Origin of the sequence: Marininema mesophilum (assembly GCF_900106775.1) — a bacterium.
Taxonomy (GTDB): domain Bacteria; phylum Bacillota; class Bacilli; order Thermoactinomycetales; family DSM-45169; genus Marininema; species Marininema mesophilum.
In genome coordinates this window covers 57672-115342 of sequence record NZ_FNNQ01000002.1, presented here as the reverse complement: position 1 = coordinate 115342, position 57671 = coordinate 57672, and the positions used below count along the sequence as shown (strand labels likewise).

The 57671-nt window shown below is 46.7% G+C and carries 51 protein-coding genes, 2 pseudogenes and 2 other annotated features (2 of these 55 cut by a window edge); of the genes and pseudogenes, 9 read left to right on the top strand and 44 right to left on the bottom strand.

Annotated elements, in window-relative coordinates:
• Positions 1-1111, top strand: partial view of a NupC/NupG family nucleoside CNT transporter gene (locus BLV90_RS02630; protein WP_091736244.1) — the 3' portion only. It extends 110 nt beyond the left edge of the window; only the last 1111 of its 1221 coding nucleotides appear in the window; its start codon lies beyond the left edge, outside the window; the stop codon is at positions 1109-1111.
• Between the two features lie 53 nt (positions 1112-1164).
• Here BLV90_RS02630 and obgE read toward each other — a convergent pair whose 3' ends face one another.
• From obgE to BLV90_RS02600, 6 genes are all read right to left on the bottom strand, one after another.
• Positions 1165-2451, bottom strand: coding sequence for a GTPase ObgE (gene obgE / locus BLV90_RS02625; RefSeq protein WP_091735750.1), 1287 nt, complete (start codon positions 2449-2451; stop codon positions 1165-1167).
• 33 nt (positions 2452-2484) lie between these two features.
• The gene (locus BLV90_RS02620; protein ID WP_091735747.1) at positions 2485-3192 is read right to left on the bottom strand and encodes a Spo0B domain-containing protein; all 708 of its coding nucleotides are present in this window, start codon (positions 3190-3192) and stop codon (positions 2485-2487) included.
• Positions 3193-3310: 118 nt separating this feature from the next.
• Positions 3311-3607, bottom strand: coding sequence for a 50S ribosomal protein L27 (rpmA, locus tag BLV90_RS02615; RefSeq protein ID WP_091735744.1), 297 nt, complete (start codon positions 3605-3607; stop codon positions 3311-3313).
• A 14-nt stretch (positions 3608-3621) separates the two neighbouring features.
• Positions 3622-3963 (bottom strand): ribosomal-processing cysteine protease Prp, encoded by a 342-nt coding sequence (locus BLV90_RS02610; RefSeq protein ID WP_091736241.1) that lies wholly within the window; start codon positions 3961-3963, stop codon positions 3622-3624.
• Positions 3964-3973: 10 nt separating this feature from the next.
• Entirely contained in the window at positions 3974-4285 is a 312-nt protein-coding gene (gene rplU / locus BLV90_RS02605; RefSeq protein WP_091735742.1) for a 50S ribosomal protein L21, read from the bottom strand.
• A gap of 12 nt (positions 4286-4297) precedes the next feature.
• Positions 4298-4370: a sequence feature (ribosomal protein L21 leader region), on the bottom strand.
• A gap of 105 nt (positions 4371-4475) precedes the next feature.
• The gene (locus BLV90_RS02600; RefSeq protein WP_091735738.1) at positions 4476-6233 is read right to left on the bottom strand and encodes an ABC transporter substrate-binding protein; all 1758 of its coding nucleotides are present in this window, start codon (positions 6231-6233) and stop codon (positions 4476-4478) included.
• Positions 6234-6354: 121 nt separating this feature from the next.
• Between BLV90_RS02600 and BLV90_RS02595 the strand changes: the two genes are divergently transcribed.
• The gene (locus BLV90_RS02595) at positions 6355-7563 is read left to right on the top strand and encodes an MDR family MFS transporter (RefSeq protein ID WP_091735736.1); all 1209 of its coding nucleotides are present in this window, start codon (positions 6355-6357) and stop codon (positions 7561-7563) included.
• Positions 7564-7700: 137 nt separating this feature from the next.
• Here BLV90_RS02595 and BLV90_RS02590 read toward each other — a convergent pair whose 3' ends face one another.
• From BLV90_RS02590 to BLV90_RS02515, 15 genes are all read right to left on the bottom strand, one after another.
• On the bottom strand, positions 7701-8084 hold the full coding sequence (locus tag BLV90_RS02590; protein WP_091735731.1) for a hypothetical protein: 384 nt from the start codon (positions 8082-8084) through the stop codon (positions 7701-7703).
• Between the two features lie 41 nt (positions 8085-8125).
• Positions 8126-8977, bottom strand: coding sequence for a M50 family metallopeptidase (locus BLV90_RS02585; RefSeq protein ID WP_245726239.1), 852 nt, complete (start codon positions 8975-8977; stop codon positions 8126-8128).
• A gap of 1 nt (position 8978) precedes the next feature.
• Positions 8979-9758, bottom strand: a complete 780-nt coding sequence (locus BLV90_RS02580; RefSeq protein ID WP_091735725.1) for a M23 family metallopeptidase — start codon at positions 9756-9758, stop codon at positions 8979-8981.
• 139 nt (positions 9759-9897) lie between these two features.
• Positions 9898-10050, bottom strand: coding sequence for a DUF1540 domain-containing protein (locus BLV90_RS02575; RefSeq protein ID WP_091735721.1), 153 nt, complete (start codon positions 10048-10050; stop codon positions 9898-9900).
• A 383-nt stretch (positions 10051-10433) separates the two neighbouring features.
• A complete protein-coding gene (gene bla / locus BLV90_RS02565) occupies positions 10434-11336 on the bottom strand; it encodes a class A beta-lactamase (RefSeq protein WP_091735715.1) in 903 nt (300 codons plus the stop codon).
• 340 nt (positions 11337-11676) lie between these two features.
• Positions 11677-12474: a septum site-determining protein MinD gene (gene minD, locus BLV90_RS02560; protein ID WP_091735712.1), complete on the bottom strand. Its 798-nt coding sequence runs from the start codon at positions 12472-12474 to the stop codon at positions 11677-11679.
• Between the two features lie 35 nt (positions 12475-12509).
• Positions 12510-13187, bottom strand: a complete 678-nt coding sequence (locus BLV90_RS02555) for a septum site-determining protein MinC (protein ID WP_091735708.1) — start codon at positions 13185-13187, stop codon at positions 12510-12512.
• 125 nt (positions 13188-13312) lie between these two features.
• Positions 13313-13843 (bottom strand): rod shape-determining protein MreD, encoded by a 531-nt coding sequence (mreD, locus tag BLV90_RS02550; RefSeq protein WP_091735705.1) that lies wholly within the window; start codon positions 13841-13843, stop codon positions 13313-13315.
• A 3-nt stretch (positions 13844-13846) separates the two neighbouring features.
• Positions 13847-14743 carry a rod shape-determining protein MreC gene (gene mreC / locus BLV90_RS02545; protein WP_091735703.1) on the bottom strand — a complete coding sequence of 299 codons (897 nt, stop codon included), beginning with the start codon at positions 14741-14743 and terminating at the stop codon, positions 13847-13849.
• A gap of 16 nt (positions 14744-14759) precedes the next feature.
• Positions 14760-15869 (bottom strand): rod shape-determining protein, encoded by a 1110-nt coding sequence (locus tag BLV90_RS02540; RefSeq protein ID WP_091735699.1) that lies wholly within the window; start codon positions 15867-15869, stop codon positions 14760-14762.
• A 33-nt stretch (positions 15870-15902) separates the two neighbouring features.
• Positions 15903-16607 carry a RadC family protein gene (radC, locus tag BLV90_RS02535; RefSeq protein WP_245726224.1) on the bottom strand — a complete coding sequence of 235 codons (705 nt, stop codon included), beginning with the start codon at positions 16605-16607 and terminating at the stop codon, positions 15903-15905.
• Positions 16608-16672: 65 nt separating this feature from the next.
• Positions 16673-17284 carry a Maf family protein gene (locus BLV90_RS02530; RefSeq protein ID WP_425433850.1) on the bottom strand — a complete coding sequence of 204 codons (612 nt, stop codon included), beginning with the start codon at positions 17282-17284 and terminating at the stop codon, positions 16673-16675.
• Positions 17285-17485: 201 nt separating this feature from the next.
• On the bottom strand, positions 17486-18541 hold the full coding sequence (locus BLV90_RS02525) for a hypothetical protein (RefSeq protein ID WP_091735691.1): 1056 nt from the start codon (positions 18539-18541) through the stop codon (positions 17486-17488).
• Positions 18542-18635: 94 nt separating this feature from the next.
• Complete coding sequence (locus BLV90_RS02520) at positions 18636-19109, bottom strand: prepilin peptidase (RefSeq protein WP_177167861.1); 474 nt, start codon at positions 19107-19109, stop codon at positions 18636-18638.
• Between the two features lie 309 nt (positions 19110-19418).
• Entirely contained in the window at positions 19419-21311 is a 1893-nt protein-coding gene (locus tag BLV90_RS02515; protein WP_245726223.1) for a terpene cyclase/mutase family protein, read from the bottom strand.
• 145 nt (positions 21312-21456) lie between these two features.
• Between BLV90_RS02515 and BLV90_RS02510 the strand changes: the two genes are divergently transcribed.
• Positions 21457-22191: an ABC transporter ATP-binding protein gene (locus tag BLV90_RS02510; RefSeq protein ID WP_245726222.1), complete on the top strand. Its 735-nt coding sequence runs from the start codon at positions 21457-21459 to the stop codon at positions 22189-22191.
• Positions 22188-23390: an ABC transporter permease gene (locus BLV90_RS02505; RefSeq protein WP_091735684.1), complete on the top strand. Its 1203-nt coding sequence runs from the start codon at positions 22188-22190 to the stop codon at positions 23388-23390. The genes BLV90_RS02510 and BLV90_RS02505 overlap by 4 nt, the downstream gene beginning before the upstream one ends.
• 144 nt (positions 23391-23534) lie before the next feature.
• On the opposite strand, the gene BLV90_RS02500 is transcribed toward BLV90_RS02505, so the two are convergent.
• The 15 genes from BLV90_RS02500 to hemA all read right to left on the bottom strand — a co-directional run bounded on the left by BLV90_RS02500 (position 23535) and on the right by hemA (position 41840).
• Positions 23535-24179 carry an SCO family protein gene (locus tag BLV90_RS02500; RefSeq protein WP_091735680.1) on the bottom strand — a complete coding sequence of 215 codons (645 nt, stop codon included), beginning with the start codon at positions 24177-24179 and terminating at the stop codon, positions 23535-23537.
• A 144-nt stretch (positions 24180-24323) separates the two neighbouring features.
• The gene (locus BLV90_RS02495) at positions 24324-25142 is read right to left on the bottom strand and encodes a GNAT family N-acetyltransferase (protein WP_091735677.1); all 819 of its coding nucleotides are present in this window, start codon (positions 25140-25142) and stop codon (positions 24324-24326) included.
• 139 nt (positions 25143-25281) lie between these two features.
• The gene (gene murC / locus BLV90_RS02490; protein WP_091735674.1) at positions 25282-26676 is read right to left on the bottom strand and encodes a UDP-N-acetylmuramate--L-alanine ligase; all 1395 of its coding nucleotides are present in this window, start codon (positions 26674-26676) and stop codon (positions 25282-25284) included.
• 24 nt (positions 26677-26700) lie between these two features.
• The gene (locus BLV90_RS02485; protein ID WP_177167860.1) at positions 26701-28023 is read right to left on the bottom strand and encodes a bifunctional folylpolyglutamate synthase/dihydrofolate synthase; all 1323 of its coding nucleotides are present in this window, start codon (positions 28021-28023) and stop codon (positions 26701-26703) included.
• Between the two features lie 97 nt (positions 28024-28120).
• Positions 28121-30784, bottom strand: coding sequence for a valine--tRNA ligase (locus BLV90_RS02480; protein ID WP_091735668.1), 2664 nt, complete (start codon positions 30782-30784; stop codon positions 28121-28123).
• Between the two features lie 50 nt (positions 30785-30834).
• Positions 30835-31062 (bottom strand) — a binding site (T-box leader).
• A 155-nt stretch (positions 31063-31217) separates the two neighbouring features.
• Positions 31218-31373, bottom strand: coding sequence for a hypothetical protein (locus BLV90_RS16100; RefSeq protein ID WP_177167859.1), 156 nt, complete (start codon positions 31371-31373; stop codon positions 31218-31220).
• Between the two features lie 363 nt (positions 31374-31736).
• Positions 31737-32843, bottom strand: a complete 1107-nt coding sequence (locus BLV90_RS02475) for a phosphotransferase (protein WP_177167858.1) — start codon at positions 32841-32843, stop codon at positions 31737-31739.
• A 34-nt stretch (positions 32844-32877) separates the two neighbouring features.
• Positions 32878-34170 (bottom strand): LysM peptidoglycan-binding domain-containing protein, encoded by a 1293-nt coding sequence (locus tag BLV90_RS02470; RefSeq protein ID WP_177167857.1) that lies wholly within the window; start codon positions 34168-34170, stop codon positions 32878-32880.
• 298 nt (positions 34171-34468) lie between these two features.
• Positions 34469-35758, bottom strand: a complete 1290-nt coding sequence (hemL, locus tag BLV90_RS02465) for a glutamate-1-semialdehyde 2,1-aminomutase (RefSeq protein ID WP_091735659.1) — start codon at positions 35756-35758, stop codon at positions 34469-34471.
• 23 nt (positions 35759-35781) lie between these two features.
• The gene (locus BLV90_RS02460) at positions 35782-36114 is read right to left on the bottom strand and encodes a hypothetical protein (RefSeq protein WP_091735656.1); all 333 of its coding nucleotides are present in this window, start codon (positions 36112-36114) and stop codon (positions 35782-35784) included.
• A gap of 70 nt (positions 36115-36184) precedes the next feature.
• Positions 36185-37168 (bottom strand): porphobilinogen synthase, encoded by a 984-nt coding sequence (gene hemB / locus BLV90_RS02455; RefSeq protein ID WP_091735653.1) that lies wholly within the window; start codon positions 37166-37168, stop codon positions 36185-36187.
• 10 nt (positions 37169-37178) lie between these two features.
• Positions 37179-38612: a uroporphyrinogen-III synthase gene (locus BLV90_RS02450; protein ID WP_091735650.1), complete on the bottom strand. Its 1434-nt coding sequence runs from the start codon at positions 38610-38612 to the stop codon at positions 37179-37181.
• A complete protein-coding gene (gene hemC / locus BLV90_RS02445; RefSeq protein ID WP_091735647.1) occupies positions 38612-39541 on the bottom strand; it encodes a hydroxymethylbilane synthase in 930 nt (309 codons plus the stop codon). Before hemC ends, BLV90_RS02450 begins: the two co-directional genes overlap by 1 nt.
• Before the next feature lie 95 nt (positions 39542-39636).
• A complete protein-coding gene (locus tag BLV90_RS02440; RefSeq protein WP_091735642.1) occupies positions 39637-40455 on the bottom strand; it encodes a cytochrome C assembly family protein in 819 nt (272 codons plus the stop codon).
• 17 nt (positions 40456-40472) lie between these two features.
• The gene (hemA, locus tag BLV90_RS02435; RefSeq protein ID WP_091735639.1) at positions 40473-41840 is read right to left on the bottom strand and encodes a glutamyl-tRNA reductase; all 1368 of its coding nucleotides are present in this window, start codon (positions 41838-41840) and stop codon (positions 40473-40475) included.
• A gap of 256 nt (positions 41841-42096) precedes the next feature.
• On the opposite strand from hemA, the gene BLV90_RS02430 reads away from it, so the two are divergent.
• The 3 genes from BLV90_RS02430 to BLV90_RS02420 are packed head-to-tail and all read left to right on the top strand — an operon-like array spanning position 42097 to position 44739.
• The gene (locus tag BLV90_RS02430) at positions 42097-43110 is read left to right on the top strand and encodes an ABC transporter substrate-binding protein (RefSeq protein ID WP_091735636.1); all 1014 of its coding nucleotides are present in this window, start codon (positions 42097-42099) and stop codon (positions 43108-43110) included.
• Positions 43111-43135: 25 nt separating this feature from the next.
• Complete coding sequence (locus tag BLV90_RS02425) at positions 43136-43903, top strand: ABC transporter ATP-binding protein (RefSeq protein ID WP_091735633.1); 768 nt, start codon at positions 43136-43138, stop codon at positions 43901-43903.
• Positions 43900-44739: an ABC transporter permease gene (locus BLV90_RS02420; RefSeq protein WP_091735631.1), complete on the top strand. Its 840-nt coding sequence runs from the start codon at positions 43900-43902 to the stop codon at positions 44737-44739. Before BLV90_RS02425 ends, BLV90_RS02420 begins: the two co-directional genes overlap by 4 nt.
• Positions 44740-44787: 48 nt before the next feature.
• On the opposite strand, the gene cobA is transcribed toward BLV90_RS02420, so the two are convergent.
• The 7 genes and pseudogenes from cobA to BLV90_RS02385 form a co-directional block, all read right to left on the bottom strand.
• Entirely contained in the window at positions 44788-45573 is a 786-nt protein-coding gene (gene cobA, locus BLV90_RS02415; RefSeq protein WP_091735628.1) for a uroporphyrinogen-III C-methyltransferase, read from the bottom strand.
• Between the two features lie 11 nt (positions 45574-45584).
• Positions 45585-45914: a nitrite reductase small subunit NirD gene (gene nirD / locus BLV90_RS02410; protein ID WP_091735625.1), complete on the bottom strand. Its 330-nt coding sequence runs from the start codon at positions 45912-45914 to the stop codon at positions 45585-45587.
• A gap of 12 nt (positions 45915-45926) precedes the next feature.
• A pseudogene (gene nirB / locus BLV90_RS02405) lies at positions 45927-48366 on the bottom strand (nitrite reductase large subunit NirB).
• Positions 48367-48417: 51 nt separating this feature from the next.
• Positions 48418-50544: pseudogene (locus BLV90_RS02400) on the bottom strand (molybdopterin oxidoreductase family protein); the annotation flags it as partial.
• 12 nt (positions 50545-50556) lie between these two features.
• Positions 50557-51789, bottom strand: coding sequence for an MFS transporter (locus BLV90_RS02395; protein ID WP_245726221.1), 1233 nt, complete (start codon positions 51787-51789; stop codon positions 50557-50559).
• A gap of 603 nt (positions 51790-52392) precedes the next feature.
• Complete coding sequence (locus tag BLV90_RS02390; protein WP_091735619.1) at positions 52393-53046, bottom strand: response regulator; 654 nt, start codon at positions 53044-53046, stop codon at positions 52393-52395.
• Positions 53036-54877, bottom strand: a complete 1842-nt coding sequence (locus tag BLV90_RS02385; protein ID WP_091735615.1) for a GAF domain-containing sensor histidine kinase — start codon at positions 54875-54877, stop codon at positions 53036-53038. Before BLV90_RS02385 ends, BLV90_RS02390 begins: the two co-directional genes overlap by 11 nt.
• A 370-nt stretch (positions 54878-55247) precedes the next feature.
• On the opposite strand from BLV90_RS02385, the gene BLV90_RS02380 reads away from it, so the two are divergent.
• Entirely contained in the window at positions 55248-56180 is a 933-nt protein-coding gene (locus BLV90_RS02380; protein WP_091735612.1) for a DMT family transporter, read from the top strand.
• Positions 56165-56644 (top strand): hypothetical protein, encoded by a 480-nt coding sequence (locus BLV90_RS02375; RefSeq protein ID WP_091735609.1) that lies wholly within the window; start codon positions 56165-56167, stop codon positions 56642-56644. Before BLV90_RS02380 ends, BLV90_RS02375 begins: the two co-directional genes overlap by 16 nt.
• Positions 56645-56713: 69 nt before the next feature.
• Here the strand turns inward: BLV90_RS02375 and BLV90_RS02370 are convergent, their stop codons facing one another.
• Positions 56714-57671: the 3' portion of a D-alanine--D-alanine ligase gene (locus tag BLV90_RS02370; protein ID WP_091735606.1), read on the bottom strand. It continues 161 nt past the right edge of the window; 958 of the gene's 1119 nt are visible here — the last part of the coding sequence; its start codon lies beyond the right edge, outside the window — the gene reads right to left on this strand; it ends in the stop codon at positions 56714-56716.

Below are 57671 nucleotides of genomic sequence, written 5' to 3'. Positions count from 1 at the left end.
CATTCAATTTCTCTTCGCTTTTATGGTGCTTAAATGGTCTGCTGGACAAGCTGGACTCAAATGGTTTAGTGCTCGAGTAACGGACCTGATCAACTTTTCCAACGTTGGTATCAAGTTTTTATTTGGTGATTTAATCAGTGGGAAAGGAGCACCTATTTTTGCCTTACAAGTTCTCCCCGTGATCATCTTTCTCGGTGCTCTGATTGGGATTCTGTATCACTGGGGCATTATTCAATGGATTATTCGAATTCTTGGAGGAGCTATTGCCTACTTATTAGGAACCAGTCGGGTGGAATCCCTCTCCTCGGTTGCGACTGTCTTTCTCGGACAATCGGAAGCACCTCTTTTGATTCGACCCTTTATCCCAAAACTCACTTCTTCAGAGCTCTTTACCATTATGACCAATGGATTCGCCTCTGTTGCTGGTTCTACCCTTGTCAGCTATGCGCTTCTTGGTATTCCTCTTCCTTACCTTTTAACAGCCAGTATCATGGCGGCTCCCGCAGGCCTTGTCATCTCAAAATTGATGTTCCCTGAGACAAAGCGAACAGAGACAGCAGAAGAAATCACTATGGTCCATGATAAAGAGTCCGTCAATGTAATCGATGCCGCTACCAAAGGAGCCTTGGATGGGCTTCGCCTCGCGATCAATGTAGGAGCATTACTTCTTGCTTTCATCTCCCTGATCGCTATGTTAAATGGGCTCCTTGGCGTTATCGGATCGTGGTTCGGCTATCCCACAATCACCTTTCAAACACTCCTCGGTTATATCCTATCTCCGATTGCTTTTCTTATCGGCGTTCCCTGGTCAGAGGCTGTTACGGCAGGTGGATTTATCGGTCAAAAAGTCGTTGTCAACGAATTTGTCGCATACAGTTCCTTAGGTCCTGTCATCGATACCCTCTCACCTGTCACAGCTACAATCATCACCTTTGCCCTGTGCGGGTTTGCTAATTTCTCCTCGATTGCCATTCAAATCGGAACCATCGGCGGGTTAGCCCCTTCCCGTCGAAGTGATGTAGCCCGGCTCAGTTTAAAAGCCCTGCTCGCAGGTACCTTGGCCAACCTCCTTAACGCAACGATCGCTGGAATTTTGATACGGATGTTCTAACACAGCTCAAAAAAACGGCCTCGTACTGGATTCGCTCCAGTGGAGGCCGTTTTTTAATCACGGAATTCAAATTCCATCTCATCGATTCGCACTGTATCGCCATCCTTTGCCCCATGTGCACGCAGTCCATCATCTACACCCATCACCTTCAAAGTGTGTGCAAAACGGCGAATCGCTTCATCATATTGAAAGTTGGTCATTCGGATCAACTTCTCTACTCGGGGTCCTTCAACAACAAAGATTTCGTTATCTCGGCGAATGGTGAAAGCCTCCTCAGGCTCTTCTGCCTGATACACCTTCTGCTCTGACTCTTCGGATACAGGTTCCAGCACCTCATCCACTTTAGGTAAACTATCCAATTGATCTGCTACAGAGTAGAGGAGTTCCTCGATCCCCGAACGAGTCGCTGCGGATACAGGGAAGACAGGAACTCCTTCACCAACCGCCTCACGAAAAAGCTCCAGATTTTCTGTGGCTTCAGGTAAATCCATCTTATTGGCAGCCACAATTTGCGGACGATCCGCTAACCCCGCACGATAAAGGGCAAGCTCCTCATTAATCTGTACCCAATCTTGATAGGGGTCCCGTCCTTCAGACCCTGCCATATCGATCACATGGACCAACACTTTCGTTCTCTCCACATGGCGCAGGAACTGATGGCCAAGACCTACTCCTTCATGGGCTCCTTCAATCAATCCAGGAAGATCTGCCATCACAAAACTACGACCATCCGGGGTTCCCACCAGCCCCAAATTGGGAGCGATGGTAGTAAAATGATACGCACCAATCTTCGGCTTCGCTGCGGATACAACAGACAACATTGTTGACTTCCCTACACTCGGATAGCCGACGAGCCCCACATCTGCGAGGAGTTTCAGCTCCATCTCCACATAGCGTTCGACTCCGGGCTCTCCGTTTTCTGATATATAAGGTGCTGGGTTTTTCGGTGTAGAAAAGCGAATATTTCCTCGGCCACCACGCCCACCCTCGGCAATAACTGCCTCCTGACCATGTTGCGTCAAGTCGGCAATGATTTCACCTGTATCAGCATCCGTCACCACCGTACCAGGTGGGACACGAACGATCATAGGGGATGTCGATTTTCCATGTTGGCTCTTTGAACGACCATGCTCCCCTGCCTTTGCCTTAAAATGCTTCTGGTAGCGAAAATCCATCAAGGTACGTAGCCCTTCGTCAACGACAAAGACGACATCGGCTCCACGACCACCATCGCCCCCTGCGGGACCACCATTGGCCTCATACTTTTCTCTACGGAAGGCGACCATCCCGTTGCCACCATTGCCACCTTTTACGTAAATCTTGACCTTGTCAACAAACATCGTCTCTTCCCCCCTTTCAACTAGCTCTCGTTTCTAGGCTACAAAACGCATAATGAAGACGCCTTCCTCTGCTTGCTCAACCAGGGTTCCACCTTGTTTTCGTATAGTATCCCTCAACGTTGTCCACTCACTCGAAGCTACTTCCAATTCTGAAGGAAAATCCGGTTGTACAGTAATAATCCAAGTGGATTGTTCCTTTTCAACCCGTAGCCATACTTCTTCAGGCTCTAGCAATGTTTTCCCTTGCACATGAAGCCACTGAACAACCTGCTCTAATCCCTGATAAAGGGACTCTCCCCACTTTGGCTGGATCGTTTTTAGCTCCTCGCTTACTTCTACGATCCATCGCCATTCAGGAACCCGCTGATTCAATGTGGAGAGTGAAAGTGCTAAAGGCGGATAGCCTACTGTAGCCGCCTCCCTCTCTTGACGGGCAACATCGGTTAGCTCTCTGAGAAAAGGAAGGATCTTCTCCTGCCGCTTCATGCTCAGATAGCCCATTATCACCTGTACATGGTTTAACCAGTCATGACGGTAGCGACTTAACAAATGTAAGCTACCCTGGGCACTTTCAATTCTCTCTTTCTTCTGTGTCTGCCGAAGGCTATGTAAATAGAGAGTAAGCGTGATAACGCCTAGGGGTAATCCTAATTTCCATCCCCAGGGCTGTATCGCCATCACAAGGATGCCACACATGATCCAAACGATTCCACTATCCCAAGAAACTCCATTGGTTCCCATCTTCGACCGCTCCCATCCGGTTCAAACCTCCGCCTTCCTAATTGTAATGGAAACCCGTCCACGAAAAAACCCCGACCGTAAACGGCCAGGGTCGTAGTTGCCCCGATTGAGGATCAGCTTAAACCGCTTCCGTAGCGACTTTAGCATAAACGCTGACCCGCTTTTTATCGCGACCCATGCGCTCGAATTTTACAACGCCGTCCACTTTAGCGAAGAGAGTATCGTCGCCGCCGCGGCCTACATTGGTTCCTGGGTAGATTTTCGTACCCCGTTGACGAACCAAAATGCTACCAGCGCCTACTTCTTGGCCATCCCCACGCTTCACGCCGAGACGCTTCGAGATGCTGTCACGGCCGTTCTTTGTGGAGCCAACCCCTTTCTTCGAGGCGAAGAACTGCAGGTTCATTTTCAACATGGAGTCCACCTCCTTCAAAGAGTGTTTTCTGTAACTTTTACGAATGAACGATATTCATCAGCAATGGATTGGAGAGAAGTCGCCATCGCCTCCATCAAAAGGCGAACCCGTTCTTCCACATCGGGAGCTAATCCTTTAGGAAGCTGACACTCTAGGTGACCCCCTGATACTTCATCCGCATCCCCATGAATGCGGACACCAAGTAGCTTTTCCGTAGCATTTGCTAATCCGATAGCAACGCCAGAAACCGCCGCACAGACGATGTCCCGACCATATTCACCAAAATCAGCATGCCCATCCATCACTACTCGCTCCAACCGTCCCTGTGAATCACGGGTAATCGTCACTTGAATCATATCAACCAAATCAACCTTCGATTTTTTCGATGATGACCTTGGTGAAAGGCTGACGATGCCCTTGCTTCCGCTTGTAGTTCTTTTTTGGCTTATACTTAAACACTGTCACTTTTTTAGCTTTACCTTGTTTGTCCACTTTACCCGTCACTTTCGCGCCAGATACGAGTGGAGCACCCACGGTAGTGTTGTCCTCTTTACCGATGAGCAACACCTTGTCAAAGGTAACGGCTTCTCCTTCAGCGGCTGCTAGCTTTTCTACGTAGATAGCTTGGCCTTCTTCTACACGGTATTGCTTACCGCCGGTTTCGATCAATGCGTACATTCCGGGACCTCCTTCTGTGTGAAGACTCGCCGAAGTCGGGTGGACTTACCATGTCCTTATAACCCGATCCGTGCGGTACTGCCTGGCTCCCGGAGAGCAGGCTCAGATTACACAACCGAAATCTTACCACAGGAACTGGTAGATGTCAATGTAGAACAGGATTCAGGGCGGATTTGCCATGGAGTTTTTATCACATCCATAGATCACGGTAGTCGATCCATCCTTGTGCATTGATCGAACTTCCTTTCACATCCGCTGAAGAGAAGGTCCTTATATGATTCTGATACAAGCTAATATATGCCCGTTCTTCCCTTAGTTTTTGATCAATAGCGATTAATTGTTGTAGGCGTAGAGCATGATGTTCCTTTTGGCGAAGTTCTGTTACTCGATTCTGGATAAAACCTTTAAGCTCCTCAGATAAAAGATGCTTTAAAAAGCTATTTTCATTAAAAAATAGCTCCAACATGGAGACTTCCACCAAATCATCTATGGTCGTTTCATCGAGGATAATATCTGCAAATTGCATCGTTTCCACCTTTAACAACTCAGCAACGGATACCAGATGAAGCTCTATACGAATCCCCACCGAAGCGCACTGCTTCTGAATCCATACTGCATCTTCTTGATGGTCTCTATCATCAAAGGTGTATAGGTGAAGGGGGATTTTTTGCTCCGGAAGCTGCCGCAAGAGTTCTTCGATTCTTTCCTTACATTCCCTCTTCTTAACTAATTCTTTTTCATGATCAGCCAGGATGGACTCTGTCACTTTCCCTCGATCTCCGCCAAGTTCTTGGATCATTTTCTCTCGAACCAATAGTAGCTCGAGCACTTCTCGAAAGCGAGGATCTGACGGGTAACCTGGTTTGTTTAAATTACAAAGGAGCATCATTACGTTCGATGCCGTTTTTGCTTCAACCTTCCATTGTTGTAGATCCTCCTCCCTATATTTTTGCAAGTTTCCTACAGAGTGAATAGATATTTCAATACGATCAAGGATCGCCCGTTCACGAAAGTACACTTCAAATTTCTCCATCACAAGCATGGCATGATCATTGCGCAGAAGCTTAAAGGGCCCTGTTCCCATAGGGAAACGAAAAAAATCCCTTCCTATTTCTTCACAATAGTGAGCCGGTATGATCGAAAGATGCTCATTACTTAGTATCTGTAAAAATAGCGCATCCGCGTCCTTTAAGAGGATATCTACAGTGTAATCATCCGAAGCAGTCACTGAAGCCATATTCTCGGTCATCCAACAATATGAGCTCCGCTCTAACCTCTCTAATGAATAAACCACATCCTCCGCCACCAAGAAAGGACCATGATGAAACCTCACTCCTCGTCGCAGGTAAAATCGCCACGACCGTCCAGTCGAATCTCTTTCCCAATGATGGGATAAGTGAGGTTCAACATGATTCCGCTCTGGATGATAGATGAGCAATGGATCAAAAAGTTGTTTAATGATATGACATTCTGAACGAAGATACCCATACGCTGGGTCTAAATGAAGGAATGGTTTCTCATAGGAGAAGCGAAGAATGTTTTCCCCTTGTAGATGATTCGGTTCCCACTTAAGCATGCTCCATTGGCTATTTAACCACATCTCAAACCGTTCTCTTATGTATGGAAACGATTCACTGTAATTCGTAACCAGCGCAGTTGCCCCTTGAATATCCCACACTTGTACATACTCCTTGGCCACACTTAGGAGTAACTCATCAGGCTCTCGTAAAAAGATGATCTTGGATCGATTTCCCCGCCCACGACCAGGAATCCAAGTAATCCAGTGTAAGGAGCTTAGCTTATGAAGGATTAGCTGAGCATTTCTCTGTGTACAGCAAAGGGTTTCTGCAATCTCGTTAAGAGTAACTTCTCCCTTTTCCCCTATAACAGCGTGTCCTATAACATTGTACAAACGAAGATAGTGATCCACCTGGTGCAGATGACCCAATCAGAGACCCCCTCATAAAAGACGAAAATATTTTAATGAAAATCCTACTCTTTTTCTACAACAAACACCCACTTACAATCGATCTTATCGTTCCATTCATCATCTGAAAAGAGGGATCTCTGTGGTTAATAATCAATTCCTAGCTCTAGCTGGACGTTATCCCATCACCATCTGGGTACGTCTTTTGGGAGAACTTCTTACTTGTTTAACCAGCTCAATGATTGCTCCCTTTCTGGCTATCTATCTCAACGAAAAAATGGGAAATTCAGTACTTACTACGATGATAATCATTGGCTTACAGCCCCTAGCAGACATCATCTGTACCCTCCTTGGAGGAGGTTTAACGGATCGTTTCGGTAGGAAACCCATTATGGTCTTCTCTCTCACTTTCCAGCTGCTGGCGATGTTGGGCTATATAATAGCTACCGACGTCTGGGAGATCGCGATCATTACTATCCTCAATGGGGTAGGTCGCTCCTTCTATATTCCCGCAGCGAAGGCACAAATTGCAGACGCTATCGATAATGAGCATCGTGCTGAGGTTTTTGGCCTCTTTAGTACCATCTCATATATTGGCTCAGCAGTGGGGCCACTCTGCAGTTTCCTATTCATGAAAGATCTATCCCTCCTTTTCTTACTATCTGCTTGTAGTATTTTCATCTACCTCATCCTCTTTTGTTGGAAAGTGCATGAGAGTGCACCGCTGATAACTATCCGCCAAGAATCTAAGCTTACTCCCTTCTCAAAAGAGCCCAGTTCTCCCATGAGCTTTGAGCAATTAAAGATATTACTTACTTATATAATACTCTCTCTTCCTATCAGCTTCTTCTATGCCCAGACGGAGACAAATTTCCCGCTTTTCTTAAAGCAATCCTTTCAGGATTATCAAGCAATCCTCTCTTGGTTAGCCACTAGCCATGCTCTATTGGTTATTATCGCTCAACTTTGGTTAATAAAGAGAACCAACCAAAAACCCATGGGAAAGGTGATCCTACTTTCATATCTCCTATATACTGTTGTAGCTCTCATTTATGGATTTAGCGCCACCTTTGTCTCTCTTTTGTGTGCACAAGCTTTATTAGCAGTCGCAGAGTCTATAGGCATCGTACGTTTGCTTACCTTCGTCTCACTCTTGGCCCCACCTCATCTTAGAGGGCGGTACTTTGCTATCTACGGGATGCACTGGGATCTATCTCGTATGCTTGGCCCATTTCTGGGCGCTCTCCTCATTGGCGAAAGTCGTATGCTATTGTTCTTCGTTGCAGCTATCTTATTTATCATTGGTGGCTTGGGACAAATCCATTTTATGAAAAAAATCAATAGAAATTAGGAATTTCGAGGGTATACTAATACCTTATCAAGCATTTTTATGCGGGTAGAATGCCCTCACATTGCTGACCACACCGTGTTTACGCCAACATAATCGCCTAAAAAACCCCGGTGGGTCGGCCGATGAAAGAGGGTATACTACATGATCTGTACACCCATACCCCTTAACTTCTCCTCCCCTACCTTCGTCAGGATTAACTTCCTACTACTCCCCTCCCGCTTAAACCACCCCTCCTCTAAAAAGCATTCCAAAAGCCGATCGCCGATCTTCCCTGCTAAGTGTGGTTTTTTCTCGGACCCATCGAGGCAGAAGCGAAGGAGTGGCTTCTTTCCTTTTCCTAAATGTTCGATGTCGATGCCCATAGTGGATAAACCCTTCTTTCCTTCCTCTGTTAATCGGGCATTACCATCAACGCCTTGGGTAACCCACCTTAATTCGATCAAGCGTCGGCATAAGGCAACACCTACTTTTCCAGCCAGATGAAGATAACAACTCCGTGCGAAATGAAGCGAGCGAATCATTAAACAAACCTCCCTAGAATCAATGATCCAAGTTTTCATCCTCAAGCAATCAAATCAGCAATCACACCCTGTGTTCGCTTTTCCCCAAAATAAATCTGAAAGAGTGCCTCCTCTGGAACAGTTCGCCTTCGGCCGCTAGGTTCTTGCACCTCAAGCACATGATAGGCTTCTTTTCGAAACCTTTTTAACACCACTGAAAGAGGCTCCTCTGGCCGGACAGATAAACAAACGATGCGAGCTCCAGCATGTACCCTGTTCTCTCGGCGATGGATAAGAAACCTCATAAACTGAAAATCGCGGTGCTTTAGCGAAATCCCATTGGAATAGAGGAGAAAAACAGCAACGACGGCTAAATTAAGCTGAGGTTCTTGGTCCAACACACTAAAGAGCAGAAGGAGTATAGATCCACATATCCCTGCCCCGATACTTACTCGCACAGCCTGACGGTAGGGTAGGAGATAGCAGAGGATTGCTTGAAAAACACGTCCTCCATCTAAAGGATAGATCGGCAATAGATTAAAGCCCGCCAGAAATGCGTTTCCTTTGATAAAATAAGCGGTCCACTCTGCTGACCACCAGCCTAAGCTAAAAAATAAATAGCCAAATAGAATCATGATGACATTGTGAAAGGGGCCTGCTAATGCAACCACAATCTCTTCCCGTGCAGGTACCGTCCCCCATTCATCTGTATGGGCTACGCCACCAAAGGGCAATAATTCAATCGATTCAATCCGCCATCCAAAGGATGTGGCCGCTGTGACATGGCCTAATTCATGGATCAACACCAATACGAACAGGGTGATTACCTCCATAAACCGGCCGGTAACTACCGACAAGAGGATAACCACCCAAAATAGGCTATGAATTCGTAGTTTTGTACCATGGAGAACCATACTAATCAAAGGAGACCACTCCCGTCGGATCTACGAATGCCCCCTTTTCTTTCAGGGCGAAGAAAAGAAGAGAATCTCCACTTTTTTCTGTCGTTTCACCCAGGAGTTGACTTGGTTTTACCCAATCCTTTTTCTTGACACGTAATGTGTTCATGCCTCCATACCATGTCTCGCGACCATCTTTATGACGAATAATCACTGTCTTCCCTAAACCTTCTTCTGTATCCGCTTTAACAACCCACCCTTCAGCTACTGCTACCACAGGTGCTCCCTTGCCTGTCTGTACAAAAACTCCCCGATCTTTTTTTGAATAGGTTGTTACTTGCTTCCCTTTAACAGGAGCCACCCAGGATTTTTTCTTCTCCATAGAGGTATCCTTTTTATTTTTAAAGGCTGGCAAGATCGATGGGGATTCTCCAATCGTATTTTCATACCAACGTGCCACGCCTGCAAAATTATAATCCCTCTCCATGACCTCAGCGATCAAGGTCTGGGCAGCTTGCCCAGATGGTGCCTGTGATTGAAAAATTAAGTACGTCCCAGTAAACAAGATAAATGCGACGAAGGTCTGTAGGAGTAATCGTCCTTCCTTCTTTTTTTTCCCTTCACTTTTTGTCCATTGGGGCCGATTCCAAGGAAGATCCTCAGATTTTCCCGAGGCTTCTTTTTTCCATACGGGAATCCCTGGCTCCCGATAGGAAGAAGATTCCCCTCTACCCATGCGAATTGCACGCACCCGCTCTTCCCGTCTTTTTTGCACACCTTGGTTCCATTCCCTCATGACCCTCACCCCGCCTTGCCATGCGTTTGTACAAGTTTATGACTTGTCTTACCATGGTATGACTTGTCCTGGGAGCCATTGATCAAATCACCCGAGAAAATCCCCTACAATATGCAGAGGATTTTCCCAGGTTAGGAGGTTAGTGTTTTGATTCAAAGGTATCACAGTCAGTTTCTTCGGAGTCATGGGGCTTTTGGGTGTGACCCACAACCATAATTTGGGTAGCATCACAGTTGTTCCCCTCTGCCCAATACGTACAGGTATCTACTTCACATTGCACGCCTTTTGGCATAGATCATCCCTCCCTGTCTTCAGTATGGACAACTGAACAACCCGTTATAAAACCAAAATCAGGGAGGGAAAACGCTCGACCTCGGTCAGCCTCTGGTAATCAGAAGCGGTTGCCTCGCGGAATGCGGCGGCAGTTTCGAAATAGTGCCCACGAATTGCGTCAACTAATTTTTGCTGAAGATCCTTCGTCTCTTCCTGGGTCTGGGCATCAGATCTCACCGTTAACCAGTAGTCCACTCTGGGGTAGAAGTGAGCGAAGGCTGATTTCGCCGTCATTTTATAAATAACGGGGAATATACAAAAATCCGCTGATAAATAATTATCAGCGGAAAAAACGTCCAAATGTCAAAAAGTGAAGAGTGGCTTTATCTTACCACTAATATTCTAGCGGTACCTTTTAAGAGCATCGACTACTTTCTTTGTTGCTTGAGCGATAAGTTTGTCGTTATTCTCACTGCTCTTTATATCGCGACTTCTAGTAAGAATCGAAAGAACGATTGGATCTTTCTTCGGTGGCCATATGATCGCAATGTCGTTTCGTATCCCGTCTGCTCCTCCAGTTTTATCGGCGACTTCCCAATTATCCGGTACTCCTGCACGAATTAATGCATCTCCAGTAGTATTTCTTTTCATCCAATCGACTAGCATCCCCTGCTTCTTAGCTGGAAGTGCGTCTCCCAATGTGAAAGCCTGAAGGGTGGTAGCAAGTGCTCTCGGTGTACTCGTATCTCGAATTTCTCCCGGTTTAACATCGTTTAATTCGGGCTCATATCGTTTAGGGTTGGTAACTTTATCACCCATCTTTCGAAGTGACTTTTTAAACCCGCTAGGTCCCCCTAATTGCTTAAGTATAAGGTTATCTGCAGTATTGTCACTGTATCGAAGAGAAGCATCGCTAAGCTCTTTAAGGGTCATTCCTGTATCAACATGCTTCTCTGTGATTGGACTATTTGATACAAGGTCATCACGGGTGTAGGTAATTTTTTGATCTAGGTCTTTGATCGACTTTTGTTGTAATAGTGCCCCTACAGCTAAAGCTTTATGAGTGGATGCATATGCAAAACGCTCATCTGATCGATAGGTTACTGTTTGACCTGTGCCAGTGTCTAGTGCATAAATCCCCAATTTAGCATTAAACTTATCTTCAAGTTGATAAAAATCTTTTGTTATCGTGGTTTGTTGATTGTTGTGTTTAGGGGAAGCAAAAGTACTATCGTTTGAAAAACCCACAAAGGTTACACATGAAAGAACTAGTATAGTTGTGATTTTTTTGATTTTAGAAACCATTACATACCCTCTCTCTTAGGAAATATTTACTTTCACTCCCAATTATCAAAGATGACATTTATAAAACTAATATACTCAAAATGCGTTATCCTTTCCATGCTTCAAAATATGGAAAGTTACTAAAACAACTTCTCAAAATCCTAATCCCCGCTAATGACTTTGTCATGTTTAAAATAGTCAGTATTGTACCGCCGCTTTTAACTCTGGACTGAATGAAAGATATCCCACTACACTTCGAAAACCGATCGGTTGACGCCATCTAACTTGTTCCTTATAAGACAAGAACCTGCTTTCTCAATTGAGAAAACAGGTTCTACCCATATGCTTTTTCGTATGTTTCTCAAGAAAAGCCCAGCCATTTTTTCATACGAGATCGCCATTGCCGCTCTTTCTCGAGTACCAGCAAAGGGACGGTGTCTCCTTGAATACGCCGAGCGATATTTCGGTATGCTTTAGCAACTAAGTATCGATTATGTAAGACAATGGGTTCTCCTTGATTGCCCGCACGAATCACTTCTTCATCATCAGGGACAACCCCCAGCAAATCCACAGCGAGAACAGAGACAACCTCATCTACATCCATCATCCCACCCTCTTTTACCATTCGTGGGCGAAAACGATTGAGGAGCAACTTTGGGGGATTCCCTTGTTTTTCTTTTTCGAGCAAACCGATCACCCGATCTGCATCACGGATCGCCGCCGTCTCTGGCGTTGTCACTACAATGGATCGACTCGCACCTGCAATGGCATTTTTAAAACCCATTTCGATTCCTGCTGGGCAGTCGATAATGACATAATCATGCTCTTCCTTCAACTCAGCAACTAACCAGCGAAGTTGTTCTGAAGAGACCGAGGATTTATCCTTTGTTTGCGCTGCAGGCAGTAAATATAACTCGTCACAACGTTTATCTTTGATTAACGCCTGCTTCATTCTACATTTCTTTTCTACGACATCCACGATGTCAAATACGATGCGATTTTCCAAACCCATAAGCACATCCAGGTTGCGAAGGCCAATATCCATATCCACGAGGGCCACTTTCTTTCCCCCGAGAGCGAGGGCCGTACCGAGATTAGCAGTAGTGGTTGACTTGCCAACTCCACCTTTGCCAGATGTGATAACAATCGATTCACCCAACGCTTACTCCTCCCTCCCGGACAAGCCCGCAAGCGTTATTTGCGGAAACGATTCTCTTTCCATTCAATCTCTGGACGAATCCGGCTAAGATGGTGCATTTTATCAACAGCTATCTGCCCCCCAAGAAGATAGGCAAAGTTCATTCCTGATATTTCTGACTCATCCCACTGATCTGGAGGACGAGAGACGACATCAGAGATACGCAACTGAGTCGGTCTTAGTAGTGAAGCAGCAATAATTGCTCGTTCGTCCCCTTCACCACCCGCATGGGCAAGACCTCGAAGAGCACCTAAGACATAGATACTACCGGTACAACGAATGGTGCCCCCTGGGTTCAGATCACCCAATAGCAACAGATCTCCACGATGTTCCAACACTTGACCCGAACGTATAGTTCCCGCTAAAAGCTGAATCCCGTCTTCTTCATCTACCAAATATGACTTGCCATCCACCGCTTCGATGGAACGAATAATTAAATTCTTCCGAAGGGCGAAAAGAGCCCGCAACTCTTTTTCTTCTTCTCTCGTGATCTTGCGGTCCCCGATCTTGATGTATATATAGGTATCCGGTCCGTCAAAAAGCGTCGAGGCGTTCTCCAGTTTATATTGCAATTCACTCAAAAGTGTGGAAAATGGCCGCGATTCATCTAGAAAGAAATGAAGTCCATCTTTGGAACCCTTGATGGTCACGCCCGGCCTTAACACTTTACCCATGTGTAAGTCACCCGCCTCAGTGTTCTAATTTCGGCAAAAATCCCCGATTTCCTCCTCATATCCTAGGATGTAGGCAATGGACCATTCATTTACTGAACTCATCCATTCTTAATAAGGACGCTTATTTACCGTTTACCAAACAAACTACCAGAATGAGGAGAATATCGCCGGAATATCCACTGGATTCCATGATATATGGGAAACGCAATCAACGTATTAAATAAAATGGAGGGGATAATGCGGTAAATAAAAGCATCGTTTATACCCACTTGAGTGAGTTGGAAAAGTCGAACCCAACCATACACCATAGAAAGGTGAATAGCCTGTCCTATACCTGTTGTCAGCAAGGCCATGATGGGTCCAGACACAAATTGACGCGAAATTTGGCCTGCGATATAGCCAATACTCGCTGTCGAGAAAGCATAGATGCCCACTGCTCCACCATATGCCAAATCATAAAAAAGGCCGAAGAAAAAGCCATACAACAATCCAATCCTACGTCCTCGGTACAATGAGAGAATAATGATACCACTGACAACCAATTGTGGAATTAACACGACATCGCTTCCCCAATCTTGGGGCAAAAAGGGGGGAAGAATCGTCCCATCCAACAAAAAAAGAAAGGAGAGGAAACCGATGAGAATCCATGTTGACATCGCTTATTCCCCCTCGTTCTCTTCTTTTGAATCTACTTTCTGACGGTGGTCTTTTAACTGTAATTTTGTCGGATTTTTTACAACCATCACATAGTTGAGGTGTTCAATTCCAGCGGCGGGTTTTACATATGCCATCTGATCTACCCCAAATTCTCCAGAGGTCACCTTATCTACTGTTCCGATCAACAGATCCTCTGAATAAATATCAGACAATCCTGATGTTACCACCGTTTGCCCTTTCTTAAGCTTTGCTTTTGGAGATACTTTTTTTAGCAGTAAGCGTTTTTTATCAGGATCGTACCCTTCAATCAAACCAAAGGACTCCTCATTACCCGATTTCACATGAGCTGCGATCCCAGGACCACTTCCCGTATCGGTCAAGAGTTGTACATCTGCCATATGACCCGTGGCTACTTTCACCCGTCCAATCAGCCCCTCATGGGTGATGACTGGCATGTCCTTTGCTACACCATCCGTTGTGCCACGGTCGATCACAATGCGATCATTCCACCGATCCGGTGTTCTTGCTACCGCTTTTGCTGTAATCGTTTTGGCCCGAGTCCCATTTACATAATTCACTTGACCTTTTAGCTGTTCATTCTCCCGCTTTAATGTTGCCATCTTGGATTTTATTTGTAAGTAGCTATTGGCTTTCTTTTTTAATTGACGATTCTCATCGCTGAGCTCTCCGACTTTACCCCATTCAGAAAACCAATTGGTGATGGCATAGGTTGGCGCAGAAAAAAGACCATTAATCCAAGCAAATCCATTTTTCACCCCTGCCTCTGGCCACGTCAAGGAGTCGCGTTCACCACGGGTCATTCCTACTGTCACAATAAGAAGAATGACAGCAATCAACAAGACAAAGAGACGCCGATTGGCAAATAGACGAAAAAACATTCCTCACTCCCCCTCCTTACATCCGTCGACCAAAGCGATTGGAGGAAGAAATCCCTACACCAGAAGTGAATAAGTGAATATTTTCTAGAGATTGTCCAGTTCCAATAGCGACACAATCAAGAGCATTGTCTGCAATAATCACGGGCATATCTACCTCTTCTGAAAGGCGTTGATCCAGATGGCGCAATAAGGCACCACCGCCAGTGACAACAATCCCACGATCCATAATATCGGCGGCTAACTCAGGGGGCGTCTGTTCCAATGTTATTTTTACTGAATCGATGATCGATTGCACTGTATCATTCAGCGCTTCCGCAATCTCTCTCGCTGTGACTTGAATCGTTTTGGGTAGCCCAGAAATCAGATCACGTCCGCGAAGTTGACGAGTGATCTCCTCTTCATCATCCGACACCTTTGCCGAACCGATTTCTAACTTTAAGTTTTCAGCAGACCGCTCTCCGATCATGAGGTTGTACTGACGTTTAATATATTGAATAATTGCCTCATCCATCTCATCCCCTGCAATCCGTAAGGATTTGGCTGTTACAATACCACCCAGAGAGATGACAGCCACTTCTGTCGTCCCACCGCCAATATCGACCACCATGCTACCCATTGGTTCCCAGACTGGAAGTCCAGCACCAATAGCAGCTGCAAAGGGCTCTTCAATCGTATGTGCTTCTTTTGCTCCCGCCGCACGAGTAGCCTCCTCCACTGCTCGCTTTTCCACGGCTGTAACACCAGAAGGTACACATACCATCACGTTAGGGCGACGCGGAAAATAGACTCGTTGGGTTTGGGCTTTTTTAATAAAGTATTCCAACATCGTCGCTGTGGTATTGTAGTCGGCAATCACACCATCCTTCATAGGCCGGATCGCCACAATGTTGCCGGGTGTTCGGCCAATCATCCGTTTAGCCTCTTCTCCAACGGCTTTTATCTCCTGGGATCCTGTCTCCAGGGCAACCACAGATGGCTCCCGAACGACAATTCCTTGACCTTTTAAGTAAACTAATGTATTAGCGGTTCCTAGATCGATACCCATATCCCTAATAAATCCACCAAATTTTTGGAATATCGTTTCACTTTCCGCTTCTTTTCCTTTACTTCCAAACCAGAGTCGCATCTTCCGTCTCAGCCCTTCTGCATAAAAATATGGTTATAAGCGAGGGAAAAATCCCTTTTCTTTCAAGCTGACAAAGCATTGGTCACCAATGATAATATGGTCTAATAATTCAATACCGACGATGCGACCCACTTCATACAATCGTTCTGTAACAAGGATATCTTCCTTACTGGGTGTAGGATCCCCACTCGGGTGATTATGTAGACAAATAATGGCCGCACAACTACGTCGAATCGCTTCTCGGAAAACTTCCCGAGGGTGAACAACGGAGGAGTTCAGTGTACCTACAAATAGGCACTGCTTATCGATTACCCTATTTTTCGTATTGAGAAACAAACAGACAAAATGCTCTTGGGATAAACAACTCAATTCATCCATGACATAATCAGCCGCATCCTGGGGTGAGCAAACCCCCACTCGCTCTTCAGGAATAATCCGGAAAATTCGTCTTCCTAATTCAATCCCTGCGATAATTTGTAGGGCCTTTGCAACTCCTACACCATGAACCCTCACTAGATCCCTGTAATCAGCAGATGCTAACCCTCGTAAACCGCTACACTCGGCAAGAATACGCTGAGCAAGGGAAACCGCGGATTCAGCCTTTGTACCTGTTCGTAAAAGAATTGCTACTAATTCTGCATTGGACAACGAAGAAGCGCCGAGTTGGGTTAATCTCTCGCGTGGGCGTTCTTCCTTGGGTAGATCTCGAATCATCATCGGTTCATAAGTAAGTGCCATAACAACCTCCTGGTGATCCCGGCGTCATAAGGAGGTCTAGCTGTTGTTACATTGGATGTACCTTATTATTCGGGAAAAGGTAATGGATGCAACATCGGATAATCCATCGTCTGTAACATGTCATAGAGAAGTGGTAACGACATACCCACTACATTGGTATAACAACCATCAATCCAATCTACCCAGAGCGATCCAATTCCTTGAAGACCATATGCTCCAGCCTTGTCCATTGGTTCTCGTGTTGCGACATACCATTCAATCTCAGCGCGGTCTAGATCGCGCACCATTACTTCTGTCATACGATGGCGAACCAATCGCCGTCTTACTTTTCCGTCCTCGTCTACTTCCACCAAAGCGATTCCTGTATACACTTGGTGGACTTGGCCAGCAAGTCGCTCTAAAATTCGTATCGCATCAGCATCATCCACAGGTTTCCCCATGACTTCTCCGCCGAGAGCAACAACGGTATCCGATCCGATTACCAGGGCATTCCGTTTGGTATGAGCCACCGCTAGTGCTTTTTTGGCAGCAAGGATTTCTACCAGTTCGCCGGGAAAAGGCTGACCTGGAACATCTTCCGCCACTAAGCTAGGGTGAACAGAAAAGGGAATACCCAGCGACCGCAAGAGTTCACTCCGACGCGGGGACCCGGAAGCGAGTACTAGTTCCGGATGCAAGGGCCCCAACCTCCTTCATGATAAAGGCAACGTTTTATAAATAGTTATATTATGTTCGTTCAAAAAAATCCTACTTCATTAAATGAAGGGAAGAGAAAAAAACCCTATAAAGGATGCGATTCCCTATCCATCCAAGTGGCCATAACCCTCGATAGTTTCCAGTTTAGCAAAATCAAAACTCCGCCACAAGAACAATCCCTGTCAACTTAAAGCTTCTAAAAATTTCTCATAGGCTAGGACATAGCGAACAAGCCCTTCTTGTATTTGCCAATACATCGCTTTATTAGGCTGATCTGTCTGACAACTTTGTACGACGAGGTCCATCGCACGAACCATTTCACTCCACTCCGATTTTACTGACGAAGGCAACTCTGCTTCTACATCATCTCGCACTTTTGTAAATCGGGTATATGATGCATTTACCTTTATACGAGAATCTTTAAAATTTTTAAGATCCGTAGGTGAGGATACACCCTTTACCGTAGTAGCAACCATAGTAGAAAATATATGATTTCCTTCTTTTACAGCAAGGATAAGGACCTTGTTCCACTTTGTAGAGCTCTCCTTGGGGAGAGGGACTGATTGGCCAATCGTCGTATTCTTATAGGTAATCTGTCCACTCTTTTCCTTTAAACTAGCAAAAACTTTGTTAGCATTCTCCTTGTCCTGTGCTACTGCTTGATAAATGCGATAAGGAGCTTTATCCGTCATCACGGCTGCCCGACCTTGTGTACGCTGACTCATCACGGTTTTGCTCGCTCCCGATTTTTTTTGAAAGATCCCTCGTTGAATAAGCACTGCCTTCAATTGTGGAAGGGATATCTTCGCCTCAGTTTTTTTGATCGGTACTTTAGACGGTTTAAGCTTAGAGGTAGTAGCCCCTTCTTGTTGACTGGGAACCGTTTTTACATGGGAGTCAATCGTGCCTGTGGTGGGATTTTTATCATCAGGAAAAAAGAGCGACAGGACAACAATCCCCATTAGTGTACCAATAATGACAGCCGCCCCTATAGAGAGAGCTAGTGCACCTTTGCCCCTCTTCCCGGAAGGAGTCCGTTTACGTGAGTAAGGAGTCCCCCATTCTACTCCGTCCTCATCTACCTCACGAACGGTCCATGGATTGACCCTCTGTTCACCCTTATCAGCAGCTATTACGCTACTATTTGTGAGGGAGTTAGGAAGTTTTGTAGACATCTGCTCCGATTTCGGACCCGTTACAGTACCATTCAGTCGAACAGTGATCCGGCTTTTCTCCATTATCTATCGTCTCCTTCTCCCATCAGTTACTATCAAGGATATGTCCTACTAGATTAAAGTAGAACCTAGGATTACTAGAGACGACCTGATAGATTTACGCAAAAAAAGAGAGATACCACTGGATCAACCAATCTCCGACAAAGAAACCCCCACCAAAACCAATGAGCAAAAATGGCGCAAAGGGAAGAGCAAACCCTCGTCCAGCTTTACCTGTAAGGAGCAAAATCCCCCCAGCCACACCACCCAGGAAAATTCCACCGATAAGCCCTGCTATAGCGGTCGGCCAGCCCAATGCTGCGCCAGCAGCGGCTGCTAACTTCATATCCCCGCCACCCATCCCTCCCTGGGAAAGAAGAGCGATTAATAAGAGCAATCCACCACAAACAAAGAACCCTATCAGGGAGATCCAACCATCCCCTTTAACTAAACCCAACAATAGAAAAATCCCCCCTGCGGGTAACGTTAGTCGGTCAGGAATCAACCTTGTAGAAAGGTCCGTCCATAACGCTACCCCCAAAACGAGGAACAATAAACTGCCTGTAATTTGATCCCAAATATCTGAGGTCATCCACGAAACTCCAGCGAAACTCACGGCCATATAGAGCATTGACAACCATGAACAAAGGAGCGAGCTCGAATGTTTTCCCCTACTTCCTAATACAAAAACCGCAATCTTATCCAACCACCACCCTAAAATCCAACCCAAAATAAAAGACCACAACACCTCACTCATCAACCCCCACCCTTCTTTATTACTCAGGATAGTTTAGGATCACCCCTTAATAAGGGGGAATCTATTTAAATCATCGACTATTCCCATTATACACAAAAAGGAAATTCATCACATGAAAGGAAGTTGTGATCATTTCAATTTTTATTAGTCCTTATTCCCGCCAAACTTTTGTCGATAGTGAGCCAATGCCATTAACGGCCAAGCATAACGATAACTGTGGTAATGAATATAAAATTGCCCAGCAAGTCCAGCTCCTGTAGGGTACTCTGATGACTCACTTTTCTCCTTAGAAAAAAACGCTAGCAGTCGACGAACACCTGCTTGAATTGCAGGTGTAGGGGTATTCGAGACAGCGATCAAAGCATCCAGTGCCCAAGCTGTTTGGGAAGGTGTACTTGCGCTTAATGGTACAAAACGTTGCTCCACATCACTACGGCAGGATTCTCCCCACCCGCCATCTTCATTTTGTACTGACAGTAGCCATTTTACTGCACGAGCAACCGATGGATGCTCCTTGCTGATACCCACTGCTGACATCCCTGTCAAAGCCGCCCAAGTACCATACAGATAAGCAATGCCCCAACGTCCGAACCAATAGCCCTCCTTTTCTTGATCACGATACAAAAAGTTAAGGGCTCGTGATACAGCCGGATTGGTATAATTACAATGAGTTTTTCCCAGGAAATAGAGAATGCGTCCTGTCAGATCTGCCGTAGAGGGATCTGTCCACGCAGAGGCAGCATCTTTATGCATAAATTTCAATGGCCAACGCTTAGCCGTATTCTTTTCAAAGGCAGGCCAACCTCCATCTCGGTTTTGCATCGAAAGGAGCCAAGTGGTTCCTCGATACCAACTGTCGCCTATGGTCGAAAAATTTGTGGTGACGAAGGGAGACAGTACTCGTAATACGGCGGCTGTATCATCGCAATCGGGGTTGATAGTATTAATATCAGAAAACCCCCACCCTCCTGGTGGCACCCCAGGATTTTTAAGCGCCCAATCCCCTATACGATCTTGTTGACGAGATAGAAGGTATGTCGCCGCCTTACATAAGGCGGGATGACCAGATGGTACACCACTTTCTTGTAATGCACCTGCGATTAGAGCCGTATCCCAAATGGTAGAGGTATTCTCCTGCATATGAAGTCCACTTGGGGTCTTATACAAGAATCCCTCTACTCCTTGTAATGCTTTTTGAAGCACCGGGTGCTTCTTTGGGTACCCGAGGGACATCAGTCCAAACATCATCAAAAATGTAGTTGAGAAGTAGCTGTACAGCGTACCATCCGACTCTAGTCGCTCCAACATAAATTTTTCTCCATAACCGAGTGCTAATTTCGATAACCGTGAACGGGGTCCATGAGGACGAAGCCAATCTCCTACAATTCCAGCTAGAGCCATTGTCCGTTTATTTTCATCCGCTGTGCGAGCAGCCTCACCCCAATCTGCCATGTTGGTCGGTAATCCTGGAATTTGTACCGTAAATTGTTGCTCAGCTGCTACCATCACAGGAGCAGCATGCACCCGGGCATATCCAACCAAATCCCAGAAGTTCACAGGAAACCATCGCGGTAAGAGAAGGAGTTCAATCGGTACGGATTGTAGATCCGACCATTTTTTTAACTTCAAAAGGGCAAGTACAACCTTGGTAAGAGACCCCGCTTGGGAAAGCCCCCCTCGCGATCGAACCCACTCTTGTATCTGGCGGATGTCTTGTCCATTCGGATCGATTCTCCCTGCTACCATCAAACTGAGAGAGGCTTCTATCGTCGATGAGAGATTGCCTTCTTTCTCATCCGGATAAAGTCGCCATAAACCATCGCTACCTCTTAACCGCATCAATCTCTCAGCTTGCTCCTGCACATAATCTTCCCGTCGACCAAAGAAGCGGTACAGTATAATCGCATAGGCATCCGTCATCACCCCCGTCTCAAAACAAAAAGACCACCGTCCATCCGGTTGCTGGCTTTGTATCAGGATCTCTGTCAAGCGTCCGATCTCCTTCTTCACTGCTTCCATCCATCCACCTTCAGCCACCGGTCATCCCTCCCCACTCTCCCTCTTTCTACCATATGGTCCTTCATGGACCCATATGTGTCTCTACCTTCCTGGACAGCAGGCGTGACCTGGGATAAGATGTCATAAAAAGAATGGAAATTAAGGCGAAAGTGAGGGTTTTTACTTGCTGGAAATCAAACACTTAACCGGTGGATACTCTCCACATCAACCTGTGATTCATGACATCTCCTTCACGGTTAAGCCTGGTGAGATTGTCGGTTTGATAGGATTAAATGGCGCTGGAAAAAGTACAACGATCAAGGAAATCCTCGGCTTTCTTCGACCCACTTCTGGTAAAATTTCAGTGGATGGTCTCACTATGGACGACGATCCAGATCGCTTTAAAAAGCATCTGGCTTATATACCAGAAACTCCATATCTTTATCCCGAACTAACCTTACGAGAACATCTGGAATTAACTGCGATGGCCTATGGTCTACAGGAGTCCGAGTGGCGTCCGCGGATGGATAGCTTACTTGAAGAATTTCAAATGACAAAGCGTCTAGCATGGTACCCTACGACCTTCTCTAAGGGCATGCGGCAGAAAGTGATGGTCATGTGTGCCTTTCTCATTCAACCAAGACTATTAATTGTGGACGAGCCCTTTGTCGGTCTTGATCCCTTGGCCATTCACTCTTTGCTGAACCACATGTTGGAGTTAAAGAAAAAGGGAACAGGAATCCTTCTATGCACCCATGTCCTAGCCACGGCTGAAAAACATGGTGACCGATACGTCCTATTGAAAGACGGACGGATCGCTCTTAAGGGAACCCTCGCTGAAATGCAACAGCAAGCAGGACTCTTGCAAGCCTCCTTAGATGATCTTTTCGTCCATGTTGCAAAGGAACATATATTATGAGCACGCTAGACAACCTCTTTACCCGTAGACGACGACATGCCTGGCAAAAGGGAGTTCGATATGCTAGCTTGATCGCCAAGACATTGCAGATATTTCCGCTTTTTGCTCTCTTGTTTCTCTATTTTGGCTATAAAAGCTTTCTCCAATGGGTGCCTACTGATATCGCTGTGGTCATTCTACTAGCAGTCATTCTCATTGAAGTCACTCGAACGAAATATCGTACCTTCGTTCAGCCTGCAGACCCCTACTTTCTCTTCCCGGCAGACGCATCTATTCAGAAATATTTTCGCGACGCTTTTCGGTACAACCTGATCCTGGAAATCGTCAAGATTTCTCTATGGATGCTCTTCCTCTGTCCCCTCTTTTTAGTAAAAGTCGGGGAAGTGTCCGCCTTTCTCACCTCAATGACCCTGGTCGTCCTGTTAAAAGGGTGGAACTTAATCATTTTCCGCATAGCAATCAATAGCGGTTCAGCTCCCCTCTCAATCTGGATACGGGGAGGGAGTAACCTCTTATTATTGATGTGGCTCTTCGATGGTCAAAACCTCCTGTTCTTGCTCCCCTTTGCACTTCTCTGGTTGGGCATCCTCTTTTACTATTATCGAAGAAATGCACCACCCGGATATCATATTGCATGGGAGAGTTGGGTTCGAAGAGAGCGGCAGACCGTCTCTACTTACTACCGCTTTGCTAGTCAATTTATTGAGGTGCCACAAGTGGGCAATGATGTGAGGCCACGACGATGGCTATCTTTCTTGGAAAAAACGGTGTCTAAAAAACCTAAGAATACCTACCTCTTTCTCTATCTACGTACCTTTTTACGATATCGTGACCCCTTCGGAGCAAGCTTACGACTCACAATTATAGGGGCTGTCATCCTTCTCATTTTCCAGCCATCTTTGCTAGTTGCTTCGATCCTCATCCTAGCCGTGATCCTAGCAACGGGTATACAACTTCCCTGGATTCGGCAACATCATCGCTTTCAGCCCTGGTTTCGTCTTTATCCACGTCCAGAGAAGCAGAAGAAGACCGACCTCACTGGCTTAATGATTAAAATCCTGATGATCCAAACTACCTTGGCACTCATCATCCAACCCCAGTTCTGGAGTACCCCCACCACCTGGGGAATCCCCCTTCTCCTCTTTGGCTTTGGTTTCTCCTGGTTAATAGCTGGAGTATGGCTTCCCCGGAGGAATTAGTATTCTTTGGATAACCCTTCTCTAGCTACTTTCAAACGGGAGATCCACCAAGGCTGTTCTTTCTATCAATCAAATCTTCTCACTAATAAAAAGAAACCTCCCTACTATTAAAGAGGGGAGGTTCATTTTTATTGATCAACCATTTTATTTCCCTTGCAATTTACCAAGATCGTTCAAGATTTGGTTATAGGCGGGTTTCATCCCATCATAACGCTCATATACCTTTCCATTTCCATCAATAAGGAAAAAGGAGACCGGATGATTGACCATCATCGGACTACCCTTTGACGGTTTTTTCGGTTTCATAACGGTGCTCTTAAACCCTTTAAGGGCAAACTCTTCAATCTCTTTTTGTTTGTATCCGGTAAGGAAATGCCACCGATTAAGGTCCGCATCATGGCTTTTTGCAAATTCTTTTAATTTTTTTGGTTTATCATAGGCTGGATCGACACTGAAAGAGACAATATCCACCTCAAGTCCCTTCTCTTTCATCTGCTTTTGAAGCCTCACCATGTTCGCTGTCATGGGAGGGCAAACATCTGGACAACGGGTAAAAATCATATCCACTAAGTATGGTTTACCTGCTAACTTCTTGGAGTCAAAGGATTTGCCATCCTGATCCGTATAAGTAAAGTAAGGAACCTTCCACCCTAAGGGCTGCTGCTTTTTTGGTGTACTGGATACCTTCTCATCCTTTTGCTCCCCCCCCATTGCACACCCTGTCAAAACCATACTCAAGAGAAAAATTATCGCCATCATCACAATAATGTATCGGTTGTGCTGTCTCATCTATTAATCTCCCTTTCTTCGCTATCTAAAATGAACACTCTTACAAAACCAGTGATAAACATAAAGGTGATGCCACCATTCTCCCCTGCTATGGTATAAATAATCTCCTTCTCCCTTGATACATACAGTACAGTAAAGCACATTCTACAACCTACTACTAACATTTATCATATTCCATTTACCAATATCATAAAAGCCAAGGCCCTTATAAATCAGACCAGCCTTAGGATTATCATAAAATAGACACAACTTCTTTCCATCAGCTAATACCTCTCTGCAAAGGCGATCCATCAATAACGTAGCCAACCCTTGCCCGCGATACTCAGATAGTGTCCCTACCCCGATCACCATCGCCGACTTTGGATTCTCCGCTGTAGTCCGTGCCATGCATACCAATCGACCGTTCTCTTCTGCAATATACCCTCGGCCTGCTCTTGAAGCTAAGGATTTTTGAAGGCTTTCTTCCGCCCGCGAACCAAGGTTAAATTCTTTAATTCCCCGAGTTAACCTTATAATCTCCTCTACATCCTGCATAGTCATTTTCTTGATCGTAAAGCTAGTGGGTGCACAAATTGGCGGTTGAAAACTTTCCTCTGTCAACTCAGCAAAGTAGGTCTGCCGCTTCTTCCCCCAGTCAAAGGAAAGTTCCTTATAGTTACGAAACTTCTCCGTCACATAATCGATACCCGATAATACATCCCGGTCTTTATGAGCGGCCATAATTGCTACAAAACCATCTACATCAAAATCCCCTGGAGCATAGGAAATCCAGCTACCAAAATAGCGGAGTAGAACCCCTTTTAACTCACCTTCCTCTGCAAAATCTCCCCAAAAATCTTGAAAATTGGTCTCCATACCGCCATTGTGAATATTGCCAATAAAAAAGAGGTTAAGGGCACTTTCTTTTTCTAAAAAAGCTAGTGTTTTAGCACGATCATCCTCACCTAATTTTCGTATGGCCACGCAACTCACCTCACTTATATAATTTTCTCATTATACATAACACAAAGTAAAAAAATCAACAGAAAAACCCCTAAAATAGGGGTTTCAATGATTTTCACTCATAAAAGATGGTATGGAATTTAGGCCTTATAATGAGCGGTTAATAATTCGCTTGTCCCTGTACCTTTTTTTCCAGTGCTGGAACAAGGTTATGAGATAGACGCCAAATATCCCCTGCACCCATCGTAATTACGAGATCGCCTGGCTCAGCGTTTTGCAATAGATACTCCTCTGCCTCTTCCTTGGTGCTAAGGAAGAGGGTACTTGGGTTACTATTTTCTTTAACCATTTCCACCAATCGTTCAGAGGTAACGCCCTCGATTGGAGCTTCCCCAGGTGGTGAATAGATACTCGTGATGATTAGGTGATCTACTTCACCAAAGGCACGGCTAAATTCTTCCATCAAATGATAGGTACGGGAGTATCGTTGCGGTTGAAAAACGGCTACAATTCGACGCTCCATCGCTTTTAGCCCATCAATGGTTGTACGAATTTCCGTAGGGTGATGAGCATAATCGTCCACAACGAGGATATCATTCACTTCGCCGATAATCTGAAAGCGGCGCTTTGCTCCTTGAAAACGAGATAAGCCATAGGCTGCTTCTTTAAAGGTGAGCCCTGCTTCTAGGCATACAATAAGCGTCGCCAAGGCATTGGCTACATTGTGCCGTCCAGGAACTTGGATTAGCACTTCCCCTAGGCTCTCTTGACCCTTCATCACGGAAAACCGCGTCTGATTAAGTTGTGTACGAATGTCTACTGCTCGATAATCTGCCTCACGATCCAGCGCATAAGTAATCACCTTCGCCTTGGATTCTCCCGCGATTTCACGTAAATAAGCATCATCCCAACCGAGGACCACGGCTCCATCCTCTTTCACCTGTCGTAAAAACTGACGGTAAGCCTTTTTCAGATTTTCAAAATCACCATCGTAGTTTTCCAGATGATCCGGCTCTATATTAGTAACCACAGCGACTTGAGGGTAGTATTCGAGAAAGGTACCATCACTTTCATCTGCCTCTGCCACGACGAAGTCACTTTGACCCGCTTTCGCATTCCTTCCAAGTCCGACGACTTCGCCACCGATCACGTACGTGGGATCCACGTTATTCTCCTCCATGGTTTGTGCAATCATCGAAGAAGTCGTCGTTTTCCCATGGGCACCTGCAACGGCAATTCCCTTCTTATCATTTAGAAGAGTGGCCAACATCTCGGATCGATGCAAGACAGGAATCCCTGCTTCTCGCGCCGCTACCAGTTCGACGTTGCCTTGATGGATACTAGATGAGTACACAACGCGGTCTGCTCCACTGACTAGCGAAGCTTCATGACCGAGATAAATCTCTGCTCCCCGTGCGGCTAAACTCTCTGTCAGTTTATTAGCCGCAACATCTGAGCCAGTCACCCGAAGACCCATTTCCAAAATCACGCAAGCAATTGCACTCATCCCGTATCCACCGATGCCAACAAAATGTACGTGCTCTTGTTTATGCAACCCACACACCTACCTTTATCCATTTCACGTTGTTAATCCGCGCCGAACTTCCGCGACCAAAAACAGGCTACCTGCTACAACAATCATATCCTGTTTATCCGCTTCCTCCCGCAGAAGGGAGACCCCTTTTACAGGATCCTCTATGAGACGTAGCTCCACCTCAGGATGGATTGATCTCACCATGTCCACTAAGGACTCAGCTGGTAGAGACCGAGGATCGTCGCTCTGTGACACAATCATCGTATCTACAAAGGGCAACAAGGGAACTAAAATTTCCTCTGCCTCCTTGTCTATCCCTACCCCTAACAAAAGATGCAACTTTTCATACTTATAGGATGCAAGTGCCTTGGCAAGTGCCCGGGCCCCTTCCCGATTATGGGCACCATCAAGGAGAATTCGAGGTTGTACGGCGATGGTTTCTAAACGACCGGGCCATACTGCACGAGCTAACCCTGCACGCACTTCCTCTTCCTCCATCACGGTGGCATAAAATTGACGCAATACCTCACACACCATCAGAGCTGTCGCTCCATTTTTCACCTGATGTTCCCCGACCAAGGGGATAAAAAGATTGTTTAGTTGTCGGTAGGGTCCTTCAAAATGAATCGACTCCCCGTCTTCTCTTTCACGAGGGCGCGGGATTGCCCTAAAATCCTGTTCGAGTCGGTAGAAGCGGCTCCGTTTTTCCTTTGCCTGCTCCTCTATAACTGCCAGAACGCTTTCATCTTCAGAAGAACATATCACTGGAACGCCAGGTTTGATAATTCCTGCCTTCTCCCTAGCGATTTCTAAAAGAGTCTCTCCGAGGAATCCTTGGTGGTCATGTCCTACGTTGGTGATCACAGATATTAGTGGAATCACTACATTCGTAGAATCGAGACGACCGCCAAGACCGGTTTCCCAGACGACAAACCAGGGCACGGCTTCACGAGCAAAGTATAGGAGAGCGAGGAGCGTCCAAAACTCAAATTCGGTCACTCGATCTTTGCCTTGTCCTGCTCGTTCCTCCGTTAGCGTAATCACTTCCGTAGCCCAACGAACAAACTCACTTTCCGGAATGGGCTCTCCATCCATGGTGATCCGCTCACTCCAATGCTGGAGATACGGAGAAGTAAACATGCCCGTCGGGTAACCAGCTTCCTTTAGTATTGAAGCGACCATAGCCGAGGTAGATCCTTTACCATTGGTTCCAGCAATATGAATGGTTTTTAATCGACGCTCTGGATGACCTAGGCGTTTACACATCCACTCCATCCGCTCAAGTCCTGGATGGACTCCTTGGGTACAACCTTGTTTCATCCATTGGAAGACGTCTTCTGCCGTTTTTAAATGTAACGATTCAGCCATACTTTCGTCCCTTTCTCCACTACAGACCATTCACATCCACCATCTTATCATATTAGTCAAAAGGGGGGACGGGCTTATAGCCCGTCCCTTGTATCTTTTAACTCCCTTGCAGCTCCTTGAGACGATTCTCTACTTTGGCCCGCTTTTCGCGGTAATCGTCCCCTTTACTCTTCTCTTCCTCGATCACATGGGCAGGTGCCTTTGCGATAAATCCTTGATTAGCCAGCTTCTTTTCTACCCGTGTCACTTCTTGATCCAATTTCTTCTTCTCAGCAACCAGGCGAGCAATCGTCTGCTCAATATCGATCAACCCCTCTAAGGGGAGGAAGATCTCCGCACCTGAGACAATTGCGGTCATCGCTCTTGCAGGTCGCTCTAAATCGTTATTTACGGATAGACTACCTACTCCACACAGACGACGGATAGCAGGTTCATTATTGGTAAAGGCTTTGAGGGTTGCTTCCTCCGCCCGAATGAGAAGTTCGATTTCTTTTTTCGGAGGGACTTCCATTTCTGCACGGATATTGCGAACAGCACGGATCGTTGCAATCAGTACTTCCATCCCTTGCATTGCTTCCTTCGCCACAAATGCCTCATTCACCTCTGGCCATTTCGCAACGGTGATGCTCTCTCCTACACTGGGGAGCTGTTGCCAAATCTCTTCTGTGATAAATGGCATATAGGGGTGCAATAATCGCATGGACTGATCCAAAACATAAGCGAGCACTCTACGTGTCGTCCCTTTCGCTACTTCATCTTCTCCATAGAGCGGAAGCTTGGCAAATTCGATATACCAATCACACAGTTCATTCCAGATGAATTGGTACAGGGTTTGTCCCGCATCTCCAAAATCATACCGGTCTAAGCTACGTGTCACACTCCCCACGGTTTCATTGAGACGATGAAGAATCCACCGATCCGCCGTGGAGAAATTATCCGTTAAAGAAAACTGGAGCTCTTGAGTCGGTACGTCCTCTAAATGCATAAGGGCAAACCGAGAAGCATTCCAGATTTTATTGGCAAAGTTTCGTGCAGACTCTACCCGTTCCCAGCGGAAACGTTGGTCGTTACCAGGGGTATAACCCGTAGAGAGCATAAAACGCATTGCATCTGAGCCGTATTTATCGATTACCTCCATTGGATCGACACCATTGCCAAGGGATTTTGACATTTTACGTCCTTCAGCATCCCGGATTAATCCAGTGATGAGTACGTCTTTAAAGGGTTTCTCTCCTGTAAACTCCAAGGCTGTAAAGATCATGCGAGCAACCCAGAAGTAGATAATATCGTAACCTGTTACTAACACGCTAGTTGGGAAGTACCGTTTTAGATCCTCGGTATCAGCTGGCCAGCCAAGAGTAGAGAAGGGCCATAATGCAGAGCTAAACCATGTATCGAGCACATCCTCATCCTGAACTAGATGGTGCCCATCACAGGAAGGACAGGTAGTGGGATCTTCTGCTGCCACTACGATCTCTTGACACTGTTCACATGTCCAAGCGGGAATGCGATGCCCCCACCAAAGTTGACGGGAAATACACCAATCACGAATATTTTCGATCCAATGAAGATAGGTCTTTTCAAAACGATCAGGTACAAAGCGAGCCCCTTCACCGGAGCGCGTCTGTTTAATCGCTGCCTCCGCTAAAGGTTTCATCGCTACAAACCATTGGGTCGAAAGATAAGGCTCTACAACTGCACCTGAGCGTTCACTGTGCCCAACCGAGTGAACATGATCTTCAATCTCTACTAGGATTCCGGCTTCCTGAAGATCCTTCACCAGTTGTTTACGGCACTCAAAACGGTCCATCCCCTGATAGATCCCTGCTTCTTCATTCATCGTGCCTGACTCATCCATGACCAATACTTGGGGCAAATCGTGACGTCCACCTATTTCAAAGTCATTGGGGTCATGGGCTGGAGTAATTTTTACAGCTCCGCTACCAAATGTAGGATCTACATGGTCATCTGCTACGATAGGGATCTCTCTACCCACTACAGGCAAGGTGACGGTTTTACCGATGAGATCTTGATACCGTTCATCATCAGGATGAACCGCTACCCCAGTATCCCCCATCATCGTCTCTGGACGAGTCGTGGCGATGCGGATTTTTCCGCCTCCAGCCGTCAGAGGATACTCCATATGATATAGTTTTCCTTGCACCTCTTTATGGATCACTTCAATATCAGACAGCGCTGTTCGTGCAGCTGGATCCCAGTTGATAATATACTTACCACGATAGATTAGCCCTTTTTTATACAAGCGCACAAAGGTTTCACGAACCGCCTGGGATAAACCTTTATCCATCGTGAAACGTTCCCGAGAATAGTCAAGGGATAAACCGATCTTCCGCCATTGTTCACGAATAACATCAGCATAGTTCTCTTTCCATTCCCATACCTGGTTAAGAAACTTCTCCCGACCAAGATCGTGACGACTAATCCCATCCTCCCGGAGACGCGCTTCCACTCGAGACTGGGTAGCAATCCCTGCGTGGTCCATCCCTGGTAACCACAAGGTGTCAAAACCCTGCATCCGCTTACTCCGTATCATAATATCCTGCAAGGTACCGTTCAAAGCGTGACCAATATGGAGATTTCCTGTCACATTAGGAGGGGGGATCACGATGGTAAAAGGTTCTTTCCCGGGATCTTTACCTGCACGGAAAAATTCTCCCTCTAACCAATATGGATACCATTTTTCTTCGGACTGCTTTGGATCATAAGAAGTGGGCAGTCCTTCTTTTTGTTTATCAGCCATAGTGCTCCTCCTTTATCATCTTCCATAAAAAAACAAAAAAAGCCTTTCATCCAAAGGACGGATGGGCTTCCGCGGTACCACCTTTATTCATCGCGCCCGTAAGGGCAAATCGATGCTCTTGGATTCCCAATAACGCCGGGACGCGTTCTACCTTACTAACTCTTCAGGCAAAAAGCTCAAGGAGGACCTTCAACAGATCGGTAAGAAAGCTCTTTCAGCCAAGAAGCTTCTCTCTAAACAAACCGAAACCTGTCTACTCTTCCTATCATCGCTTGACAATCAATTGTGTTCCCATTTTATACTGCAAAACCCCAAGAGTCAAATCTTGTTCACAAAAAAGGCGAACCCCTATAGGTTCGCCTAACTGATTGAATATTGGCAAGCGCGCTAGATAAGAAGAATATAAAGTAGTTCACTGCTGGTTATGGTTTGATTAGCGGATCATTCCAAAAGCCTGTTGCACACTATCCCACATCAGTTGTGGATCAGCCAAGAAAGCCAACAATAGCACAGTGCTCAAAAGTAGGAAACTGAGGATAAAAATAATCAGTAGTCCACGATACATACTTCTCGCCGTCGATCTCACCATGATTCTAACGACCTCCTTACGTTCCGCGCAATCTCTCTCGTATATTTTGCTCCTTAATCTTCGACTTGTCTACCCCTTTTCTCTTTTTTATTATCACAGTTGTTCAATACACCCATTTTTTTATGGATTATTTTCAGGCATTTGCTTACACAAGACCTATCACTTACACATACAATTTGATCAATAGCAAATATGTTGCGTATGAGCAAATACTGAATCCTTAATAAAGGGGACATTTGAATGGAATGGCTACGCGCGTTATGTTTCTCCGCTGCCCTTTATCTCCCAATAAAAGCCATCGGAACATGGTTAGGGGGTTATCGTAAAAAATAAAAACACCGGCTAGCACCGGCGTTTGTCTAATTAAGTTTTTTGTTTCTTTGCTTTGGGGCGGCGGCGAGTCCCCTTGCTCTTAGTGGAGCGTGTGCCTGTTTTTTCAGCTCTCTTTCCTCCCGCCTGCCGAGGCTTAGTTGGCTTCCACTCAGAACGAATCCAATCTTGAAACACCTGCAAACGATCTATTTCCTCCTCTAAGCGGCGTACAGCCACAGATTCCTCGAAATTACGTGGCTTCTGATAATAGGTGTGAAGTAAGCGAAGGGGTCTTTCTGGACACGCAAGGGTTAAAGCTAGCACCTTCTTCTCCCGCCCTGACAAGGTCCACTCTTTGTCGTATGCCTCAAGAAGAGTAGCAGGATCGACCACTTCCCTCTCCTCCACTTCAAGGAAGCGGCGAAGATAAGTAGCAATATCTGCGACAGGATTATCCACTGCGGAATCATCCCAATCAATCAAGCGCCACCCTTCCTCCCCAACTAATAGGTTTTGAGGGTGGAGACGCCGATGAGTCAATGTTCGTCGAGGGGTTTCTCCGCCACTGATAGCAGCGATCTTCTCCATTCCTTGTAGAGAAAACTGAAATGACTTATCTAGAAGATCATAATTTTCTTTAAAAGTACGATCAAAAGGGGATGTAAATTCACGCTCATCTGCGATTCCTCGCCATTCAGGCAGATAGCTACGCCACTTCGTCCAACGCTCACACTGGCTAGATAGAGATAAATCCGCCTCTAAAGGTTCATCCTTCACGAGGGAATGACTCATTCGATGAAAACGGGCCAGTTGGCTAATCAGCTCAGTAGCAGAGATCTGCTCCCCTGTTTTCAAAGGCTCCCCATACCAAGGATATGCGTACCAGTTTCCCTGCTCCATCTCAGCGAATGCTTCCCCCGCCTTTGTTTTTACAAAGGGAAGGAGGTGTTCATACCCCTCTTCTGTCAAAGCTTCGCTCACACGATTAAGAAGGCGAAGCTTTGACACAGGAGCTTCTGTTTTTTTAAGTGAAAATTCTCCTTCCTCTGTTCGAACCTGGAGCACTCCAAGGGTATGACGAACCCGATTTGGAGCCCATCCATACCGATCAAAAACCTCTGGTAGAGCTGGACCATCGATAGTAGGATCTAACTTCATCGTATCATCTCCTTTCATCTCCGACCTCTACATCTTAATCCCTGGGGATATACACAACTTGCCCTTGTTCTAGTACGTTGCTCTCTAAGTGATTAAGGTGAAGGATCTTATTGACTGGTACTTCATATCGTTCAGCAAGCGTATCCAAGGAGTCTTCTTTCTGTACAATCACCATCCGCACCTTTACAAACTCCTCTTTTTCCTCCTGTAGTATCCAACGAGCCCAGTCTAATCCACTACTTGACTCTTCACTCTTCTGGATGGCTTCAGCAACTGGCTCGGATTCTTCGCTTAATTGGTTTTCTTCGCCACCTCTTGCTGCTATCGGCTCTTCTTCATGAGCTAGATCAGACAAGTGCTCGATACCAAGCTTTCTCCGCTCATCCTCTCCAAGCTCCTGAAAATCAAATTCTCCGATATGGGGTTGACGCAGATAGCTATTGGATTCATTCCATCCTTCTCGATCTCTAGTAAATAGTTGAGGCTTTTCTTCTTGATTCTCTGAAAAAGCTTCCGTCTCCGATTCTTCAGTTGAGAACTGGGGCGATTCTGAGCTCTTTATTTCATTCGTTTGGAATTTACTTTCTGCCGGGTCTTCGTTCCCATCGGTGTCTGAAGGGTCGCGGCTTAACACCCCATGGATGCCATCATAACGAGCGACATGGACAAAATCATAATTTTCCGTTTCAGGCTCATGGCTGCGCGCCACCATATCCTGCTCTTGCTCCTCGATCGCCCTGTGACCTTCATCCGCCATAATAGACTGCTCTTCATGTGCCTCTTCTTCTCTAAGGAAGATCGGTTCTGAACTTTCCTCTGATCCATGTTCTGCTGGTAAAAGCGGCTCTTCTTCACTATTGGGATCAACTAATTCGTATTCAGAATTTTCCTCTGCCTTCTCTTCATTGAGAAGGCCATCAATCGAGAGAATCGCTTCAATATGCAGTTCAAAAGGAGAGAGCACTTTATAATCAAAGGACTCAATCTCAGAAGCGATATGATCAATATCCACTCGTTCTGCTGGTAAAGTGATCTCTACCGGAATGACATAAGCAATCTCCTCTTCCCTTGGTGGTGGGGCAGAAACAAACTCTTCCCCTTGGGAAGCAGACTCCTCACCTTCTTCTGGAAGGAGATATCCCTGCCCAGGTACATAGGTGCCATTCAAGCGAAGATACCCTTCAATTTTGAGATGGCTTCCCTGATCTTCAATCTCCACATCTGGATACAGGTCCAATTCTAACAATGTCCCGATCCCCGGTTTTTGGGGATGGAGACGGACCTTCTCCAGAATGTCAAACCGGAGTTGATTAAAATTCGCCGTCAACAAAGATCCCCCCTTAGGACTCATGTACCGAAGAAACCCTAACTTCCCGAAACCTCCGGCAGGCGTGACCTCGCTGGTTCCTCCCTTCGCCTCCGCCGATCCGGGGTGCGATTCACGCCGGCGGGGGCGTGAGAGGGAAGTCATAGGTTTACAACTGTACTGTAACCTTATGCCATCGCATGGACGGATAGTACCCGGGCGAGTCCAGGATGCAGTGATCCTAATCATAGGTGCTTGTCATTTAGTTACAAGCAAAAAAAGGACGGGATAGGTTTCCCCATCCGTCCTTTTTTCGGCTTTAAAGCGCCAGCAATGCTTCTCTATTACCTTCAATCGTCCGCTCAATATCCTCAGCTGTATGGGCTGTTGAAATAAACATCCCTTCAAATTGAGAAGGGGGAATGACGATTCCACGATCCAACATTTCGTTGAAATATCGAGAGAAGAGCTTGGTATCCGCTTTCTTCGCTTGCTCATAGCTTTCTACCTTCTCATCCGTAAAGAACATACATACCATCGATCCCACTCGATTTATCGTATAGGGGACTCCTGCTTCATCAGCATTCGTTGCAATTCCCTCTGCAAGACGAGCTCCTCGTTCCTCCAAGAGTTCATAGTTACCGTCTCTACCTAGTTCGTTTAGCGTAACAAGACCCGCTGCCATCGCAAGCGGATTACCTGAGAGGGTACCTGCTTGATAAACAGGCCCCGCTGGAGCGATCAACTCCATGATCTCCCGTTTTCCACCGTAAGCCCCTACAGGTAGCCCACCACCGATCACTTTACCTAACGTGGTCAAATCGGGAATTACGCCAAATTTGCCTTGTGCACAGTGATAATCGACTCGGAAACCTGTCATCACCTCATCGAAAATCAGAAGCCCACCATAGTGAGAAGTCAGGCGCCGGAGTCCCTCAAGAAAGTCGGGGTTAGGAGGGACAACACCCATATTACCTGCCACTGGCTCGACGATCACTGCGGCGATATCATGACCAAACTTTTGGAAAGCCACACGGGCACTGTCTAGGTCATTATAAGGAACTGTTAACGTATGTTGACCTGTGCTCTCTAGAACGCCTGGGCTATCAGGAAGACCTAACGTAGCAACACCTGATCCCGCCTTAATCAACAAACTATCCGAGTGACCATGGTAGCAGCCTTCAAACTTTAAAATCTTATTTCTCTTCGTATAGGCTCGAGCCAAACGCAGAGCACTCATCGTCGCCTCGGTACCTGAATTCACCATCCGTACCACATCGATCGAAGGGACAACCTCCGTCACTAGCTTTGCTATCGCGGTCTCTTCTGTTGTTGGAAGTCCAAAGCTAGTTCCCCGCTCAGCCGTTGCTTGTACTGCTGCGGTAACCGCTGAATGGGCATGGCCAAGGATGAGTGGACCCCAGGAACCAATATAATCGATATATTCATTCCCATCGGCATCATAAACCCGAGAACCCTTTCCACGCTCAATATAGATAGGAGAACGATCTACATTTTTAAAAGCTCGGACCGGACTATTCACTCCACCAGGAATATACTTCTGTGCCTCAAGGAAATAGGCTTCTGAACGCTCGTGTTTTTGGGACATCTATATCTCCTCCAAGGACTGATTCACAAGGCAGTAAAACCTTCTAATGTATCTAATCCATCAAATAGGGCTCGTGAACGCGGACCCACTGCGATCTCTTCCAAAATAACTCGACCTTGGAGGGATTTACCGCCCTCCGTCTCCATCACCAAATTTAATTGGCTACGACCATGATAATAACAGTCATCCAATTGATCAGCACCCGACGCATCCACTCCGTAAATGAGGACCGACCAACTTTTTAGATTCCACGGACTGGGAGCATCGAGAATGATTTGCGCATTTTCAAATTTTAGTTCAAAAGCTCCATCGGATGATTCTGCCCGAATATAGCGTAGATCATATGGCTCGGACATTCTCGCACCTCCTGACTACCCATAAAGTTACTAAACGTTATGAGGTATCCCTTGTTGAGATAAAATAGGATCATTTATTCTCTTCTTTCAACCAGCGGGAGGCATCCTTTGCATGATAGGTCAAAATGAGTTCTGCTCCTGCTCGTTTCATTCCTGTCAGCAACTCAAGAACAACCCTTCGCTCATTGATCCAGCCTTGCTCAGCCGCAGCCTTCACCATCGAATATTCTCCGCTCACGTTGTATGCTGTCACAGGAAGATCGAAGCGGTCATGAAGCTGCCGGATGATATCCATGTAAGCAAGTCCTGGTTTGACCATCAATACATCCGCACCCTCGGCTACATCGGAAGCCGCTTCGCGTAAGGCTTCCCGGCTATTGGCAGGGTCCATTTGATACGTACGGCGATCACCAAACTGGGGCGTTGAATCCACTGCTTCGCGAAAAGGTCCATAAAAGGCAGAGGCATACTTCACAGCGTAGGAAAGGATGGGTACATCCTCAAAGCCAGCTTCATCCAGTCCCTGCCGTATAGCTGTCACAAAGCCATCCATCATATTAGAAGGTGCGATCATATCTGCACCTGCCTTCGCTTGGGATACCGCTGTTTTGACGAGTACCTCTAGGGAATGGTCATTGTGAATATGACCATTTTCAACAATCCCACAATGACCATGGTCGGTATATTGACAGAGGCAGGTATCTGCCATGACATATAAATCGGGGTAGCGTTCCTTGGCAAAACGGATCGCCTGTTGCACAATTCCATTCTCCGCATAAGCTTCACTACCACAGGCATCCTTATCATTAGGTACACCAAAGAGAATAATCGATGGGATACCAAGCTCCACTACTTCGTCCAACTCTGCGCCCAACTGATCCAGTGAATAGTGGAAGACCTTGGGCATCGATGGGATCTCTTTTATTATTCCCTCCCCTTCTAAAACAAAAAGAGGATAGATAAAATCTGCCGGGGATAAATGATTTTCACGCATCATGCGACGAATCGTTCCATTTTGTCGTAAACGACGATGACGGTTAAATGACAGCATAATGGTTCCTCCTTCAATGCTCCTCGTTTTGCACTAACTGTGTTATACCCTCAAGCAAAGCATCGATCGTATAAGGCTCAGCGATCCTATCCACTTGTAATCCACACTCCATGGCCGCGTTTGCTGTGACAGGGCCGATACAAGCCACCTTTACACCATGAAGATAGGAACGCCACTCTTCCCCCAAATGATCCATCGTCTGAGCAAAGTAACGTACAGTGGACGCGCTTGTAAAGGTTAAAATATGTAGTTGTTGTTCACGTAACAACGCAGCAATCTTCTGGGCGCCACGGTCATCTGGTAACGTATCATAGGTAGGAGCATCTGTCACACAACACCCTAGCTGACGCAGTTCATCTGGGAGCATGGACCGTGCAATCGCTGCCCGTGGTAATAATACCTCCTCCCCAGCTTTCACAAGAGGGGTCAGGGCCGTCACCAACCCTTCTCCTACAAATTCCTTAGCAACTACATCCACCGTTAACCCCACTTTTGCCAATGCCGCGGCTGTCTTGGGCCCTACTGCGGCAATTTTTGCTCGGTGCATACGGCGAATGTCCACCTGTTGTTGGCGCAGTCTACGCAAGAAGAACTCCACCCCATTCACACTCGTAAAAACCACCCAGGAAAAGGAATCCAGCCGTGCCAATGCTTCATCCAACACCTTTGTATTCTCTGGCACAACTAGATGGATCGTGGGAATGGTAATCGCCTCTCCACCTAGGGAGGCGATTTTTTGCGCGAGTCCCCTCCCCTGTGTCGCTGTCCGTGTGACAAGCACCCGGGTTCCAAATATCGGTTTAGACTCAAACCACTTGAGTCGACCCTGCTTCTGATCACTTAATACGAAGAAGGAACTTGCCTCAGTAAAGGAGTCTTCTTCTCTATTCACCCATTCTGCCAACCGCTCTGTCACAACCTGTTGATCCATCTCTGTCCCCGATGTAATCACAGAAGCGAGGGTATCTGGAGACCATCCACGGTCGATAAGCTGACTGGCTGTTTTGGCGACGGATTGATCCAGATGAAGGATCAGACCCGTGCCATCTTCTCCAGATAACAACCACTCCTGTGGAGAAGGGAGGGATATACCCGCATAGGTTGTCCAGGCAGTCAGCTCTGAAACACCTGGAATAATCGTAAAGGGGATGGTCGCTTGAGAGAGAGCAGCCGCCTCGCGATGCATTTCCCCGATTAACAAAGCCTCTCCCGCAACGAGGCGGACAATGGTTTTCCCAGCCTTAGCAAGGGTTACTAGAATTTCCTCTGAACCAACTTTAGCAGGGATTTTTTTCGCTTTGTCACTTCTTCCTTCTAAAAGAGATGGATTAACCTTTTCATCATATAGAATCACATCTGCATCTAGCAGGGCTTCTCTTCCACGCAGGGTTAGCAAATCGGGAGCTCGGGGTCCCGCCCCGACGAAGGTGACACTCCCTGGATTCATCACTCTATCCCTTCCTTCACTTTGTTCAACAATTGGCGGGCACCTTTTTCCATCAGTTCAGAGGTGAGCGTTTGACCTACTTCCTCCGGATCCGTCCCCACTGCCTCCCCTTGAAGCAAGGGTTTCCCTATAGGATCAACCACAAGGCCTCGTAAGTGAATACGCTCACCATCGATAGTTGCATATCCTGCAATCGGTAAATGACACCCTCCCTCAAAGGCATGGAGGAAGACCCGCTCTGCTCGGATGGCCATCGCCGACTTTTCATCATGAACGCCACGAAGTATCTCTAGCATTTCCCGATCATCTACACGGCACTGTACTGCTAAAGCCCCTTGTCCTACTGCCGGAAGCATCTTCTCTTCGGGAATAATCTGCGTCACTTTCTCCTCCCAACCCAGACGATTAATCCCAGCTTGAGCTAACACAAGAGCATCAAATTGCTTTTCTTCCATCAATTTTTTCATGCGAGTCTGCAAATTGCCGCGTACGGGTTTTACCTGCACATCAGGACGCATTGCAAGAATTTGCGCTTGGCGTCGCAGGCTACTGGTCCCAACAATCGCCCCTTCAGGCAGCTCCTCCACCTTCGCTCCTGTACGGGAAATAAGACAATCCCTAGCATCTTCACGCACAGTTACCGCACCAATCGTCAACCCCTCCGGCATCTCAGCCGGCATATCTTTCATACTGTGAACGGCCAGATCAATGCGACCTTCTAATAGGGCTTGTTCGATTTCTTTCACAAATAGCCCTTTCCCACCCACTTTGGATAATGTGACATTAAGAATCTGATCCCCCTTGGTCACAATACGTTCTTGCTTCATTTCCCAGGAGGAGGGAAGGACCCCTTTTATTTGTTTCATCACCCATTGGGTTTGAGTAACTGCCAGTTCACTCCGTCTGGTTCCTATCACCACTGTGCGCATACCGATACTCCTCTCTCATCCTTCTTCCTAGTTTGAAAAAACCACCCTTAGCACAGGCGGTGGTGGCAATCGCACCGACTCTCTCTTCCCCAATATCAAAGCCAACGATGAAAGGAAAGTCCCGCGTTAGAAATCATGTAATTCGCCAAAATCATAAGAAATGAAATCACACTCCACCATGCGAGTTGGCATCCGTTCCATCCACCTACCGATCTCTTATAGAGGTACACAGAATAAACAACCAGCACTACAAATGAGCCAATAATTTTGGGGTCAAACCAAAAGCTTCCTCCTACTTTCTGATTAGCCCAGATCAAACCCAAAATAATAGCTAGCATCAGTAAAGGCACAGCTATCATGGTTAAGCGGTAGGAAAAGGCTTCGAGTCTCCCTAGACTTGGAAAACGACGTAGCGTTTGGTTCCATTTCTTTCGCTTTAATAAATGGTTTCCAATTAAATAGAGAATGGAGAACACCGTAGCCAAGGTAAAGAAAGCGTAGGCGATAAAGGCCATCACCACATGGATAAATACCAACTCTGACAACAAAGGTGACGCAATTTCTTCCCCAGCGTGGGGAGGGATAAACAGATTGACCGCCGAAATCGCAAATCCCATCAGGTTGGCGGCAAAAACAAATATGTGCATCTCATAGAGCCAATCAATGACTAAGGTTACGGTAACAAGTGCCCAGGAATAAAACATTAATGAATCGTATCCTGTAAGTACCGGAATCGCTCCTAAACTTGCTTTCCATATGAAAAAAGCCGTCTGACACAACCAAACGGCGACAAGAAAAAGGAGCGCCAATCGGCGACCTTGCCGATTGGGCTGCATTAGATCCGAAAAAGCAAACAATAAGCTTAAGGCATACATATAGATAATGAAATGATAGAACCAATGCTCGGCGAACACATCGTTCTCCCCCTATCTCAGGAACGGATGGCAGCCTCTCCTGCTAAGGCCGGTTGTAATATCGACGGCCTACAGCGTTCAGATCTGACCGATTCTTCTTGACTCTCTTTCTCTTTGGCCAGTTTCTCTTCTAGGGCAAAAATCTGCACAAACATATCGAGTGCCTGCTCTCGTTCAGAAGTTGCGGATAACTCCTTAATACGTGAGAGTGGATCCCGCAAGAGCTGGTTAACAATGCTTTTGGTATGTTTGCGCAAAATACGCTTCTCCCGCTCCGTTAAGTCAGGGAGTTTCCGTTCAATGCGGAGCATGGTTTCCTCGTGGATATCGAGTGCTTTCTCACGAAGAGCCGTAATGACAGGTACAACCCCAAGGGTTTGTAACCACTCATTAAAACGGAGCATCTGTTCTTCGATCATCACACCCACTTTATCCGATTCTTGCTCACGAAGATAAATATTGGTCTCCACGATTCCATTCAAATCATCGATATCAAAGAGATACACATTATCTAAATCATGAATAGCAGGATCAATATCCCTTGGTACTGCAATATCAATAAGGTATAATGGTTGAATTCGCTTTGCCACTGCCGACTGCACTACATCCTTATCAATCACAGCGGTGGGGGCCCCTGTGGAACTAACGACGATATCAGCTTCACGGATCGATTCCACCAACCTTGATAAAGGACGTGCTTCCCCGTTGAAGCGATGCGCCACTTCCCGTGCCTTTTCCAAGGTACGGTTTAAAACAATGACTTGTTTTGCACCCGCTTCAAAAAGATGCTTCGCCGTCAATTCCCCTGTTTCCCCTGCACCTAAAAGAAGGACGGTTTTCCCTGTAAAGGTACTAAACATTTTTCGACCTAGTTGCACAGCAGCATAACTGACAGATACTGCATTCTGCCCGATCTCCGTCTCCGACTGCACCTTTTTACCTAAAGTAACAGCTTGCTTAAACAACTGATTTAGAAATGTTCCAGTAACCCCTTCTTCATGGGCCACACGGAAATCATTTTTCACTTGGCCAAGGATTTGCGTCTCTCCCAACACCATCGAATCTAAGCCACATGTAACAGTAAAGAGTTGGCGTATGGCTTGCTCATCTCGTTTTACATACAAGTGGTCAACAAAATCCCCCATGGGGATTCCGAATTCTTTTGCCAAAAAAGACTTCGAGTAATACGATCCAGTGTGGGGTTGATCACTTACCACATACAATTCTAGGCGATTGCATGTGCTGATCATCACGCATTCCAAGATGCTTTTCATATGACGCAACCGATGAAGAGCAGGCCCTAACTCCGATTCAGTAAAGGTCATTTGCTCCCGTAATTCCACCGGCGCAGTTTTGTGATTAAATCCCGTTACAATGATATGCATAGACTCCACTCCGAATCTACCAGAAAACCCTCATGGATTCTCGGTTATCCATGCCTTCGTTAACTCCTGCATGCATTTTTATCGAGCACCTATTTCAAATTAGTGCCTACATCGATCGCATGTATTCATACCCTATTATAGCATAGGCTATTCCATGTTGAAAAAAGGGTTGTGAACAGATTTTGAAGCAGAGGCATACGATAGCACATGGGCCTATTTTTGGAACCCCCATTCGGGAGAAAGGAGCTTCGATCCGATGAAACTGACCCGCATAGGCGTTACCATCCTGCTGATGTTCTCCCTTATCCTTCTTGCCACCGCCTGTAACACCGAACAATCTACCAAAAACCTGGATAAGGTTAATGTTGTGGAAGTGACCCACTCCCTCTTTTATGCCCCGCAATATGTAGCAATCCAGAAAGAATTCTTCAAAAAAGAGGGAATCCAGGTTAATCTGCGAGATGGATTGGGCGGCGATAAAACCATGGCTGCTCTCCTTTCTGGCGATGCGGACATCGTTCTTGTCGGTGCTGAAACGGGGGTATACGTAACTGCTGGTGAAACCCAAAATCCAGTAGTCGGTATCGCTCAGCTCACCCAGACGGATGGAAGTTTTCTCGTTGCCCGCAAACCGACTAAGGATTTTAAGTGGTCCGACTTAAAGGGAAAAAAGCTCCTCGGCCAACGTAAGGGTGGAATGCCTGAAATGGTGAGTGAACACGTCCAACGAAAAAACGGATTAACTCCCTTTAAGGATGTTACTATCATCCAAAATGTAGACTATAAAAACCTTCCCGCTGCTTTCGCTTCTGGCACAGGGGATTACGTCCAGCTTTTTGAACCCTTTGCCTCTCAATTAGAGAAGGAAGGGAAAGGTACGGTGGTTGCCTCCTTTGGCAAGGACAGCGGGCGTCTCCCTTATACCATCTACCTTACCCGCTCAAGTGCACTCAATAAAGACCCCGATCGTTACAAGCGTTATATCCGCGCCCTTTATAAAGCACAGAAATGGTGTGCAACCCACTCTGCAGAGGAAATCGCGAAGGTGGTAAAGCCGCTTTTCCCGCAAACTGACGATAAAATTCTCACCCGTGTTCTATCCCGTTACCAGTCCCAAAAATCCTGGGCAACTGATCCCATCATCGATAAAGAGGAATACAACCGGATGTTGGATGTGATGGCGGAATCCAATGAGTTACCCAAACGGATCCCATACGAAAAAGTGATTCAGATGGATATTGCACAAAAGGCCATAAATAATCAGCCATAGATTTCCTGTGAAAGGAGGGAAGGAGATGGCAATCGGTGTACTTGAAGCCGATCAAGTAAGTAAAGTCTACCTCAGTCGTCACGATCAGGTAAACGCCCTTGCGCCAATCTCCTTTCGCATTCAACCGGGGGCCTTTGTGAGTTTCGTTGGGGCAAGTGGTTGTGGTAAAAGCACCGTCCTCTCCCTTGTCGCAGGCTTAATATCACCCACAGCTGGAGAACTTCGGCTTTTCGGTGAACCGATCAAGGGTCCCTCTCAGCGAATTAGTTACATGCTCCAACAAGATTGTCTATTAGATTGGCGTACGGTAGAACAAAATATAACCCTAGGGCTATCCTTTCGTGGCTCACATGGATCTAAAACAGCTGCCCACGCCCGTTACCTATTGGCAGAGTTAGGCCTCTCTCATACACTGCATCAATACCCCTCCCAACTTTCTGGCGGGATGCGACAACGGGTAGCTCTCGTCCGTACACTAGCCGTTCAACCTGAGCTCCTCTTATTAGATGAACCCTTCTCCGCCTTGGATTATCAGAATAAGCTTCACCTCGAAGAACTACTCGTCGATGTGCTCCATGGACGAAAAATGACCGCCCTTCTCGTTACCCATGATCTCGAAGAAGCCATCGCACTCTCGGATACCATTTATGTCATGGGTGGACGCCCAGGAACCCTGCGTCGAATCATAGAAGTACCCACGGAGATTCGCGATGCTTCTCCCCTTGCTGCTCGTAGCATGCCTACCTTCCGCTCCCTTTTTATAGAACTGTGGAAGGAGATTGAATCCCCATGAACCAACGATGGACACACTGGCTTTCGCGTGGAGCGCATTCCCCCATCCATGCTACATACCTCGCCAAGCTACGGATTCGAGATTGCTGGGTGATAATCACTCGAATCGCACTTCTCTTGTTTATATTAATCGGATGGGAATGGGCGACAAAAGTAGGCTGGCTCGACCCTTTCCTTTTTGGTAGCCCAGGTAGAATCTACGAATTATTTTTACAAATGGCCTCCACGGGAGATCTTTTTCGTGACATGGGGATCACTACGTTAGAAACCATCGGTGGATTTATTCTCGGAACCACCGCTGGAGTTTCCCTCGCCAGTCTAATCTGGGCTTCTCCCTTTCTCTCCCGTGTTCTCGATCCCTATCTAGTCGTGCTCAACAGCATGCCAAAGGTAGCCCTCGGTCCTCTCTTTATCGTCACCATCGGTGCAGGTTTCGCCTCCATCTTAGCCATGGCTGTGGCGATCACCATCGTCATCACAACCCTAGTCATCCATACTGCATACCAAAACGTTTCCTCCGACTATCACCGTCTCGCCCGATCCTTCGGTGCATCGAGGCGGCAACTCTTTACCACCATCATCTTCCCCGCCTGTATCCCCGATATGATCGCCGCCCTAAAAGTAAATGTGGGTCTCGCCTGGGTAGGCGTCATCGTTGGTGAATTTCTTGTTGCTAAGGAAGGGCTTGGGTATTTGATCATCTACGGTTTTCAGGTGTTTAACCTGAATCTGGTGATGCTCTCTCTTTTGCTGATCGCCCTCTGTGCTACAGTGATGTATCTTATTGTTAATTATTTGGAGAGACGCCTGATGCGCCATCGGAATTTAGAGTGTTGACGAAAAGAATGGGTATGAAAAAAACCAACTGATTCCCCTCGGGGATAATCAGTTGGTTTTTCCCATCGATCGACTCACCGCTTCCTGTTCCGCTTCAAACCAAGCCAGTTTTTCTCGTAGATGTACCACTTCACCTAGCACGATGATCGCCGGGGACTGAATCGCGTATTGCTTTACTTTTCCCACGATATCATCAAGGGTTCCCGTCACTGAAAGCTGACGTGCCGCCATCGTACCCCATTCGATAATGGCAACGGGTGTACTATTGTCACATCCTTGTATTAGCATCTGTTGCTGGATCGAGGGCAACTTCTCCATCCCCATATAAATGACTACGGTATCCACTTGTTTTAGTAAGCCTATCCAATCTTGCTCTTGTTCTTCCTTACCACAGCGATGCCCCGTGACAAAAGCAACCGAACCACTGATTCCCCGGTGGGTTAGCGGGATACCTGCGTAGAGGGAAGCCGCGGCGCCAGAGGTCACCCCCGGTACGATTTCAAATGGAATGTGATGCTGTGCACAGTAGGCCGCCTCTTCTCCCACACGACCAAAGATTCCAGGGTCCCCGCCCTTCAGTCTCACCACTGTCCGTTTTTTTCGCGCTTGTTCCACAAGTACTTGCTGGATTTCTGTTTGCGATAGGGTATGATTACCCGCTTGTTTTCCACAATAGATCAGCTGTACGGGGTAGGTAGCATGGTGTAACAATTCCGGATTGACGAGTCGGTCATAAAGAATGACATCCGCCTGTTGAATCAACTCCAGTGCACGCACCGTGATTAATCCGGGATCGCCAGGTCCCGTCCCTACTAAATAGACTTTCCCTGTCACAAGATCCCTCCTCACTGGGTCATTGGTGTAGTCTTATCCAGCATAATCTGGACGTTTTCCCCTTCGACTTTTGCCTGAAATACCTGTACACACCCTTCGTCCGGCTCCTGCACATTTCCATCTAGCGTCGATATTTTCCATTCGTGCAGGGGGCAAAAAACATACTTGCCAGAAACGATCCCTTCAGCTAAGGGTCCTCCCCGATGGGGGCAACGATTTTCTAGGATGCGGAATTGGTCTGTACTGAGGCGAAAAACGGCCAATTCCATCCCTGCCACATGCACCACGCGCCCCATTTGTTTGGGGAAGTCAGCTATCTTACCAATAGTGATGGCTTCCATTTTTCTACCCCTTTACTGTTTTGTTGTTGTTTCCAGCTCAGGTTCTTTATACCATGTTGTACGTGTTTTAGCGTCATTAACATCTTTGCCCCAGGGCTCTTCGCGTTTCTCGAGCGCCTCTTCCAAGCGATTGACTAGGCGTTTACGATTTTCTAGATCCTCTACGACAGCCGCTTTCACCTTTTCCAAACCGATGTTTTCAATCCACATCGAGGTTCGCTCCCAGTAGGCCGCCGTCTCCCGATAGAATTGTAAAAACGCACTCGTCACTTCCAAGACTTCAGCTTCTGTATCCACTTTGCACAACAAGTCGCCTCCACGTAAGTTAACGCCTGCATTTCCACCTACATACAGCTCCCAACCGCCTTCTACGCCAACGACACCCACGTCTTTAATTCCCGATTCAGCACAATTGCGCGGACAGGCGGAGACCGACATTTTCACTTTATGTGGTGTACTTAATCCTTCATATGCTTTTTCCATATCGATTCCGAGTTGGATCGAGTCTTGCGTTCCAAAGCGGCAGAAGTCGGATCCGACACATGTTTTTACCGTCCGTAACGCTTTCGCGTAGGCATGCCCTGATGGCATCCCTAATTCCTCCCATATTTTAGGTAAATCCGATTTCTGAACCCCTAGCAAATTAATTCGCTGGCCACCGGTCATCTTCACCATCCGTACGTTGTATTTCTCAGCGACTTCGGCAATTTTACGCAGTTCCTCCGGCGAAGTTACTCCACCATACATGCGTGGGATGACAGAGTAAGTGCCATCGTTTTGAATATTGGCATTGCGCTGTTCGTTCACCACACGTGATACGCGTTCATCCTCATGTTCCTTCGGCCATACCATACCTAGGTAATAATTAAGCGCAGGTCGACATTTAGGACACCCCTCGTCATTTTTCCAATCCAACACATTCATCGTTTCCCGCACCATCGTCAAGTGCTTCGATCGAATAGCTTCTACCACCTCATCCCGCGACAGCTCCGTACAATCACAGATCGGTGTATGAGATTCCGCATCAGGGTCATAATTGTCTCCCATTTCCCCTTGTATAATTTGTTCGACCAGTGGCTTACAACCGCCACAGGAACCGCCTGCTTTGGTATGTCGTTTTACCTCGTTAAATGAAGTAAGACCCTTCTCTTGCATCGTCGCCAGAATCGTCCCCTTGGTAACTCCATTACAATCGCAAACCTGGTCCTCTGCTGTCAGCTGTTCGACACCCGATGAACTTCCACTACCCCCATGCCCTGTCCACTTTTGGTAGATTTCCTCGGTCATCGGACTCTTTTCTTTGATGAGTTTCTGCATAAAAGCTGCGTCTGAGGTGTCGCCAAACAGTACGCCCCCCACAACTTGATCGTCCTGCAGAACCATCTTCTTATAGATTCCATTCCACTCATCCTGAACGCGAAGAGCGCGGGTATCTTCGGTATCGCGAAACGCACCCGCCGAAAATACATCCACTTCTGACACTTTTAACTTAGTCGATAAAATCGAACCCGTATATGCTTGCGTTTCCACTCCACACAGGTGCTTAGCGAGCACCGTCCCCTGATCGCGGTGAGGGGCAACTAATCCATAGACGGTACCGCGGTGTTCAGCACATTCACCTACCGCATATACATCAGGAATGCTCGTTTCCATATAGTCATTAACAACGATACCCCGGTTCACCTCTATCCCAGCCTCTTTCGCCACCTCCACATTGGGCTTGATTCCGACTGCCGACTGCCATCACTACCAGATCCGCTTGTATTTGTGTTCCATCCTTAAATCGCAGCCCTTTCACGCGTTGATTCCCAAGGATTTTTTCTGTGTGTTTATTGGTTAGAAAATTCATCCCTTGCTGTTCCAGTTTCTCTTTTAACATCGTGGATGCCACCGGATCTAACTGGCGTTCCATCAGATCCTCATAAATATGAACCACATCCACCTCCATCCCGAGGTTTAACAGTCCCCGGGCCGCTTCCAGACCAAGCAACCCACCGCCGATCACTGCGGCTTTCTTCGTTTGTTTGGAAGCTTCCATCATCGCTTCACAATCTTTGATATCACGAAAGGCGATGACACCTTTTTTATCGACTCCTGGTAGCGGCAGCATAAACGGTAGGGAACCCGTCGCAAGAATTAGCTGATCGTAAGACGCCGTCACCCCATCCGTACCATATACCACTTTCTGCTCCGTATCGATCCGTGTCACCTCACAATTCACATGAAGCTGGATATCATTTTTCTGATACCAGTCCCAATCATTGAGGGTGATATCCTCCATCTCCGTCTCCCCTGACAACACCGATGATAAAAGGATTCGGTTGTAATTGGGATACGGTTCTTTACCAAATATCGTCACGTCATAGTCATCCTTCGCAAGTTTCAGCACATGTTCAATCACCTGCACCCCAGCCATCCCGTTCCCTACCAATACCAATTTCTTTTTTTTCATCCTTCCTTTCTCCCCTTCCCGATAATCTTCCTTTTGTCTTCTGGTGCGAGGTGGACCGACGCGGACAGCACACGCTTTGAAGGCGGGCATTTTACTTTCTGGGTCAAGTTCAGGCAACGTCAAGCGGTTCACCCCACCATCCCCGCCCCAATGCATCGGAATAAACACCGTATCTGGTCTGATCTGAGTCGTTCGTTTCACTTTGAGCTTTATCTCCCCGCGACGGGATTTCACACTGGCCAACTGTCCCTCCTCTACCATCCATTCCTCCGCTGTATTCGGATGAATGTAGAGCAAGGGCTCTGGCGCACGCTGATTATGGATGGGTGTACGCCGCGTCTGTACCCCCGTCAGATAGTGATGCATCAAGCGTCCCGTCGTCAGCGTCAGCGGATAAGTATCATCGGTTGCCTCAGCGGGAGTTTCATGGGGGACCGTAAGAAAACGGGCCCTGCCATCAGGATGAAAAAATCTCCCCCCTGTAAAAAGACGCTTAACCCCCGCCTCATCTTTGTCCGGACAGGGCCAGAACACCCCATCCTCCTCGTCGATTCGCTGATAACTCATCCCGTTATAATCGGCAATCCCACCTTTGCTGGCGCGACATAGCTCATTAAAAATATCCTCGACATTGGAGTAAGAAAAGTACTTCGCTTGATTGAGCGCCTGGGCCATCTCCATTAGAATCATCCAATCCGTTTTTACCTCTGCCGGTAGCTTACGTACCGCTCGCCGCAGACTAACCCGTCCTTCTAGATTGGTGACAGTCCCTTCATCCTCTAAAAACGTCGCACTGGGTAGAACTAAGTCTGCCTTTGAAGCGGTCTCGGAGAGGAACATATCCACGACAACGAGAAAATCAAGCTGCTCCAGCGCTTCTTCCACGTAATGGCTATCGGGATTCGAATTGAGTGGATTCGAGGAGAATACGACCAAGCCCCGAATCAATTGCTCATGCATCCGGGCAAACATTTCATGGGCGGAGACACCCGCCCGTGGTAATTGCTCCTCCTCTATCCCCCATACCTCTGCCACTTCACGCCGGTGTTGTTGATTTTCAATCTGTCTGTACCCTGGTAGTTGATCCGCTTTCTGCCCATGTTCACGGCCGCCTTGACCATTCCCTTGACCTGTGACAGCACCATAACCACTGCCTACCCGCCCCATGTTGCCGGTTGCCAAGGCGATATTAATAAAGTTACGAACATTGCGTACGCCATTGGTATGTTGCTCCACCCCTCGTGCTGTAAGGACCATACCCGCTCTTGCTTTTCCAAAGGCGCGTGCAGCGACACGAATGTTCTCCTCACTAACACCTGCGATAGAAGCTACCTCCGATAATGAGATTGTTTGCAGATAGGCTTTCAAATCGTTAAAACCTCGTGTATGGTTGCGAATAAAATTTTCATCCGTGTACCCCTCATCCACGATCACTTTTAACATCCCATTTACCAGCGCACTATCCCCACCTGGATGAACTTGGAGATGGATATCCGCCACGCGGGAAGTCGCTGTCTCACGTGGATCGATGACAATAATCGTCGCTCCATTCTTCTTGGCTTCGTGAATATAGGGCATCATGGTTGGCTGACATTCAGAAATATTGGTCCCTGCAAGAATTAAGCAGTCCGTCTGCGGAAGATCCGCAAGGGGCTGCGTCAGACCACGATCGACACCAAATGCCTGATTGGCCGCTGTTGCCGCCGACGACATACAGTACCGCCCGTTGTAATCGATATAACGTGTACGCAGAGCCACGCGGGCAAATTTGCCAAGCAGGTATGACTCCTCATTCGTCAGCGAACCTCCGCCAAACATTGCTACCGCATCATGACCATATTTTTCTTGCGTCGCTATCACTCGCTCCTTAAACCATGTCAGTGCCTCTGCCCAGGTTACCGGCTCCAACTGACCTTCCTTACGCAGGAGTGGTTTCTTCAAGCGGTCTTCACCTAAGACGTGGGTATGGGCATTCATCCCCTTGACACACAGTCGTCCTTTTACAACAGGGTCCTCCTCATTGGGTGAAATCGATACCCGCTTCTTCCCCTGTACACTTTTTTCCTCATGAACCCACATCGTGCACTGCATACTACAGTAGGGGCACCGACTGAGTGCGGTGTGTTCCGTTGGCTGCGATTGTTCGCGATTACGATGATTCCGCAGGAAGTCTTCCATTTACTTCTCCTTTCAACTGTTCCGGAGGGCCGCCAATGGTGATGAAGTCACCTTTTCCATAGAGTCCTTGTTCTTACGCTGCCATTGCTTACCCATCAGATGGATGACGACGCCTGCGACCAGTGCAATTCCACCCACTAGTACGTACCCAGAAGCAAACGTTCCACTCCAACCTTTCAACACACCGAGAAGGGTTGGAAGGAGAAATCCGCCAACGCCACCAGCCGCCCCGACTAGACCTGTCATAACACCGATCTCGTGTCCGAAGCGTTGCGGAACCAATTGAAAAACCGCTCCATTACCCAGTCCAAGAGCCGCCATCACGAGAAAAAGAACGATCATCTCTGCATAAAAGGGCATAAGCAACGCCACACCGACAAATAGCAAGGCAATGCAACCAAATAGCACTTTAAGGACGGAGATCCCGCCTACCCGATCCGCGATCCACCCTCCAAAGGGACGGACAAAACTACCAGCTAGCACACATATCGTGACGTAATCGCCAACTGTAATCGGAGCTAACCCATACTGGTCACGAAAGAATACGGGCAAAAAGCTCGACATCCCCACAAAACCACCAAAGGTAATGCTATAAAAAAAACAGAACAGCCACGCCTCCGGTACTTTCAGTACAGTCAAATAGGATGCCGTCTTTTTTACCTCCGCCTGCTGCGGTGGAGCCTTCGCGATGATCATAAATGTACCTAAGACAAGTGCCATCGGAAGCATCGCAATTCCAAAGACTGCATGCCAGCCGAAGGCTTCCGCCAACCGCGGCGCAAACAGCGTCGAAAGTAGTGTGCCACTATTCCCTGCTCCAGCGATCCCCATCGCCAGCCCCTGATACTTTTTCGGATACCATCGACTAGTGAGCGGAAGCGCCGCTGCAAAACTAGCCCCCGCAATCCCAAGCAGAAAACCGTAAGCATACACTTCCGGTAGAGTCCGCCCAGCTAACCATAGCAACAACAAGGGAATCATACTAAGCACCATACCCATAATCGATGCCTTACGCGCGCCTATCCTGTCTGCCATCACGCCAAGAAATAACCGGAAAAAGGCGCCACCTAAGATGGGTAGGGCCACAAGTATCCCTTTCTGCGATGCTGAAAGCCCAAAATCCTCTGCCACAAAAACAGAAGTCGCCCCCATCAATACCCAGACCATAAAGCTAGTATCGAAATAGAGAAAGGAACCTAACAAAGTCGGCCAATGCCCACTTTTAAGAAATCCACGCAATGACAATGTCCTTCCCCCTTCAATTTGATTAAGTAAAAAATACAGAAGGAGCCCACCCGTCATCTGGATGAGCTCCGTTGCTCATAACTACCATCGACACAATCCACTTCGTCTTGATCCGATACCTATCACGTCATTGTGATGGACCGCCGATACCTATCACATCGTTGTGATGGATCGAGTAACAATTTCATAGTGGAATTATACAGAAGAGTTCGCAGAGATGTCAACTATTATAACATGTAAATTCTCATCGGCTTTAAAATGTTAGGTTATATTACATAAAATGTTCCATTAACTTACATATAGTCGGATAATCAAGGCATCTATTAAATTGACCCTTTTTCTCTTGGGTAGCAAAGCTGGAAAAACAGTTGTTGCGTTATCGGAATTTTGAAGTAGTGGTAAAAGTAAAAAACCGTCTATATCGATATTGACGGTTGGAGGTATAGTAGAATTAATGTTCCCTTAGGGTCTGTCTTTTGAGGACTACTCCCTGCTAGTTGAAATGTTGCTAGCCATAAGAAAGCGGCTAGACACAGTACAGACTTGCTAGCGAAAGTCTCTTGCGCATCCAGCCGCCCTCCCACCTTCTTTAAACTAAAAATATTATGAATCCATCTTCACCAGCTCATGCTGTATCGCATAGATAATCACCTGTGAACGGCTTTTCACCCGTAGTTTCTTCAAAATACTGCTCACATGGATCTTGACTGTCTTATCACTGATGTATAGCTGCTTGGCGATTTCTTTGTTGGATAACCCTTTTACCATGAAACCAAGGACGTCTAGCTCTCGAGGGGTTAACGCATCCTCTCCAGCACCTTTGTCTGTCTTTTTCTCCCCACTGATATTATCGAGGAGCTTGCGAGCCATGACTGGGTGGAGAGCAGACTCCCCGCGGTAAGCCGCACGGATGGCCCCAACAACATCGGCGGAAGGAGCATCTTTTAATAAATAACCCACAGCTCCTGCTCGAATCGATTCATATAGATACTCGTCGCGGTCAAACATGGTCAGCACGAGGACTGCAGACTTTAGTTTTCGTTCTTTAATTTGGCGGATCGCCTCGACGCCACTCATCCCCGGCATATTGATATCCATCAGAACCACATCGGGTGACAGTAGCTCGATCATCTCTAATGCCTCTTCCCCGTTGTTCGCTTGACCTAACACTTCCATATCTGATTCCAAACTGATGATATTGGACAATCCATCTCGCAATACAGCATGATCGTCTACTAATAGTACGTTAATAGGCATGAACGGCTACCTCCTCCTTTTCTCCGATTGGGATGGTTAGGGTTACTGTCGTCCCATCTCCCTCCTCACTATCGAATTGCAGAGAAGCATTGAGAGACTGCGCTCGTTCGTTCATCCCAACAATTCCATAACGTTTCTGCGCCTCTGCTTTATATACCGCTTTGGCAAGGGAAAAACCAACGCCGTTATCCTGCACCACCAATCTTACTTCATCCGATGCAAACACAAGGGTCACCTTTACTTCATCCGCCTGAGCATGTTTAGCCGCATTGGAGAGAGCTTCGTGGCAAACCATGTAGATCGTTTCTTCTGCATCGCTTTGCAAGGGCACTTGATCCCCTACGGTCTCAAAAAACCCATCACTACCTGTTTCATTACAAAACGCTTCCACTCGCCGATTTAGCGCAGGCGCCAAGCCAATTTTTTGTGCCGGGGATGGACGAAGTGCAGTGATGGAGTACCGGACTTCCTTCAGTCCTTCCCGTAATTTCACCTGACTCTCTCCTAGCCACACCTTTACTTTATCGGGATGGGAATCAAAGGCTTTGATCGAAGATTCTACCTTCATCAATACTCCAGCAAAGGATTGCGCAATTCCATCGTGGATCTCCCTTGCAAGACGATTTCTCTCCTCGGCTACAGAGCGGCGTTCACGCTCTTCCCCAAGTCGGATATTACGGATCGTGACAACAGATTGACAAGACAATACTTGCAGGAAAGATCGGTCCGCCTCCTCAAAGCTGTCTCCTTCCGTTCGACCCAAAGTAATGACTCCGAGTACTTCACCATCCATCTCCAAAGGCACTGACAAGAGGGACCGTACACCCTCAAAGTCTTCTCGATCTTGTTGGCATCGAGGGTCTAAACGTGCCTGATGAACCAAAGCAGGACGGGCATGGGAGGCAGTCCAACCAGAGATTCCACGATTGAGTGGGAGCGTACGTCCCCGTAACTCCTCTGGGAATTCCCCCGCAGTAACAAAGGGTCTAAGTCGATCATTTTGTAATAAGTAAACTGCTCCAAAATTGTACCGTACTACCTTGGACAAGGGTAAAATCGTCTGTTTCATCACCCTCGTTAGATCCAGACTCCTGTTTAACTCCCGTGTAATCAGAAATAGAAATTCTAATTTTTTCTTTTTTCGAATTAGTTTTGAAATCACGTGAGTTAATATTGAAAAGGCAGCTAATGGAGAGAAAAAAAATAGAAACGCTAAAGGGGCTGTCTCCCGCCCATCATGCAACATTCCATAATATGTACAAATGTATGCCCAACAAAAAATCGCAATCCCAGTCTCCAGAACTTTGTTTTTCACCCATAGGCGATGAACCCGCGGACGGCTGCGCAACATCTCTAGACCATCACGAATTCCCTTACTTGTCCCTTCATAGACAATCACACAACCAAGAAGGATAAGTGCTGATAACCAGACACCACTCGCCATAAGTTCCTGTTCGAAAGTATCTAAATAAATTTGGACCATAAATAGACCAAAAATCGTATAACCTGTCCGAAAGGCTGCCCGGGAAAGTGAATGACCACGAACAGCTGTCACTACCATGACGATCACTATGTAGACAAATCCAGATATCCCAGCAGAGAACATAGTTCCTAAGGTAAATAGTACGGGAAAATGGACGGATACTCTCCCATCATGTCCAGGAACAGGAAAGCATTCTATGACAAGAATGAGCATAGCCAAGGCAAGAAGGTGTAACAAGGTCCACTCGCTCTTTTCCCAGGAGTTAATAAGCGAATATGATGATAAAAACCACGCCGTAAACACGACGGACCACCGACACATTCTCTCTAACCAATACTCTCTATTCATTGATCACAACCCGCCTATCTCTATTTTCTTTCTTACTCTCCCCCTGTAAAACACCTATCACCCTTTCTGTATTCTTCATCGCCCAACTGCAAGTACGCGAAGTCCTTATTGATACTTTTGGATGCATTGATGTCTCAGTCATGGTGGGCGTTGCATTGTGCCTCTTTATTCCTTCATCTTTATAATCCTACCACATATCTACCATGTTTTGTGACTTGTAACATAGTTTCAATTATGAATTACATCTAATCCATATGTTTCGTTATTACCCAACCGTTGACTGTTAAAGATCCCTTTCGTATCCAACTCCTTTATATAAAGTTGTGTTACGATAATTAAGATACCTGAACATCGATAAGGAGCGATAGGATTGTCCAGAAAACCGTGGATCGCTGAGTTCTCTCTACTCTGCATCGCCTTCGTTTGGGGAGCTACGTTCATCCTTGTGCAAAGCGCGATCCAATCATTACCCCCCTTACTATTTTTAGCAGTCCGCTTTGGAATGGCAACTATCTTATTAGTGGGCCTACTTGCCTTTCGTGGGCAAATAGCGGCGCTTCGTAATCCTCGTTATTTATTGGCTGGGGGATTCTTAGGCATATGGCTTTTTCTAGGATATGCTTTACAAACCTTTAGCCTTTTGTATACAACTTCAGGAAAGTCCGGTTTTCTCACCGGGGTATCCGTTGCACTCGTCCCATTATTCAGTTTCTTGGTCTTGGGCACGCGACCCAGTCGAAATGCCATTATCGGTGTAGGATTTGCATTAATTGGCCTATATCTATTGGCCTTTGTCGATTTCTCTCAGCTTAATCCAGGGGATATCCTTGCCTTTTTATGCGCAATCGGATTTGGGTTACAAATTGTCTATACAGGTAAATATGCCCAGTGGGCAGAAGCCATCCCCTTAGCTACCATTCAAGTGGGAATGGTCGCTTTGTTAAGCTTTCTCTCCTCTCTTATCTTTGAATCATCCTCCACACTCTTCTCATGGGACCTTTTCATTCTCCCTGAGGTAGCTATTGCACTTGTTGTTACGGTTCTCTTTGCAACTGTGTTGGCTTATTGGGGGCAGACCTATTTTCAACGTCACACCTACCCCACACGAGTCGCCCTCATCTTTGCAATGGAGCCGGTATTTGCAGCATGGACGGATTGGGCATGGTTAGGTACACCCATGAATATCGCTACGATAACAGGGTGCCTCTTCATCCTTAGTGGTATGATCCTCGCTGAGACAGGAAGTCTAAAGCGTTCATCAAAACTAATCCAGGAGGAGGTCACAACATGCGCGGAAAAATAATGGGGCTCTTTATCATCGCCGCAGGAACCTTACTTCTTCTCAGACAACTAGGATGGTCTATCGCTCAAACGATATCGAACTGGGAATTCCTATTGGTCATTGCGGGTTTCATTCTCCTCATCCTAGCGATGCGAAAACCTGTCCGTCCACGGCTATCGATAGTAGCAATGACATTAATCGGGTTAGGCATCCATGCATGGGGGCTGGCTCAGATTGAAAAATGGCCCGACCATTGGAGCCTGTTCCCGATCATCATTGGTGCTTCTTTTCTTCTTATGGGAGGCCTTTATCAAAAAAATCGCTTCTATGGAGTGATTGGCACCCTCCTCTGTCTCCTTGGTCTATTTGCCTGGCCTGGAGTTGGTGGAATTCCTGGTCTTGAAGATCTAGAGCAAACACTTAATACGTATTGGCCAATATTACTCATATCGCTAGGCCTCATTCTTTTTATCCGTAAGAAGTAATGGTTTCAATATAAAACCAGCCCGCAGAGGACTGGTTTTATGGTGAAGGAATTATTTTAAATTGATACGTTACTCAACCTCAAATTCTGTTGAGGTTTTCTTTTTTTCTGTATAGCGCTTGATGGCTAGATCGATTAATTTTTTAATGAGTTCAGGGTAACTTACCCCAGAGTGTTTCCAAAGGTTGGCGTACATACTGTAGGGGGTAAAACCAGGCATGGTATTAATCTCATTGATCAGGATGCGCTGATCCTTGTTGGTGACAAAAAAGTCGACTCGGGATAAACCAGAAGCATCAATGGCTTTATAGGCTCGTAATGCCAGCTCGCTAATCTCTTCCAAGGTTTCCTCAGGGAGTTCCGCTGGAAGTTTCATAACCGCTTTGCCATCGATATATTTCGCCTTATAATCATAATATTCGTTACTTGAGATGATCTCACCTGGAAGTGATGCTTCTGGCTCATCGTTTCCAAGCACAGCTACTTCTACTTCCTGTGCATCGATGAACTCTTCAACAATCAACTTTCGGTCATAGCGAGCCGCTAGGTGTAAAGCTGCCTCCAAAGACACGCTATCCTTCGCTTTAGAGATGCCTACACTGGAGCCAAGGTTGGCTGGTTTGATAAACATAGGATAGACAAAGCGTTCTTCCAACTCGGTAATCACTTCGCTAAGCGAATGTTCTAGGCGACTACGTAAGACTTGCACAAAATCACCTTGGGGTAAGCCTTCATTAGCAAAAATCTTCTTGGTCATCACTTTATCCATCCCTACCGCTGAAGCCAACACGCCAGCTCCGACATAAGGGATATCTGCAATTTCAAGCAACCCTTGGATGGTACCATCTTCACCAAAAGTACCGTGGAGAACCGGGAAAACCACATCGATGTCTCGCCAACTAAACATAGGTAGGGATGTTTTTTCTTGAGGAGACACTCCAGCTTTTGTTGTATCAGCAGGAAGTTGTTTCGAGAGTCTTTCCAGTTGTTCAGGCTTTAATTTATCTGTCAACTCAGGTAAGGCCTCT

What these genes read in the sequence shown, in the direction of transcription:
- nirD (WP_091735625.1), bottom strand. Translation starts at nt 45,914, where the DNA reads ATGGAAGCCATCACTATTGGTAAGATAGCTGACTTCCCCAAACAAATG.
- BLV90_RS02480 (WP_091735668.1), bottom strand. Translation starts at nt 30,784, where the DNA reads ATGGCTGATAAACAAAAAGAAGGACTGCCCACTTCTTATGATCCAAAG.
- BLV90_RS02575 (WP_091735721.1), bottom strand. Translation starts at nt 10,050, where the DNA reads ATGCCAAAAGGCGTGCAATGTGAAGTAGATACCTGTACGTATTGGGCA.
- BLV90_RS02555 (WP_091735708.1), bottom strand. Translation starts at nt 13,187, where the DNA reads ATGGGTAAAGTGTTAAGGCCGGGCGTGACCATCAAGGGTTCCAAAGAT.
- rplU (WP_091735742.1), bottom strand. Translation starts at nt 4,285, where the DNA reads ATGTACGCATTGATCGAAACCGGCGGTAAGCAATACCGTGTAGAAGAA.
- BLV90_RS02620 (WP_091735747.1), bottom strand. Translation starts at nt 3,192, where the DNA reads ATGGGAACCAATGGAGTTTCTTGGGATAGTGGAATCGTTTGGATCATG.
- hemC (WP_091735647.1), bottom strand. Translation starts at nt 39,541, where the DNA reads ATGCGCACAGTGGTGATAGGAACCAGACGGAGTGAACTGGCAGTTACT.
- BLV90_RS02485 (WP_177167860.1), bottom strand. Translation starts at nt 28,023, where the DNA reads ATGGCTGAATCGTTACATTTAAAAACGGCAGAAGACGTCTTCCAATGG.
- bla (WP_091735715.1), bottom strand. Translation starts at nt 11,336, where the DNA reads ATGGTTTCTAAAATCAAAAAAATCACAACTATACTAGTTCTTTCATGT.
- BLV90_RS02460 (WP_091735656.1), bottom strand. Translation starts at nt 36,114, where the DNA reads ATGTCCGAGCCATATGATCTACGCTATATTCGGGCAGAATCATCCGAT.
- mreC (WP_091735703.1), bottom strand. Translation starts at nt 14,743, where the DNA reads ATGTTTTTTCGTCTATTTGCCAATCGGCGTCTCTTTGTCTTGTTGATT.
- obgE (WP_091735750.1), bottom strand. Translation starts at nt 2,451, where the DNA reads ATGTTTGTTGACAAGGTCAAGATTTACGTAAAAGGTGGCAATGGTGGC.
- BLV90_RS02390 (WP_091735619.1), bottom strand. Translation starts at nt 53,046, where the DNA reads ATGCCTATTAACGTACTATTAGTAGACGATCATGCTGTATTGCGAGAT.
- BLV90_RS02385 (WP_091735615.1), bottom strand. Translation starts at nt 54,877, where the DNA reads ATGAATAGAGAGTATTGGTTAGAGAGAATGTGTCGGTGGTCCGTCGTG.
- BLV90_RS02590 (WP_091735731.1), bottom strand. Translation starts at nt 8,084, where the DNA reads ATGATTCGCTCGCTTCATTTCGCACGGAGTTGTTATCTTCATCTGGCT.
- radC (WP_245726224.1), bottom strand. Translation starts at nt 16,607, where the DNA reads ATGGCACTTACTTATGAACCGATGATGATTCGAGATCTACCCAAGGAA.
- BLV90_RS02580 (WP_091735725.1), bottom strand. Translation starts at nt 9,758, where the DNA reads ATGAGGGAATGGAACCAAGGTGTGCAAAAAAGACGGGAAGAGCGGGTG.
- BLV90_RS02585 (WP_245726239.1), bottom strand. Translation starts at nt 8,977, where the DNA reads ATGGTTCTCCATGGTACAAAACTACGAATTCATAGCCTATTTTGGGTG.
- BLV90_RS02520 (WP_177167861.1), bottom strand. Translation starts at nt 19,109, where the DNA reads ATGACCTCAGATATTTGGGATCAAATTACAGGCAGTTTATTGTTCCTC.
- BLV90_RS02425 (WP_091735633.1), top strand. Translation starts at nt 43,136, where the DNA reads ATGGCAATCGGTGTACTTGAAGCCGATCAAGTAAGTAAAGTCTACCTC.
- rpmA (WP_091735744.1), bottom strand. Translation starts at nt 3,607, where the DNA reads ATGTTGAAAATGAACCTGCAGTTCTTCGCCTCGAAGAAAGGGGTTGGC.
- mreD (WP_091735705.1), bottom strand. Translation starts at nt 13,843, where the DNA reads ATGTCAACATGGATTCTCATCGGTTTCCTCTCCTTTCTTTTTTTGTTG.
- BLV90_RS02430 (WP_091735636.1), top strand. Translation starts at nt 42,097, where the DNA reads ATGAAACTGACCCGCATAGGCGTTACCATCCTGCTGATGTTCTCCCTT.
- BLV90_RS02475 (WP_177167858.1), bottom strand. Translation starts at nt 32,843, where the DNA reads ATGAAGTTAGATCCTACTATCGATGGTCCAGCTCTACCAGAGGTTTTT.
- BLV90_RS02375 (WP_091735609.1), top strand. Translation starts at nt 56,165, where the DNA reads ATGCGCGGAAAAATAATGGGGCTCTTTATCATCGCCGCAGGAACCTTA.
- BLV90_RS02500 (WP_091735680.1), bottom strand. Translation starts at nt 24,179, where the DNA reads ATGAGACAGCACAACCGATACATTATTGTGATGATGGCGATAATTTTT.
- hemL (WP_091735659.1), bottom strand. Translation starts at nt 35,758, where the DNA reads ATGTCCCAAAAACACGAGCGTTCAGAAGCCTATTTCCTTGAGGCACAG.
- BLV90_RS02525 (WP_091735691.1), bottom strand. Translation starts at nt 18,541, where the DNA reads ATGGAGAAAAGCCGGATCACTGTTCGACTGAATGGTACTGTAACGGGT.
- BLV90_RS02450 (WP_091735650.1), bottom strand. Translation starts at nt 38,612, where the DNA reads ATGAATCCAGGGAGTGTCACCTTCGTCGGGGCGGGACCCCGAGCTCCC.
- BLV90_RS02505 (WP_091735684.1), top strand. Translation starts at nt 22,188, where the DNA reads ATGAGCACGCTAGACAACCTCTTTACCCGTAGACGACGACATGCCTGG.
- BLV90_RS02610 (WP_091736241.1), bottom strand. Translation starts at nt 3,963, where the DNA reads ATGATTCAAGTGACGATTACCCGTGATTCACAGGGACGGTTGGAGCGA.
- BLV90_RS02420 (WP_091735631.1), top strand. Translation starts at nt 43,900, where the DNA reads ATGAACCAACGATGGACACACTGGCTTTCGCGTGGAGCGCATTCCCCC.
- BLV90_RS02540 (WP_091735699.1), bottom strand. Translation starts at nt 15,869, where the DNA reads ATGCGACTCTGGTTTGGAAGTAAAGGAAAAGAAGCGGAAAGTGAAACG.
- hemA (WP_091735639.1), bottom strand. Translation starts at nt 41,840, where the DNA reads ATGCATATCATTGTAACGGGATTTAATCACAAAACTGCGCCGGTGGAA.
- BLV90_RS16100 (WP_177167859.1), bottom strand. Translation starts at nt 31,373, where the DNA reads ATGGTGAGATCGACGGCGAGAAGTATGTATCGTGGACTACTGATTATT.